Source organism: Pseudomaricurvus hydrocarbonicus (assembly GCF_011602365.1).
GTDB classification, from domain to species: Bacteria; Pseudomonadota; Gammaproteobacteria; order Pseudomonadales; family Cellvibrionaceae; genus Pseudomaricurvus; species Pseudomaricurvus hydrocarbonicus.
On the sequence record NZ_JAAONZ010000027.1, the window covers coordinates 1 to 57,671 of the forward strand.

The window sequence follows — 57,671 nt, forward strand, 5'->3', positions numbered from 1 at the left end:
GAAAACTGGAAAGACTGTGGTATCATTTTGTTCACGGCTGATTGCTTGCGGATATTGTCTAGACACCAATAACCATAAGGCTTTCAGCCGTTCTTGTTTAGTCCTTTGTGAAATATTCGGGCTAGGGCATGTGTTGAATTTCCAGGTTGTAAAAATTGACCTCGAATACACCACCACCGGATTTGTCCGCTTGAGCATAGTTCCCCGCTTTGAAGTAATAAACATGATCATTCCAGGAGGAGCTCATACTGTTCTGCCCAAAAACAACTGACTGGATATTGTCGTTTACTTGAATAGTTAACGTATTATTTTCCAGGGTGATCACGTAACTGAACTTCTCCAGGCCAACGGTATCGAATGTCAGGCTGAACGGGTCGCCGGAATCAGGGCTGCGATTAATGATAGCTCTCACAGGCTTGCCTGGGCCATCCCACTGTAATTTAAGCAAGGCTTTACTGGAATCTTTTGCGTGGATTTGCCCAACGACTGTCTGGGGATCCTCCGGCCAATACTCTGTCACTTGCAGGGTGCCGGACAGCTGATGAAATCCTTCGTTATTCCAATTTGCCGCTCCAGTACTTTCACCCGGGTTCCAGTTGTACAATTCTCGTAATTCGGTTCGTACATAGGAGGAGTTGGTCGTACTGGTACCACCGGACAGGGGAGCGCGGAAGGACATACTGCCATCTTCACTGTTGGTGAAAAAGAATTCAGTATCTTGATATCCCTCATTGAGTGGTGCGTAAAGTCCATTTTCTTCGAATGGTAGTATTTCAGCCGATGAACTTCCGCCGTCACCAAAATAAAAGTCTTTGGATACTGGCAGTGTGAGTTTCCACGTGTCAAGGTTGAAATTTTGTGAAGGTGACAAGTTGGAATCAGGAGTGGTTACTTCGGCGCCAGCGTCAGTTCCGGTATCAGGCGTAGTACCGGTATCGGTCAGATCCCCGTTTGTTGCGGCATCACTGCTCACCAGAACGGTCGTTTCAACGACACTGTTCCAGGCGGAATTAGAATTTCCGTAGCCGACAAACCGCAAATACGCGGCCTCAGTTTGTGGAAAGTTAAAATACTCAAAATCCAGCGATTGTCCCGAGCTTTGTTGGTTATACAACTGTTTCGTCCAGTTATTGCCATCAATGCTGGTTTCTACATCAAAGAGTGCGACACGTTCGTCGCCTTTATAGAAAGCCAGACCAATACCAGTGACGATTTGAGTCGAGCCTAACTCCATTTTTAGCCACTCGTCTGTACCTTCTGCAGACCATCTGGACTCGGGGTCGAAACTATTATCAATCACATTTTCTGGCCCGTGACCGTCATCCGAGCTGGCGGTTACAGACGCTGGTTTTAATGGAAGTGAGGTTTCAGTATTTGAACCCGGGTCGGTTACAATTGGCGATTCTTCGTTTGGACATACGCCGATTAACCCCGGTGCACTGGTGAACGCGTACGCTTCGGTTACGCTGTTCCAGTTTGATTTGGAATTGCCGTACCCAATAAACTTCAAGTAATAGGTATCGGATTTCTGGAACGTGAAATATTCCAGATCCAGGCTGAGGCCGGAGCTCTGTATTTGTTCTCGCTGCGTTGTCCAGTTAACACCATCTGGGCTTGTTGCCACATCGAACAACGCTTGGCGTTCGTCGCCACGGTAAAAGGCCAATGCGATGCCACAAATACTTTGTTTGGAATCTAACTCAAGTTGTAGCCATTGCCCTTTACCTTTAGCTGACCACCGGGATCCGGGGCTGAGGTCTTCGTCGATGGCGTTTTCCGCTTGGTTTCCATCACTGGAACTTGCCATGGCAGAGATGGGGTGTATGAGTTGAAAGTCATCGTTACCAGTCCCCGATATCGCAGGGATAGCGAAAGCTGATCCTGCGAGTGTAACGACTATTTGAGCAAGCCTTGAATACATTTAAAAATCTCTTATTACAAAATATGTCTGTTTATGCCTCGCTTATATTGGGACGGAATCTTTATTGTTCTGAAGTATTAGAGCGATACCTGAACCGTATTTAAGGCGTGATTTTTATCGCGATCGAATATATGAGTTTATGATTTTAAAGTACACGCTAACGGTCCTGGAGCGTGCAGTAACTCTCATTTTATTTTTTAATATATTCGCGAAGTAAAAATTGGCGAATTCATATTCCCAGAACGTTAGAGATCTCCTTAAATTTACCTTGTGTGTTTCAGCAAAAAAGCCTTAGGGCTTAGCCTTTGACGTCATGACGTGTTGGTGTCTTGAGGTGCTTAAGGCGAAGAGAGACAGCTTTGTCGCCAAAATCATTTAGTTTAAAATCTATGGCCTAAAAAATACTGAGTCATTAAAACGCATATTGTAAATCAATAATTTTTTTGCGCGTGGTTAAAAGGTGAAAATTCATAAGGTGATATGGTGCCACTTGTGACCGTAAAAGACTAAAAGTTATAAGGTTATGCACATTGTTTTGTGTGGCCTATTAGAAAAATGAATCATCGCCAGATCAGTAGCCAAAATACAAGGGAAAGACCTTGGGCGGGGGAAGCCCCGCTGTTGTTACGAATAAAAGCAACCCTGGTTTTCAAACACAGGAGGATTTCATCATTGTTGGATAGCTTGTTGCTGTCTTCGAGGGCTGGCACCGAGTGCCAAAGGGAGCCGCGCTGAGTTGAAAGCATTATCCTTGTCACGATAGGCTGTAAGCATTTACAGTTTGAATATAGACACTTACTGCCTGAGAGCGCGACGTAACACCCATCTTTCCGAATATTCTCTTAAGATGGTTTTTGACGGTGTTATGACTGATACCAAGAATCATTCCAATCTCATCGTTGGATTTGCCCTGGCTGACCCAATCCAGTATTTCACGTTCACGATCGCTGAGGAATCGCGGTTGGATGGGAGTGCTCCTTTCAATTATCTCCTTTTTGTCAAGTAACTTAATCGTGCGCAGCGCAGAGTCTATGTGCGGCATGATTAAATCAAGAATAACTGGGTTATAGTAAAATTTGTCGTTCATGGTAAAGAAGACATACAGACAGTCGTGGCCACTTCGTGCATCGCGCATGGCGTAGATCAGCATGGCTTTTGTATTTTCCATCATGACGCCATACACGGATGAGTCGAAGTTCAGTCCACTTTTTTCTGACAAAGATTTAAAATCCTTAATTAATATCCACTTTTTTTGGGATCTGGCTGCGGCCTTGAGCAATCTGACCATGATGGAATCGAAACCGGATACTTCATATAGCATGTGAGTTTTGATGCCACCGATAGATGAGGTAAGATCATAGTTGAGTGAGTTTGTTCGAAAATCACCCCAAACAGCGAGCATGGTTTGATGAGGAAGGAATGGAGAAATATCATTTCGAAGCCACTCATAAAAGGTACGGTGGTTTTCAATGGTTGAGGATTTACTCATTGCGCGTAATACCGTATCGACTCCGAGCATGAAATCGCTAAAATTTGTCGATAATTTTTTCGGATTTTCCATTAACATTCAGCATCTCCATACGCGGGCGACCCATCACAGCTGCTTACCCAACGCCACAGCGACTAGAGTTTTTTGAAAATAGGGAAGTGTAATTTTTTACAAAATCAAACGAACGTTAAAGAATAAAGTTTGCAATATTCGGTCCACTTCCGCCCTTAATGAATAGTTGTCGGACTGTTTGAAAAAGTCTCTGCTTATGGAGCGGAAAGTTATCTGAATTTACAAGGACTTAGCTTAATAAATCTTTAATGTATCTACCGCCGTTACTATTTTCCGAATACGCAGTGTCTTCCCGTTGAGTGAATGAGCGCCAATTGAGGCGCTTTTTTGGGGCGTAAAGCCAAGATGGCCCGTAGAGTGCTATGTCCGCCTGGGAGCTTTAATGGGGATAGGCGCAGTGGCATATTCAGTGATTTCAACGTGTCAGAGACGATCTTTATTCGTCCCATTGGCTCGTTGATGGGTTGAGGCGCAAGGAGTTTGCAGACTGAGGGTTCATAGCGGCGGGTTTAAATCATGCTCTAAGAATAAAGAAAACGGACTCACCTAAGGGTACCATTGTTGATGATCTCGAATGGCCTGATGATGGCGCTTTTTTTGATTAAAGTGGCCTTAGTGACCTGTGAATTACCGTGAAATGCTTTGAAATGCGGTAATTGAGTACGTGTTTGGTCAAAATGTTGAATGCTGGAAAGGCTGCCCCTGCCTGGCCGCTGGATCACTGTCAGTGGCTGGGCTGATCGTCAGTCTCGGTTTACCTTTGGTAGCCCTGGTAAGACAAGTTATCGTGGAGCCATACGGACAGCCGTGTCGATGGTAGCGGTGCGGCTAGCGTCCCGCTTAATTGGGAGTTTTACGTCTGCTCTATGGCACTCGATTTCGGATTTACAGCTCCCCTCGTAAGATTGACTACCGGCACAAAGCGCCTAAACACCCGCAGCCGAGGCAACTTTTGTGGGGGGCGCCGATAAGAGCCTGCTACTATCAATAGGGTGGGGAAGACCTGTTCTTGAGGAGGGCGCTTGTAGATCAATATTTAAACCCCAGGTCAAGTTGCAGGCGATCGTAATCGACGGGGCCGTCGATCAATTGCGTTTCACCAAATTCGTTGTCGATGAACCAGGTGAAGGCTGCGGTCCACTGTTTGTTGATGCCGTAAGCGCCGCTGAGGCGATGGCCCTTGGCGTCGGTACCGCCGCCGGCAAAGTCAGAGTCAGACAGCAGGCCAAGGACCGCGTCGGCTTCGAGGTCTTCGTAGCGCCAGCCGATCTGCCAGGTGCCGGTACCCGAGGCCTTGCCGAAGTTGACGCCGAATTCGTAGCCGGTATCAAGGTCGTCAGCGTCCTGGTTCTGGACGTAGTTGCCAAAAACCGACAGTGGCCGGTCGAACAGATTGAAGACAAATTCGGCCCCCAGCTCGATCATTTCATAGTTGTAGACGTATTCGTCGTTCACCGAGGTGTTGCCGAAAAAGCTGTCGTCGAAAATTGGTCCGAGGCCGTCAACGGGAACATCGTGATAAGCCAGCGCAGCGGTGAAACTGCTGCCGCCTAAAGGCAGCTTTACGCCGGCCTGCACGCTCCAGGCGTAAACATCATCACCGTTGCGGGTGTCACTCTCGATCCAGTTGCCCATGGCGGAAGCGAACAAGACATCGCCCCCCCACACCAGTCCGACGCCTTCCGGTGTCCAGTCACCGTCCCACAGCAGTTGACTTTTTTGTGGCCGGAAAAGCGGGTTGGAAAACTTGCCCGCCGTGACATAGAGGTTGTCGACGGGGGCCCATTTGAAATAGGCGAGGTTCAGCCGGACTCCCTTGGAGGAGCCGCCGTCGCCCAGGGTCTGATTGGTGGAAACCGGATCATCCCCGCCAGTGGCAATCCCGAACCCCACCTCGGTGTTGCTTGGCAGGTCGGCAACGAGGTTGACGCGACCTCGGACGCGGTTGCGCTCGCGGTCGTCCACATCCTCAATATCGATAGCTTCGTAGCGGTAGCGGAAATCGCCCTTGAGCCTGACACTTTCACTCCAGCTGGCCGCGCTGTTGTGTTGCTGAAGCTGGGCGACGTCTTGCTTCAGGGGGGTGAGGTCTTCCTGCGGCACTTTGCCTTGCGCGCGCAGTTGGGCATTCTCAGCTTCCAGCGCATTAATTCGGGTCTCCATCTGAGACATCCGGGTCATCATTTGTTGCCACTGCGCGTCGGAGACTTCAGCAGAAGCACTCATACTTATCAAGCTGACAACGCTGGCTACCAGAGTAATTTTCAACATGGGATTCTCCTACAGCGTGGCTGGACGGTGTGGGGCTACGCCAAAGCCTTAAAAGTATATAGACCTGGCGTTTTGGAGAGTCAAAGTGGAAAGGATGAACTTTTTGAGACCGTCGGACAGCGAGCGCGGGCGATCTCGGGTAAGCATCGCCAGGCGATCATTGAGAAATAGACCCGCGGCGCATAAATATTCAGCTCGGTCTTGGCGCTTGACAAAATAGCCTCTTTTTAGCAAACTGGCCTTACCACCTGTCCGGTGACTGCGGCGTGCCTGCAGCCGGTCTGAATACACGAATGATGTTGCACAACACAGCCCGCCACACAGGGCGAGGTAACTTTTAATGGCAAAGCAAGCGGGTATCGCTTTTTTGGGTGAGCCCTTACTGGAAATAGCGGCTACGGCCCCGGATCAGTATGCCCTGGGGGTCGCTGGTGACGTATTGAATACCGCCGTTGCTGTGGCGCAGCTGGGCGTACCGAGTTTTCTGGCCACTGCTGTGGGTGAGGCGGAGCAGGATCAACGGTTTTTTGATGGGGCCAGCCAGTTTGGTGTGTCTACGGAGCTGATTGAGCGCGACAGCAATCATCAGGCCGGCCTGTACTTGATCAACAATAGCCCCGCTGGTGAAAGGACGTTTTTCTATTGGCGCAATGACTCTGCGGCAAAGCATTTATTTGCTTCCCGTCACCGACTGCAGCTGCTCTTGGCGAAGGTACAAAATCTGCAAAGTCTCTATGTTTCAGGCATTACCCTGTCGCTGTTAAATGAGACCACCCGGGAGCTGTTCTTCGGCTGGGTCAGCCATTTCAGGCAGTCGGGTGGAACACTGTTCTATGATAACAATTACCGGGCGCGTCTGTGGTCATCTGCGCAAGAATACCAGTCAGTGAATCGTGAAATGCTCAAGCATACGGATATTTTTCTCCCCAGCCTGGAAGATGTGATCAGCAGTGGCGAAGCCGGTGACGAATGTGAAGCTCGGCAACTGATCCGGGATTCAGGCGTTGCTGAAATCATCATTAAAAATGGTACCCGTCCCATGACTGTCTGTGAGGGGGAGCGGGAATATGACATCCCGGTGGTGGCGAAGGCGAGCGTGGTTGACACTACCGGGGCTGGCGATGGTTTTAATGGCGGTTATCTGGCGGCGCGAGGCGCTGGGCTTGGGGTTTTGGAAGCGGCTAAGGTTGGCATGCGGGTATCTGCCGAAGTGGTTTGCCACAAAGGCGCCATCTTGCCGTTGCCGGTTTGGCAAAACCTGAAGCAGGAGTTGCTTTGAATGCCCGGCAATTTATGTGAATTTGTAATGGTTTGGGGAAATAGTGTGCAGACTATTTTCCCTTATAGTCGTGCGGTAAAAACCGAATAGTAATTACCGCGTGTTGGTCGTTTAGATGTGTTTAATTAACTTCCTTATAAGGTTGCGTACATGAAAAGTACATGGAGATGGTTCGGTCCAAGTGACCCGGTTACCCTGGAAAAAATCGTCCAGGCGGGCGTGTCTGGTATCGTGACATCACTGCACCAGATTCCAACGGGTGATGTTTGGCCGGTGGCAGACATTATTCAACGCAAGCAGGAAATTGAGCAGGCCGGTTTGGTCTGGAGTGTGATTGAGAGTATTCCCTTGCATAACGACCTCAAGAAAATGGTCGGCAATTGTGATGTCTATCTGGAAAATTACAAGCAGTCGATTCGCAATGTGGCTGCCGCGGGCGTCAAGGTCGTCTGTTATAACTTTATGCCGGTGGTTGACTGGACGCGTACTAACTTGATGTACAAGTTAAAAAACCAGTCGCACGCACTGCGTTTCGATCTGGCGGACTTTGCTGCATACGACGTTTATATCCTGAATCGTGATAACGCCAGCGAGAGCTACTCGGCAGAGGTTCTTCAGCGGGCAAAGGCTCGCCTGAGCACCATGTCTGAAGAAGAAAAGGCCCTGCTGGAAAAAAATATTATTGCCGGCTTGCCAGGAGGCGAGGGCAGTTACGATCGCAACAGCATCCGCTCGGAAATTGAGGCTTTTATTGCCCTGGGTGAAGACGGCTTTCGTGAAAATTTATTCCGCTTTCTACGCGAAGTGATTCCGGTGGCGGAAGAGGTGGGTGTGCTGATGTGTATTCATCCGGATGATCCACCCTTTTCACTGTTTGGCCTCCCCCGGGTGGTCTCGACGGCAGAGGACGCGCGTAAAATATTGGCGGAAGTGCCCAGTGTCAGCAACGGTCTGACGCTTTGCGCGGGTTCTTTTGGCGCCAGGGGGGATAACGATCTGGTCGCTATGGCTCGCGAGTTTGGTGCAAACATCCACTTTGTGCACCTGCGCAACGTGACCCGGGAAGCGGACGGCTCTTTTTATGAGGCAGAACATTTGGCGGGCGATAATGACATGGTCGGGCTGATCAGCGCTTTGCTCTCCGAAGAGAAATCAAGGGCCAATCGCGGTCGAGCGGATGTTGAGATTGCCATGCGCCCGGATCACGGTCACCTGATGGGAGATGAAGTGGGGCAGCAGGGTGTTAACCCGGGCTATTCGTACGTTGGCCGCCTCAAGGGCCTGGCTGAATTGCACGGGGTTATCCATGCTCTGGAAACGTTGCAGGGCAACGGCGTTCAGTGACGGATCTGCGGCGTGGAATGGGATTTACATTAATCATCCTCGCCATGCCTGTTCAGTGTGTTTTTACAGCGTGTGCGGCACGCTGAACACTGCTGTCTGTATTTGCTCGGCGATGTTGAAAACCAGGTTTTAGTGAGACTGTGGTCTCTGTCTTGCTTCCCTCAGAAGGTAGCTGGGTCTATGTTGGCGTTGCTCAAATTTCGCCGGCAAGTGACCCAGGGATCCTTTTGGGGTTTTTTTGTCGTTTCGATTATCCCGTTTACCTTAAGCGCCTAGACGCTCCTGCTTACTTAAAACACCTAAAAGTCGCGGTGGCCATCAATAAAATTGACAGTCAGTGGCTATCTTGTGACACTGTTGGCCTGACCATTAGATCTGTTAACCAGTTGATACCATGCAAATTCAAGCCATTAAAGTTCGCCGTCTTTACCTCGAAATCGCCAATCAAATCGAAAGCCTTATATCCAGTGGGCAACTGGTCAGTGGTGAGCGATTGCCCTCTGAGCGTGATTTGGCACAGCGCTTTGAGGTCAGCCGGCCGACGATTCGGGAGGCCATGATTGCCCTTGAGATCGCGGGTTTGGTGGAAATACGCACCGGTTCCGGGATCTATGTCAAAGATCAGGCTGTCGACAAGCCGGGCTTGCGTGATGACGGTCCGGGCCCCTTCGAAATCCTGGAGGCTCGTCGTTTGCTGGAGTCTGAAATAGTGACTCTGGCTGCGGCTCGTATTACCCCGGCGCAGATGGATGAACTGGAGCAGGCACTGGAAGTGATGGAGCAGGAAGATCAGAAAGGCACCATCAGCGAGGAGGCCGATCAGCGCTTTCACTGCATATTGGCGGAAGCCTCTCATAACAGCGCTCTGGCATCGATGGTCAGCTGGTTGTGGGAATTGCGTAACCGCTCGGAAATCAGCGCCTTATTCCACGAGAGGGTGCGGGAGGAAGGGGTGCACCCTTCTGCCAAAGAGCACCGTGCGATTTTCGAAGCTCTGAGAAACCGGGATCCCCTGGCCGCCCAGCAAGCCATGAGGTCTCACATCAGCCAGGCAATCACCGCCGACCGGGAATTGCTCGATAAAAAGTAAAGCGCATAAAGCTTTATGTCTATTTTCAATCTTCTGATTCGATGCTTTAAGCTGAGCCCTTTTGTCGTGGGGGCTCCGTAGAGTCATGTCCGCTTGCGGTGGTTTTTGGTGCCGCTAAACTGCCGCCACTCGCCCAAGGTGACTGTCGCTACTCGCCCAAGGTGAATTGCGCAGCCAGAGAGGTCAGCCCTGGGCTGACTCGCTCAAGGTGAATCAAGGCGCCCTGGGGTGGCCCGCTCGCCGTCAGGTATCAATTCAGCCCAAATTGACCGGGTAACCACTCGCTCAAAGCCGGAATGTAGGTGACCAGCGCCAGGGTGGCAATCATGGCCAGGTACATCGGCAGGAGCGGGCGGATGATGGCGGTCATCGACGTTTTGGCAATGCTGCAGCCAACAAACAGCACGCTGCCCACCGGGGGCGTGCACAAGCCAATACACAGGTTCAGAATCATCATCATGCCAAAGTGCAGGGGTGAAATGCCCAGCTCGGTGACGACGGGGAGAAAGATCGGGGTAAAGATCAATACCGCTGGCGTCATGTCCATAAACGCCCCGACAACCAGAAGGATCAGGTTGATGATCAACAGAATCAGAAGGGGATTTTCCGACAGGGTCAGGAGCGTCTGGCTGATGGTTTGGGGGATGTTCTCGAACGACAGCATCCAGGACATGGCGGTAGAAGTACCGATGAGCAGCAGTACGACGGCACTGGTTTCGGTCGCTTTCAGTAGGATTCCCGGTAATTCACCCAGTTTGACTTCCCTGTAAAACCCCACTGCCAGCAGCAGCGAGTAGAGTACCGCGATGGCGCTCGCTTCCGTGGCGGTAAATACCCCGCCAACAATACCGCCGATGACAATCACAATTAGCAGCAAGCTGGGGATGGCATCCAGCAGTTTGGGCAAGGCCTCTTTCAGCGGCAGTCGATCGGCGGTCGGGTACCCCTTGCGGTGCGCATATATAGCTCCTATCGCCATTAATGAGAGGGTGAGCAACAGGCCGGGCACGTAGCCCGCAATAAACAGAGCGGCGATGGACACGCTGCCACTGGCCAGGGAGTAGACGATCAAAATATTGCTGGGCGGGATCAGCAAACCGGTGGTGGACGCGGCTACGGTGATGGCACCGTTAAAATTTTTGTCGTAACCCTCTTTATTCATCATGGGCACCATAAAGCCGCCAATGGCAGACGTGGCGGCAACCGCAGAGCCAGAGATCGAGCCAAACAACGCGCATGAAATGACATTCACCAGTGCCAGTCCACCGGGCAAGCTGCCAATCAGGGCTTTCGCAAACTCAATCAGCCGGTGAGCGATGCCGCCGCGCCCCATGAGCAGTCCTGAGAGAATAAAGAATGGAATGGCCAGCAGGGCAAAACTGTTCATGCCGCCAGCCATGCGTTGAGTCATGGTTGTCGCGGCTGCCGTAAAGTCGATGGAGAACAGCATCGCCAGTAATGTGGCAAGACCGATGCAAATGGCCACAGGGATATTAAGGATCAGCAAGACAAAAAAGCTGACCAGTAGCACAGCGCCTGATAATTCCATGCGTTAACCTCAGTTTGTGTCGGCGTGACGGTGGATGTTGGGGCCAGTGAGAAGCTCATCAACGCCGAAGCAACAGAGCAGAGCCCCTGACAGGGGAATGACGCTGTAAATCACCGCCATCGAGATTTCCAAAGAGGCGGACGTTTGATGAAGCTCATTGGTCAGCAATACCAGCGTGCCGCCACCATAGATCAGAACGGCAACGGCAAAGATGATCACCGCACCACTGATGATCCACTGCAGGCGCCAGCGAGCAGCTCCCTGCAGGTGATGGGATAAAATGTCCAGCCCCAGGTGAGCGCCAACACGATAGGCGTGACACCCCCCCAGCATGCCAATCCATATCAGCAGAAACCTGGCGATTTCTTCCGTGTAGGAGCTGGGATCGCCGAGTAAGAAGCGGGTGGCCACCTGCCATAAGACATTGACCACCATGATGCCCATTAACAAGATCAGGAGGTATTGCAGGCCCCGGTCGATCATCGCCATGCTGCGATCAAATACGTTACGGAAGGGTTTTAATGGCATCCATCAGGTCTCCCATGGGTGTGTTGTTGTAAGCCTGGTGCATGGGTAATACCCGTTGACGAAATGGCTCTTTATCCGGCGTGATTACCTTAATACCGTTAGCTTGCAAAGCCTCTAGCGACTGCTGCGTTTTTTGCTCCCAAAGCTGCCGTTGGTAGGTGATGGAGTCGTCGGCTGCCTGCTGGAGCCAGGCTTGTTGCTGGGGTGTGAGGCTATTCCAGGTTGGCAGGCCAATCAGCAGTACATCGGGAACGTAAGTATGTTCATCCAGAGAGAGGTAGGGTGATACTTCGTAGTGCTTGGACAAATAAAAACTGGGGATATTATTTTCCGCGCCATCGACCACGCCCTGCTGCAGCGCGGTGTAGAGTTCTCCCCACGCAATTGGTGTGGCTGCGCCCCCCAGTCTTTTGACCATCTCAACCGAAGTCATGCTCTTTTGGACCCGAATCTTCATCCCTTCCAGGTCTTCGGGTGACCTGATGGGCTTGCTTGCGTAAAAGCTGCGACTGCCTGCGTCGTAAAACCCAAGCCCTCGCAGGCGAGCGGGTTCTGATGACAGCAGCAATTCACGGCCCAGAGGACTTTCCAGCATGCGCCAGAAATGTTGATGATCGCGGAACACATAGGGAATGCTGAAAATTTTATAGGCCGGTACGAAGCTTTCCAGAGGACTGGCCGATACTTTGGTCATGGCCAGGCTGCCAATCTGTAATAACTCGAGTAAATCCCGTTCCGAGCCCAGTTGGCCGTTGGGGTAGATCTCAATTTGCATCGTAGCGCCCGAGAGCTCTCGCAGGCGGTCACCCATAACTTCCATGGCCTTGTTGACCGGATGATCCGCAGGCATGCCGTGTGCCAGCCGCAGTACCGTGGCGGCTTCACCTTGGGGGCCGCAGCCACTCACTGCGAACAGGAGCAGCAGGAGTGGCACGGCCAGTCGCAGTTGCGAGAGAATAAGCCGGAAACGCTGCGCTACAAAGGGAGACATGAAGCTTCTCTTATCAGTCAGAATTATTCGTATTGTCGGTCATCTAGCTGCACGGCTTGACGGACCGGTTATTATTATGGGATTCTTTCCCAAATTGGTCTGACCATCTTACCATCCGTTTGGCGCCCGCTTCAATACAATAGCAGCTTCAAACCAAAAGAAGTTCAGCGGCGGGCTTGGGCAGACGCCCTTAATGCAGCTGCCCTGACTGGTTATGCTCTCGACACTAGCGACAAGTCTGGGTATGGGTATACGCTTTGGAAGTTGATGCTCGCGATGCAGTCAGTCAATGGGCAGGGGATGGGTTTGAGATCGTTAGGCTTGCGCTTGAGATCGCAAAGCCGCGAGAGGATGATGGATGGTTCGCCATACCCGTTGCACTCCTGCTACCTCTGCGTAATTCACCGAACTATCAAGAGGTTTTTCATGACGATGAGTCTGCATTCAGACCGCCTGTTTCCGGCAGATAACCACACCCGACAGATCGCTCGCCAGTTATATCAGAGCGTTAAATCCTTACCGATCATCAGTCCTCATGGGCACACGGATCCGGGTTGGTTTGCCGGCAATCAGCCTTTTGAAAACCCCGCAGCCCTGTTGGTACAGCCAGACCACTATGTGCTGCGTATGCTGTTCAGTCAGGGGGTGAGCCTGGAGAGCCTCGGTATTCGCCGCAAAGACGGAGCAGCGGTGGAGGTCGACCCTCGCAAGGTATGGCGACGTTTTGCCGAACATTTCCACCTGTTTCGTGGCACCCCCAGTCGTCTGTGGCTGGATCACGTATTCGGTGAAGTCTTCGGGCTTACCGGGCGGTTATCAGCAGCAACCGCCGATCAGTATTTTGATCATATCCAGAGCTGCTTGCAGCAGCCGGAGTTTCTGCCGCGGGCTCTGTTTGAGCGATTTAACATCGAAGTCATCGCCACCACCGAGTCGCCGCTGGATGATTTACGCCATCACCAGACCCTGCAGCAGAGTGGTTGGCGGGGGCGGGTGATTACAGCTTTCCGGCCGGATCCGGTCATCGACCCTGAATTCGAAGGCTTTATCGACAACCTCAAGCAGCTTGGTGAGATAACGGGTATTGATATCCAGGGCTTTGATGATTACTTGCAGGCACTGCGTCAGCGTCGCGAGTATTTTAAACGCTTTGGTGCTACCTCCACGGATCATGGTCACCCTACGGCAAATACTCAGGATCTATCGCTGCAAGACAAGCGGGAACTGTTTCTCACGGTGCTCAGTGGGGCCGCCACCGCGGATCAGGCTGAAACTTTTCGCGGCCAGATGTTGACGGAAATGGCCTTGATGAGCGTGGAAGATGGTTTGGTGATGCAGCTGCACCCAGGCTGCTACCGCAATCACAATCAAGCATTGTTTGAAAACTTCGGCCGTGACAAGGGGGCTGATATCCCGCTGCAAACCGAATATGTTCAAGCTCTGCGCCCGTTACTGAACAAGGTGGGCACTGACCCTGGTTTTAATATGATTGTGTTTACTCTGGATGAGACCAGTTACAGCCGCGAGCTGGCCCCCCTGGCGGGTCACTACCCGGCACTCAAGGTTGGTCCGGCCTGGTGGTTTCACGACAGTCCCGAGGGCATGCGCCGCTTCCGGGAACAGATTACCGAAACCGCGGGCTTTTATAATACCGTTGGTTTTAACGACGACACCCGGGCCTTTCTGTCCATTCCGGCCCGTCACGATGTCGCCCGTCGGATGGATTGCGCCTTTCTCGCCCAGTTGGTGGCTGAGCACCGCATTGATCAGGATGAAGCCATGGAGTTGGCCTATGACCTGAGTTACCGACTCGCCAAAGAAGCCTACAAGCTGTAACGTCAGAGATATGAGTACTATGCAACGTTTGAATAACGCCACCCTCCCGAAACTGTCGGTCTCTGCTCCCGGATACGATCGCGCTGCGCTGCAGGCCGGGATTGTGCATTTGGGCATCGGTGCTTTTCACCGTGGCCATCAGGCCGATTACACCGATAAGCTACTTAACCGACAGGGCGGCGACTGGGGTATTATCGGAGCCAGTTTACGCAGCGCGGGGGTCCGTGATCAGTTGCAACCGCAGGATGGGCTCTACTGTCTGGTTGAAAACGACGGCGAAACTTCCAACATTAAAGTGATCGGTGCCATTCAGTCTGTGCTGGTGGGTCCGGAACAGCCTTCACAATTGATTGACGTTTTGTCCGCTCCCGAGATTAAAGTGGTAACGCTGACCATTACCGAAAAGGGGTATTGTCACGATCCGGCCAGCGGTCAGATTAACTGGACGCACCCCGATATTCTCTGGGATTTGGAGCATTATCAAACAGCCCCCAAGTCAGCCATTGGGTATCTGGTCGCCGCACTTGAAAAACGTCAGGGCATCGACGCGGCGGTGACCTTATTGAGTTGTGACAACCTTTCCCATAACGGCAAGTTATTGCAAAACGTGGTCAGCGCCTTTGCGCAGCGAGTCCGGCCCTCTTTACTGAAATGGCTGCAGGCTCACGTCACGTTCCCCTGTTCCATGGTCGATCGCATTGTTCCGGCCGTGACAGATAAAGAGCGTCAGGCTCTGCAAGCCCGCCTGGGGTTGGTGGATGAGGGGGCGGTGGTGACGGAGCCCTTTTCACAATGGGTCATCGAAGATAGTTTCGCTGGCGATAAGCCGGATTGGGCGGCAGTCGGTGCCATGCTGGTGGATGATGTTGCCCCGTTTGAAGATATGAAGTTGCGATTGCTCAATGGCAGTCACTCCATGATTGCCTATTTGGGCTATTTGGCAGGCTATGACTTCGTGCATGAGGTCATGACCAATGAGCACATGACTGTACTGATCAAAGACTACATGAACCTGGCGACGGACACTTTAACGGTTCCCGATGGGTTTGATATAGACGGCTACAAGCAACAACTGTTACACCGCTTTTCCAATGCCTCCCTCAATCACCGGACCTCTCAAATTGCCCAGGACGGCTCTCAGAAAATCCCTCAGCGATGGCTGGCGAGTGTACGCACGCTGCTGTCACAGAAGCAGGATGCCGCCTTGCTGGCGTTTGCTTTGGCGGGGTGGATCCGCTATCTGCAGGGCACCCGTGACACCCTGGGAAAACCACCAGGGGAACATTTCGAAATCATTGACCCCTTGTCAGCAACCCTGACCAGCCTCGTGAAAACGGAACAACAGACCAGTCACTCTCCGGTCAAGGCGATTCTTGGGGTGCAATCGATTTTTGGCAATTTGTTACAAGAGCAGCCCGAATGGTGCGCTCAGGTGGACGATCTTCATCAGGCTATTACCGCTCATGGGGTGTTAAAAACGCTCCGGCAAATCCAGCCTCGATAAATGACTTTAAAGGTTTAGGAGGCTTTCAAGCAAAATTCGCTGAAGACTTGTCAGGCACGCGGGACGTTTTAAATAACGGGCCACAGCGGGCCATGAGTCGGTGACCCCAGCCCTGTTGTGAGCGTGTGCCAGTGGTCATCGCGGCCCCCGGAATGCGCTTTCTTGCCGCGCAGAGTTTAACGTATCATTAGATGCTCAACCCGGGATCGAGTGTCACTTGGATTTCATGACAGTGGTTTGCAGGTGATTGAGCGCTCACAGGGACCGTGTGCGTGTAGCAGCATTTCATTGCGGCGCAAGAGAAATCCCCACACTCGATGATCCCTGGAGCAGCGGCACGCTGATAGGGTGTATTACTCTTTCAGGAAACTGAATGTACGCCCTGCCTTGTAAACCGCTTGCCCGCCCCCATATAGTGAGTAGCAGATAATGTTGTCTGTTCCTCTCTGGGCAAATTAATGCCATCTCAAAATCTTAGATCTGTCTGTTTCACTGACAGGTGATGCCGTCTCATGGTGGTGCGGCAGTTTGGCCGGTATCACCACGAGGTACCGCCTGGACCACGCGTTGCGTTACTGTCGGGCATTTCAAGTTTCTAAATGGTATATAGACCAATGGGGGGAGTTCATCCCGTACGTGGAGTAATGTATGACCAAGGAACGTAAAAGTAATAAAGAAACCAAGAAGCAGCCTCTAATGACGCAGAAAGAAAAAAAAGCGGCTAAAAAAGCAAAGTCCACGGATAAGATCAAAACTCTGGGATCACTCTAAATTCAGTTTTTTTCAAACGTCAACCGCGGTAAGCGCTTTTAATATACGGTCAGTTAATTGATGCGCGGGTTAGTGTTAATCCTGACATACCGTCGACGAAATTTATCCTGCGCTATTGTCATTTTTCCGCAAAGAGCAGGTGGCATGGTGTGAGGATTTTACCGGTGTGTCATCGGGCCGTTATATCGCATGCAGGCGGCCAAGGGGATGGGCCTCATCCCGGGGGAGGGGCTTATGGAGCCCCTCTAAAAGCTACCCCCAACGCCAGATCCGTTTCCACCAGGGCGTGGCGTTGTGGCCTGATTGTGCCGCCTGCGGTTGGCCAATCTCCGCCAGCGGATCGCGGCTGGTGACGCAGGCCTGCAAAAACTCTTTAATCATGCCAGGGCTGAACTGGTAGGCGTTGAAGCGCGACATGTCATAGCGCTTCAGCAGGGCTTCAGAGGTTTTTTCGGCGGCACTGTATTTCATTGACCAGTTGCTGAACATGCGCTCAGTGACCGGTTCCATGCTCAGTATCTGCAAACCTTGATGCCGTGGATCGGCAGCGATGCGGTTGTAGGTGGCATTGACCTCGGCGCGCGGACCTTCCAGGCACTGAAAAAAATGTCCGTCGGCCACGTGCAATACCCCGCCGATGGCGTGCTTGGGATTGTTGCGGCGCGACTGCAATAAAATGCGTGCGACTTCCGACTCGATACCGCCTTGCTGTGCGGTTTTAAATGTGGCCTTGCTGGCATAGGTCAGCCGGATGATTGGCTCGCTCATGATCTCCTCACTCCTGTGGTTGGTTAACGGATTTAATACGCAAGCGTGGAACCTGTGGATCACTCACAGATGAATCCATGGCGATCACTGCTTCTCTAATTGCTCCCCCTCTAGACGGAGGAAGGTGGCAACTAGACGGAGGAAGGTGGCGACATCCACTGTTTCCGCTGATCGATTATTTGGTGCCGGGGATGCTTGGGTGGCAAGCGGATTCAGCCAATGAAATCTATCAAATCTTTAGCGACCTGATTGCGGTTGCAGGTTTGATGTAATCCGAATGCCCGCTTTGTGCGTAACCAAAGTCATGAACCCGCCCGTGTCGTCTTCTAACGCTCACTCGCAACTGCCTATCGGCGAGCGCATTCTCGGCTACCTGGGGCTGCTGCCTTTTGTGTATCTGGCGCTTAACCTGCCTGTGCCTGGCTGGCTGATACCCGTGCGGGGCTTTGTCGCCTACAGTGCGATTATTCTCGCTTTCATGGCAGGTAGCCTGTGGCGTCACTCGGTCGCCTCGAGTGTGTTTTCAAACCTTGTGGCCATCGCGGCGTTTGCCGCCTTGTTATTACCGCTGCAACCGGCCATCTTACTGATACCGCTGGCACTGCTGTACGGATTGCTGTGGTGGTGGGAAGGGCGCCACTGTCGTCGTGATACCCCCGACAGTTACTGGCAGTTACGTTGCCGACTTACCCTGATGGTGGTTGTGTGCCATCTAATGATGTTTGCGCGAGTAATTTTATGAAGACGTTAACCCTATTTTACGACAGTCGCTGTCCGCTCTGTGCCCTGGAGATGCAGGCGCTGGCAGCGCGGGATACGCAACAGAAGCTGCAGCTGGTGGATATCTGGCAGCCCGGGTTTGCCGATCGATACCCCGCCATTGATCCTGCCGCGGCCAATCGCCTGCTGCACGCGCTGGATGAGCGTGGCAATCTGTTGCTGGGGCTTGATGTAACCGCGCGGGCGTGGTCACTGGTGGGCATTACACGCTACAACTGGCTGCGCTGGCCCCTCATTAAGCCCGTTGCAGATGTCGGCTACCGCCTGTTTGCCCGTCATCGCTACAGTCTTTCCCGCTTGCTGACGGGGAAGGCTCGGCTCTGTGATTCGGATCAATGCAAACCCGGTGCAGGTCAATGACGCCGCCGGCGGCGCTGGTCATTGGCGCTAACGGCGGTATTGGCCGGGCGCTGGTTGGTGAGCTGTTGCCGCACTATCAGGTGGTGGCGATCAGTCGCACCGCCATTGATCTTGAACACCCGCGTTTACAGTGTCTGGAGGGGGGCAGCACCGAGGAGGACATCGAACAGCTGTTGCAACAGCTGGCGCACTTACAGGGCCGGATCACACGTGTGGTGATTTGCATCGGGGTCTTGCACCAATCGGAACCTCATCCGATGATGCCGGAAAAGCGTCTGGAAGACGTTAACATTCAGCAGTTGATGCACAGTGCCCATGTCAATACGATCTTGCCGGCGCTGTGGGTGGCCAAATTGTTGCCCTTGGCCAAAGGATCACAGCCCTGTGTGATGGCCGTGCTCAGTGCCCGCGTCGGCAGTATCGGTGACAACCGCCTGGGAGGCTGGTACAGCTACCGTTCCAGCAAGGCAGCTCTCAACATGTTTCTGAAAACCGCCGCCATCGAATATTCACGCCGTGCCAACAACGTCAAGCTGCTGGCCTTTCACCCTGGCACCACAGACACTGACCTATCCAAACCCTTCCAAGCCAATGTCCCCCGGGACAAATTGTTCACGCCAGCGTTTGTGGCCCGTCAGCTGATCGGCATTATGGATGGGCTGAGCGCGGACGGCGAGCTGAGTTATCTGGATTGGCAGGGACAGCCCATTGTCTGGTAGTCACGCCTGAGCATCATCGATACTTGCCAGATGGCCCGATGTTATTGTGCGCGGGAGGCTTGTTCCCGCCACCGGGCCGGCGCCAATCCGCAATAACTTTTGAACGCCCGGGAAAACGCACTCACATTTTGGTAGCCCAAAATGTCCGCCAGGTCCGTTAGAGCCATGGTGGAGCTGCGCAGATAGTATTCGGCGACTTCCTGCCTTGTATCCTGTAGCAATTGCCGAAAACTGAGATCGGATTGTTTCAGCGAACGCTGCAGGTTGCGCGGGTGTTGGCCGAGCAGTTGAGCAATGCTTTCCAGATTACAGATGGAAGTCCCCAGGGTTTTGCGAATGTGGTGGCTGACTTTGGTGGGGATATCATCGTCGATGTTTAGCTCATCGCGCACCGAATCCAGATACTTTTTCATCATGGCAAAGAGTTCCGCGTCGGCGGTTGCCAGTGGGTATTGCAAATAGCTTTCCGGAAACGCCAAGCCGTCAAAGTCCTGATTGAAATGCACAGGAGCGCCAAAATGTCGCTCCAGCACGGCACTGTCTTCCAGCGGCGAGTGGCGAAAAGAGATGTACGCGGCCGATAACTTGTGGCCGCAGAGGCTGACAAAGCCGTTGTACATCAGCGTCACCGCCAGGGTGTGCAATTGCACCAGCGAGCCATCATAGCGGATGCGGCTGAGACGCTTTAAAAACACATAGCCCTCGCTGCGTTCCAAATGCCAAAGTGATTCCTGACTGTTAAAGCGACTGTACATCAAGCCATTTTTGACCGCGGCTTCGAGCGTCGGGGACAGCTTGATCATTTGCGCGGTGGGCCCAAAGCGCAGCGGCGGTTGATGTTTTCCCACCATAAAGCCAAACAGCGGGCATTGTCCTTGCTGGGCAACCGACTCTAGAAACCCGGCTACCCGGTGGAAGGCGATCAGTCCTTTGGGCGCGTGCAACATCTCATCATCAATGCCGAACCTATCCTGTGCCCCGGAAAGGTCGAGCCTCAGCTCGGCCGCGGCCTCCAAAGAACCCAGTAAGATCTCACTGTTGAGCAACACGGGGTTATTGGGATCGTAAGGATGAATCATGATTTGTCTGCCAAGGCCTTGAGCGTGTCGTAAAGTGGTATGCCTATTGTCGTAAAATGATACGCGGCTGGCAAGTGCTGCTGCTAGGATGCTGGCCATAACAAATTGAAGGAGAGTCATACATGAATAACCGGAATTTGACATCAGTGATGGCCGCAGGTGTATTGTCGGCAGCAGTGAGTGGTGTGGCCCAGGCTCAACCGGCCACGGAAAGCGCCTATACCATTGAGGAACTCGTCGTCACCGCACAGAAGCGCGAGCAGAGCCTGCAGGAAGTGCCGATTGCCCTGTCAGCCTTTGGCAGTGATGCGGTCAAGCAACTGGGCGCGAGTGACTTTACGGGCCTGACCTCCGCCACACCGGGCTTCAGTGTTTCCGGTGGTTCCGGTGCCTTCCCTTCACCGTATATTCGTGGCATTGGCTCTAACGTCACCAGTGTCGGCTCGGATCCCAGTATTGGCGTGTACATCGACGGCGTTTACGCGGCCCGCAAAGGCGGTGCGCTGTCGGATCTGCTCGACATTGAGCGGGTAGAAGTGCTGAAAGGTCCTCAGGGTACTCTGTTTGGCCGCAATTCCATCGGCGGGGCGATCAGTATCATTACCGCCAAACCGCAAAATGAGTTGTCGGGTATGCTTGGCGCCGAAGTCGGAAATTACAACAATCGTGCCGTCAAGGGCATGGTCAATGTGCCGTTGATTGATGAGACACTGCTGTTGCGTGCGTCCGGCTCTGTGCGCAAGCGTGATGGTTGGCAGGAAAACACGATGGGTGGCCCCGACGGTGATGATCGTGATCGCGCCAGCGGTCGGGTGAAGCTGGCCTGGTTGCCCAGTGACACGGTGGAAGTGGAATTTTCCAGCTCCTGGAATCGTACCGATGAAGTGGCTACCTACGCTGAAAGCGTCTTGGCCTCGGCCCCGGTCAGCGATCTGACCCCCATCACCGACGATGAAAAAGCCGTAAACGGCAACTTGAATCCCTTTACAGGGATGCCGGACGCGGCCCCTAATGTGCCCATTTTTGAGCGGACCATGCGCTCGCATGCGCTGAACGTCAACTGGGACATGACCGATGATTTGACCTTCACCTCACTGACGGCTTTCCGTACCTATGAGACGTCGGCCGCGCGCGAGTACGATGGTAGCGAGTATTTTATCGCCAATAACGAAATCAGTACCGAGACCAACGACACCCTGAGTCAGGAATTCCGGCTCAACGGCATAAGTGACAAGGCGGACTGGTTTGTCGGTGTGAGCGCCAGCAAAGAAACCGCAGACATGCGCTGGATCATTGGCCTGATGGATTTCCTGGGCGCCAATGGTGGCAATCCGTTCTATGAAGACAGCTTTGTCACTGCCGAGACCGAGAGCTATGCCATTTACGGTGATTACACCTGGCACGCCACGGACAAACTGAACATTACTCTGGGTGCGCGTTACTCCTACGACGACAAATCCATTAACTACGACAACCCGCTGCAGGTCAATGGCGCAGCCGGCCTGGGTGGCTACGGCATCATCATGCCCATTCCAGGCCAGTTCCTGGATGCCGATGGCAACCCGAACAACACCCAGCTGAGTGACAATTGGTCCGATTTTTCCCCACGTGTGGTGGTCGACTACTTCGTCGGCGATGATGCGATGGTGTATGCCAGCCTGACCCGCGGTTACAAATCGGGTGGTTTCAATACCTATCCTTCTGTGGTGCAAGACTTCACCAGTGCCAATTTCCTGATGGTGCTGCCGGAAGCTCTGGAGTCCGTGGATCCCGAAACCACGGTCAACCTGGAACTGGGGGTCAAATCCAGCTGGATGGATGAGCGCCTGGTGGTCAATGCGTCTGTCTTCGCCATGGAATACGATGACCTGCAGGTGCAAGTGGTCAATGGTCAGACGGTGCAGCTGGCGAATGCGGGCAAGGCCATCTCTAAAGGGGTTGAGACCGATGTTCAGTTTCATGTGACGCCCAATTTGAAGCTGATGCTGAACGCCGCGTGGATGGATGCCGAGTATGATGAGTTTGAACGCGGCGGTATTGATTACGCCGGCACACCTCTGCGCTTTTCACCCAAGTGGACCGGCAGCTTGGGGGTGGATTACTCCCGGCCGATTGCGGATCTGGGTGAGTTGCGCATGTTTGCGAACTACTCATACAAAGACAGTCATCTGCTGAGTGAAACCTATGAGGAAGGCAGCTACAGCCTGCTCAATGCACGGGTTACCTTTTACAGTGAGGGTGGCGCGTGGGAGGCCAGCCTGTTTGGTAATAACCTGACCGATGAAAGCTATCTCTTCAACTATGTTGAGACTGTCGCCAGCTTTGGTTTTACCAGTGCCAATCGCAATGAGCCCAGAACCTACGGGGCTGAGTTCACCTACCATTTCTAAGCATTTCACCGCTTAGGTTTTCAACTTTCCCCGCCGCCACCTGGTGGCGGGGATGCTGGAGCCGACTCATGCGAACTTTCTTTTCTTGTGCTCGATTTCGATCGAGCTTTTTTATTCTATGCACTTTCGTCGCCACTCTCTCTTGCGCGGCAACCCCGCGTCCTGCTGACCCGCTTGCCCCTATTGCCCGACAGTTTGTCCTGCTGGGGTTGGCCGTGGCCAATAAAGCGCATGACCAGTATTTGTATTTCGGTCCGCAGGCCTGGCGCAGTGAAGCGCAGGCCGATACCCGCAGTGCCGTCGAATTACAAACGGCGCTAGAGCAATTGCAGCAGAATCTTAACGCAGTGCCGCCGGCGTCCACACCGCGTTTGGCTCAGCGCCGACAACTGCTGCTCGCGCGTATCGAGGCCTCGGTAACCCGGGCGAAAATGTTGCAAGGGCAGTTTCCGGCGAGTTTTGATGAAGAAACCCGTCTGTTGTTCGGGGCTGACGTGCCAGCGCGCAGCGAGGCTCATTTTCAGGCATTGATCGCAGAGCTGGAGCAGCTGATTCCCGGTGAGGGCGCATTGCCTGAGCGCATGGCGCATTTTCGCGATCAGTTTGTGATTCCGGTTGAACGGCTTGAGTCTGTGATGACGCGGGCGATGCAAGAGTGCAAGCAGCGGACTCAGCAATTTATGCCGCTGCCAGCGGGGGAGTCGGTCACACTCAATCTGACCGAGGATAAACCCTGGGTGGGGTTTACCGAATACCACGGCGATGGCACCAGTACCGTGCACATCAATCGCAGCGTGCCGGTTCACATTGAGCGTGCGCTGGAGCTGGGTTGTCATGAGGCTTATCCCGGTCACCACACCCACGCGGCGGTGATGACCGACGCGCTGGTTCGGCGTGAGCAGTGGCAAGAGTTCACCTTTATTCCGCTGTATGGTCCGCAGGCGATCATCGCCGAAGGCATTGCCAGTTATGCGCCTTTCCTGGTGTTTTCCGAGGCGCAACGGCAGGCGTTTGAAAAAGACACGCTGTTGCCTTTAGCGGGGCTGGATGCGTCACAGTTTGAACTTTACAGCCGCTATCTGGCCATCAAGCACGAGTTGATTTATTCCTGGAATGAAGCGGCAAGACGCCACCTGTACGGGGGCATGTCGAAGTCGGAGACCATCCAGTGGCTGGTTGACTTTGGGCTGGAAACTGAGGCGACGGCCACTCAGCGGGTGGCCTTTATCGGCGCACTGAGAAGTTACGTGATCAGTTACAACTACGGCATGGCTCTGGTGAAGCAGTATGTCGAACGCGAAGGTGGCGATGACATCCATCAACGCTGGGCGGCCTTCAATCACCTGATGACAACGCCGCTGGTGCCAGCGGAGCTTCAACAGCCTTAGCGGATTCAGACCATGGTTTGCAGAGCATCCACAGTTGCGGAGCGTTAACACTTGCTGAGCGTCAACAACTTCAACAACCGTTTATGCATTGACGCGCATGTGGATGAATCAGCGTGGGGTTCATGCCTGTATTTTTCCAACAACAAAATTTCGATGTGATATAGACCGAGGAGATCATGAATATAAAACAGATTGGGCGCGGATTGATCGCGACACTGGTGTTGCCCACGCTGGTATGGGCGGGCGAGTTTGAGCCCGGCGAGGAAATTATCACTCAGGTGGTGGCGATGGGTATCCAGCCACCCACAATCGCGCCGCCGCGGGGGGAAGAGAGCGCAGGTCCTTACCAGCGTCTGGTGATCCAGAACGCCAACATCATTGATGGTGCCGGCGCGCCGGCGCAGGGACCGGTCACCATCGTCATCGAGAACGACCGCATCGTCGATTTGCGCGGTGGTGGTACCGGTTCCATGCCCGTAAGTGACAAGCAGTATGGTGACAATACCCGAGTGATCGATGCGACGGGCAAATATGTGTTGCCGGGTTTTATTGATGCCCATGCGCACCTGGGGACACCCAGTCACGGTCTTACCGGGGCGCTGACCAGCCCTGAGTATGTCAACAAATTGTGGTTGGCCCATGGTGTCACCACCATTCGTGAGCCGGGAGCCTTTATGGGCCTGGAGTGGACTCTGAAGCACAAACAGCTCAGCGATGCGGGGAACATTTCCGCCCCGCGCATGAAGGTGCATGCCTTGCTGCCCGAGAATATGAGCTCCGCGGACGCGGCGCGCAAATGGGTGCGAGCGGTGCATAAAAAGGGCGCCGATGGCATCAAGTTTTTGGGTGCTGCTCCGGATGTCATTGCCGCGGCCCTTGATGAAGCGCACAAGCTGAACATGAAAACCATGTTTCATCATTCCCAGGTGACGGTGTCCCGGATGAACGCGCTGGACACTGCCCGACAGGGGCTTGACAGCATGGAGCACTGGTACGGGCTGCCCGAAGCCATGTTTCGTGATAAGCGCGTGCAGCAATACCCCAGCGATTACAACTACAACGATGAGCAGGATCGTTTCGCCGAGGCGGGGCGTTTGTGGACGCAAACCGCCAGTCCAGGCTCGGACGTCTGGCAGGCGACCATTGATGAAATGGTTAATTTGGATTTTACCCTGGATCCGACCATGACCATCTACGAAGCCAATCGTGACCTGATGCGGGCACGACAAGCGGAATGGATGGATGACTACGCCATGCCCTACATCAATCGCGCCTTTCAGCCCAACCCCCACATGCACGGCTCTTTTCATTTTGACTGGACCACCGAAGACGAAGTGGCCTGGAAAGAAAATTACCGCTTGTGGATGCAGTTCCTCAATGACTACAAAAATGCCGGTGGCCGCGTGACCACGGGTTCCGACTCCGGTTTTATTTATGGCCTCTATGGGTTTGGGTATATCCGTGAACTGGAACTGTTGCAGGAAGCGGGTTTCCACCCGCTGGAAGTGATTCAGGCGGCCACGTTAAACGGTGCTGAACTGTTGGGGATTGCCGAGGAAACCGGTTCTATCCAGATCGGCAAAAAAGCAGATTTGGTGATTGTGAATGAAAACCCGCTGACCAATTTCAAGGTGCTCTACGGCACGGGCCACCTGAAACTCAACCGCGATACCCATCAGCTGGAACGCACTCAGGGTATTGTGTACACGATCAAAGATGGCATGGTGTTTGATGCCAAACGGATGCTGCAACAGGTGCGCGACATGGTAGCAGAGCGCCAGGCGCTTGAAGCGGATATGGCAGTTCGCAAACCATGATGACTCGTTTGCAATCTTATCTGGTTCTGCAGGTTGTTTACCTACTGGCTGCGATTGGTTATAACTTGTGTGGTATCTGGTTGCAGTCGGCTACGGGGCGGGGGTTGTATGAAGGTTCCGCCTACGTCACCAACATCTTGTCTTTGCTGGTGTTGGTGCCCGTCTTACTGCTGGGTTATGCCCGGCAGTACCGCGGGTATGCCCTAGGCAATACGGCCTTGATGCTGTTGCTGGTCTATGGCGGTGTTCTTCCACACCTGATGCGGTACATGGAAGATAGCCTGCTGGGCTACCGGTCCTTCGGGACATGGTCAGCAGCCATTGCTATCAATGGGTTTGGTGTTGTGATTGGATTGTTGGGCAGTTATGCCGCTTGGCAGCAGGCGTCCAAAGCCAATACATCGTCAAACTAAAAGCGTCTTTAAAGTAAATACACTCGTAAATCAGGTCAGTCCCTATGCTCGTAAACAACAGTGCCACCGTGATCACCTTGGGCGGTTACCTTCTCTTGATGTTAAGTATCGGGGTTTACGCCTCTCGTCGCACCAACAATGCCGCCGATTATTTTCTCGGGGGTCGATCGCTGGGGCCCTGGCCATCGGCGTTGTCAGCCGGCGCTTCCGATATGAGTGGCTGGTTGCTGCTGGGGCTGCCCGGCTACGCCTATCTGGCCGGCATTGAAGCCTTCTGGTTAGCGGGCGGGTTGTTGCTGGGCACCTATTGCAACTGGTTGTTCCTGGCCAAACGTCTGCGGGTCTACAGCGTCTGTGCCAATGAATCGCTCACCTTGCCCGAATTTTTTGCCAACCGCTTTGACGGGGACAACAAACATCTGCGCCTGATCTCCTCGGTTTTTATTGTGTTGTTCTACCTGTTTTACACCAGCGCTGGTCTGGTGGCCGGGGGCAAGTTGTTTGAGACAGTGTTCGGTATGGATTATCAGTGGGCGGTGATTCTCGGTACGGCTTTTGTGGTCGGCTACACCTTTTTGGGGGGGTATCTAGCCGTCTCCTGGACCGACCTGGTGCAGGGCTTGCTGATGGCGGCGGCGTTGGTCTATGTGCCCGTGGTGGCCTTGCAGGCCGTGGGTGGCGCCGGCGAGGCGGTTCATCTGCTGGAAACACTCAATCCGCATTTCTTGACCCTGTGGCACGATGCCAAGGGGGCGCCCTTGTCGGCCATTGCGGTCATCTCACTGGTGGGCTGGGGGTTGGGCTATTTCGGTCAGCCTCACATTCTGGCGCGATTCAAAGGCATCCGTTCTGCCGAGGACATGCCCATGGCCCGTCGCATTGCGGTCGGTTGGACGCTGCTGTCCATGCTGGGGGCGTTGGGCGTGGGGTTGATTGGCCTCGTGTATGTGGAAACCCATATGCCGGCGGGTATCGACGATGCGGAGAAAATCTTTATGGTGATGGTTAATGCACTGTTTCATCCGCTCATCGCCGGGATTTTGTTGGCGGCTATTCTGGCGGCCATCATGAGTACGGCGGATTCCCAGTTGCTGGTGTCCTCGTCCTCGTTTGCCGAAGACATCTACCATGCGGTGTTGCGTCGCGATGCCGGAGAAAAAGAAGTGGTCATCACCGCCAGGCTGGCTGTGCTCGGGGTGTCGCTGGTTGCGCTGGCCCTGGCGATGAACCCGGACAGCAGCGTGCTGGGGCTGGTGGCTTATGCCTGGGCCGGCTTTGGCGCCGCTTTTGGGCCGGCGTTATTGTTGTCACTGTACTGGAAGCGCATGAATCGTTTTGGTGCCTTGGCCGGTATCATCGTCGGTGGTGCTACCGTGGTGATCTGGAAGCAGCTCGAAGGTGGCTGGTTCGATTTGTATGAGCTGGTGCCTGGTTTTTTCGCAGCTGCACTGGCGGTTATTGTGGTGTCATTACTGACACGCGCACCGTCAGCGGCGACTCAACAAACCTTTGACGAGGTAGAACAGCTGTTGCAGTAGGGGGCTGAACCCGCACCGCTGCTGGAAGTCCGCTAAAGCGGCAAACCACGGTCACTTTTCACCGGCTCGATCACCACGTAAGTGTGTGTCTGGGCCACGCCGGGCAGCCCCACCAGCTGCCCGAGCACATCCCGATACGATTCCATGCCGCTGATGCGCAGTTTCACCAGATAATCAAAGCCGCCGGCTACCATGTGACACTCAGCCACATGCGGGATATCCACCAGTTTTTCCTTGAACAAATCGAACACATCGCCAGTGGTGCGATCCAGCGTGACCTGAATAAACGCGGTCATGTTCTGCCCCAGTTTGGCGGCATTCAAGCGAGCGCAATAGCCCTCAATATAGCCTTCACTTTCTAATCGACGCACTCGTTCCAGGCAGGGGCTGGGTGACAGGTTGACGGCTTTGGCCAGGTCCACATTGGACATACGGCCATCGTTTTGAAGGGCTTTGAGGATGGCGATGTCAATCCGGTCCAGCGGTTTGTTTTTGTCGTTTTTCATCGGGTCTCTCCACTTTGCTTAGATCCTGAAAGTTTCATTTTTTGCAGAATAATATTCTGCATTATAGCGAATAACGCCAAAATATTTTGCAGTAATATCCCTATAATCCAGGACATATGACTTATTTTATTTGGGGTTCTCAGCATGCTTACCACTCAACCATTACCCACGGGCAATGCCCTGATCCAAACCATGCGTGACGACTATCGCCAGGACGAAAATCGGGTGGCGCAGCGCTTATTGCCTGTGGCGGATACCGGTTCGGTGGGCCGGGTTCGGGCCTGGCAAAAAGCCCGTCAACTGGTGGAAGGCATTCGCGCGGCCCAGGTGGGCAAAGGGGGCGTCGATGCGTTGCTGAACGAATTTTCCCTATCGACGGAAGAAGGGGTGGTGTTGATGTGTCTGGCCGAAGCGCTGCTGCGCGTGCCGGACAAATTCACCATCGATGAATTGATTCGCGATAAGTTATCGGCCGGCAACTGGTCCGCCCACCTCGGCAACAGCGCTTCCTTGTTTGTCAACGCATCTGCCTGGGGATTGTTGCTGACCGGCAAACTGGTGAATTACAGCGGTCAACGCAAAGATGAGGCCGAACGGCAAAAGTTGGGCACGCTCAAATCCATGTTGGGTCGCATGGGTGAGCCGGTGATTCGCTCGGCCATTCGCCAGGCCATGCAGATTATGGGGTCGCAGTTTGTGATGGGCGAGACCATTGGCCGGGCCATCCGTCGCGCCACGGTTCAAGAGCACAAGGGCTACCGATATTCTTACGACATGCTGGGCGAAGGTGCGCGCACCATGGCCGATGCCGAGCGTTACTTCAACAGTTATCGCCAGGCCATTGACGCCATCGGGCAGGCGGCGCAGGGGCGTGGCCCAATCGCCAGCCCGGGCATTTCGATTAAGTTATCGGCGCTGCATCCACGTTATGATTTTGCACATCGCCAGCGGGTGATGGAAGAACTCGTGCCGCGCGTGACAATGCTGGCACTGCAAGCGCAGCGTTATGACATTGGCTTTACCATTGATGCCGAAGAAGCCGACCGCCTGGAATTGTCACTGGAGGTGATTGCCGCTGTGTTTCGCGCTCCTGAGTTGGCCGGCTGGAAGGGTTTTGGCCTGGCGGTTCAGGCCTATCAGAAGCGGGCGCTGCTGGTGGTCGACTGGGTCGCGCAACTGGCCCGCGAACAAGGTCGGCCGATGATGGTGCGACTGGTCAAAGGCGCCTACTGGGATTCTGAAATCAAATGGAGTCAGGAGGGCGGTTTCGAAGACTATCCGGTGTTCACCCGCAAGCCCACCACCGACCTGAGTTATCAGGCCTGTGCCAAGCGCCTGCTGGCGTATCGCGACTGCCTTTACCCGCAGTTTGCCACCCACAACGCCTATACCGTGGCGACCATTCTGGAGCTGGATGATCAGTGTGAGCAAGCCTCCCGTCAGGGCTTTGAATTCCAGCGTCTGCACGGCATGGGCGACGCCCTCTACGATCAGGTTCTGGCGGAGGAAGGTGTCAGCTGTCGTATCTATGCGCCGGTGGGCGAGCACGCCGACCTGTTGGCCTACCTGGTGCGTCGGTTGTTGGAAAACGGCGCCAACAGTTCGTTTGTGAATAACATTGTCGATGCCTCGGTGTCGATTGACAGTCTGTTGCAGGACCCGGTCGAAACCGTCAGCGCCTGGTCGTGCGTCCGTCATCCAGGGATTCCATTGCCCCGTGACCTCTACAAGGGGGCTGCTAGTGAAGCCGGTCAGCGTGCCAATTCCGAAGGGTTGGATCTGACCCATGTGAGTACTCTGGAACCTTTGCAGCGCGATATGCTGGCGCACTGGCAGCAGCTTCAACAGGGTGTGAGCGAAAACAGGGAACTGGCTGCGGCGGTTGCCATTACCAATCCCGCTAACGTTGAGGAAGTGGTGGGGCAGCTGGTGTATGACACCCCTGAAGACATGTTGCACAAGCTCGAGCGTGCACAGCAGGCTCAACCCCTTTGGTCCCAAACCCCCGTGGCTGCGCGTGCAAAATTGTTGCGCGATCTGGCCGATCAGCTGCAACACAACGCTGCGCTGTTGATGACCTTGTGCTGTAAGGAAGCGGGTAAGACGCTGGCTGATGGGGTGGCCGAAGTGCGTGAAGCCATCGACTTTTGTCGTTACTACGCCGATCAGGCTGAGCGTTTGCATCAAGACCCTGCCCTGCAGGCGCGCGGTGTGATCTTGTGCATCAGCCCGTGGAATTTCCCGCTGGCGATTTTTCTGGGCCAGGTGACGGCGGCCATGGTGACCGGCAATACCGTGTTGGCCAAGCCGGCGGAACAAACCAGTCTGGTGGCGATGGCTGCCTTGCGATTGATGCACGCCGCCGGGATGCCGCAGGGGGTGGTGGAACTGATCGTGTCACCGGGTAAACCGGTGGGAGAGCTGTTGCTGCCGGATGCGCGTATCCGGGGCGTGATGTTCACCGGCTCCACCGCAACCGGTGCCTGGTTGAACCAGGCACTGGCCCAGCGCGATGAGGTGGATCTGCCGCTGATCGCCGAAACCGGCGGACAAAATGCCATGATCGTTGACTCAACCGCATTGCCCGAGCAGGTGGTGGATGATGTGGTCATGTCCGGCTTCCAAAGTGCCGGCCAGCGCTGTTCTGCCTTGCGGGTACTGTTTGTGCAGGAAGACGTCGCGCCGAAAATTATTCACATGGTCCAGGGCGCGATGCAGGAATTGAGCATTGGTGACCCCGCTTTACTGAGTACCGATGTGGGGCCGGTGATTGATGCCCGTGCACTGGCGCGTCTGCAGGCCCATCGGGACTATCTGAGCGGTTGTGGCGAACGAGCCAAGCTGTTGTACGCGTGCGAGCTGCCGGAAGCGTGTTCGGGGGGACTGTTTTTTGCCCCCCACTTTTATGAAATCAGTGATCTGTCGGTGTTGAAGCAGGAAGTCTTCGGTCCTGTGGTGCATCTGATCACGTTTAAGGCCAGTGAACTGGATCAGGTTATTGAGCAGATTAATGCCACTGGCTTCGGTCTGACCCTGGGGGTTCACAGCCGCATTCAAACGGTGTGTGAACGTGTGGCGAAGCGTGCGAAAGTGGGCAACGTCTACATCAATCGCAACATGATTGGGGCCATTGTCGGTGTGCAACCGTTCGGTGGCCATGGCTTGTCAGGCACTGGCCCGAAAGCCGGTGGTCCTCTGTATTTACGACGGCTGGTGACTGCTGTTGAGGATCAGACTTCACAGCCGGTGCTGGTAAGGAATACAGTGGAGCTGGCCGAGGCCGCAGCGGACGCAACTTCCTGGCCAGAGCTGGCAAGCTGGTCAGCGTCCAGTGCGGAGCAGCGCTGTGCGGTGGTGAAAACCTTTTTGAGTGAGTTGGTGTGTCAATCTTCCCTGGTGCTGCCGCTGGATACGTTGCTGACTGCGACGCAGCAGTTGTTGCGGCAGGCACGCTCGCAATTGTTTGAGGCGGTAACCTTGCCAGGCCCCACCGGTGAACGCAATCAATGGTTGCTGGAAGCTCGCGGTCTGTTGGCGCTCTTCTGTGATGACGCTGAAAGTGTTGATCAGCAGCTGCTGAAGTTGCTGGCGACGGTGTTGTCGGGCAACCGCCTGGTGGTGGTCGCCGACGCGGGTCAGCTTGAGCCGATGCAAGAGATTGTTCGCTTGCTGGAGCATTCCGGTCTGCCGGAATCGGTCATCCGTGTGCGTAGCCTGGCCCATGCACAGGCGGTGTTGATGGACAGTCGTTTGCAGGGGGTACTGGCTGCAGTCGGTTCACCGCTAACACCTGGCCTGCGTCAAACGCTGGCCAAACACGAGGGTGCCATACTGCCGTTGTTGCTGGAAGCACCGGCCGCGGGACTGCTGTTGCGTTTGGTGGTGGAGAAGTCCATCAGTACCGACACCACCGCGGCGGGCGGCAACACCTCACTGATCACCATGGATGATCGTCAGCAGAGGCAGGGGGAACTGCGGGTTTCCTGAGACTGAATCGGCAAAGGGGGCTGTCTTCTGCTTGTCTGTCAATATGACCAGGCAATCCGGGCAGTCATGACGCCAGCACCTAAAGACAGGCCTTTTACCCCAGCGGGCGTTTTTGAATGGATCTTCAGGGGGAGGATTTCTGTGCTGTGGTCTCATCCGCCACTTGGCGGATCGTTGCCGCAGTGAGCTCACTGAGCTGGTAAAACAGTTCACTGTAAGCACTTGCAATGGTTTCCGCCTGGGTATTGTCCAGTGCTGTGCTGAATTGCGAAATACGACGACGCACGCTGGTCTCGTCGGTAGCGCGCAGGAGTACCCATTCGACCACCAGGTTTGCGTGGGTTGCGGTGGCTTCCAGCTCCAGCACTTGCACTTTTAATGCATAATCCGGTGGCAATCTAGGGTTCCAGGGGTAGCTGCGAACGTCCTGGGTTTGCAGCAGACCAGCCAGATTAAGAGAGAGCACTCGATTAATTCCGGCTTCCAACGGCTCAGCCCAGCGATTTTCCTTGACGAAGTCCAGTCGATTGCCGCCTTGCGACGTCGCCAGAACATTCGTTTGCAGATACTCAGGCACTCGGATTGGACCAATACCGATCGACATGGAGCTACTGCTTGAAGGCGGCAGTGCGTGGGCGCGGAGGATGTAGTAATTGCTGGGTGGGGTGGTGCCACAGCTTGCGAGTAGCGAAACCAGAAGAACAGCTGTCAGGCTTATGCGCAGGGTGGAGTGCATTTTTATTCCTCGCCTTTTCTGCCACGCAGCAGTGATTCGGGGTTTTCTTCCAGGGTGCGTACCAGATCTTTGAAGGCTCGGCCAGCTTCACCCAGTTCCTTCAGTGTTCGGTTAAGTTCATAGACTGTGGTGGAATCGTAATCCACCAAGCCATTGAAATTCTTAAGGCCGGTCTCGAAGCTACTGATCGCTTGCTCCAGCTGCTTGAGGTTTTGTCGAATGAGTTGTGCCACCTGTAGCAGTTCGGTATTGGCCAGCTCGACAGTGTTATTAGTATCTTCCAGTAATTTGTCCAATCGAGAGCCGGTGCTGTCAACTTGCGTTTGCAGTTTGTCACTGAGTTGCTGCACCGAGTTGATGGACGCCGTTAATTGTGCTGGCAGCTTCTGGAAATCTTCGTTGCCCACAAAAGACGCAACGCTTGAGGCGATGCTCTCCATATCCGTGGCCAGCTTCACCAGGTCAAACGATTCCAGTTCCTGGGTCAGGCGCTCCAGGTCAGTGGGGATGGTGGGTATCTGTTGATAGGGCGAATGGATGTTGACCAGGTTGAGGGCCTTTTCCGGGTGAAAATCCAACTGCACGTACAAGAGGCCGGTGAGAAGGCTCTGGGTGTTGAGTTGCGCACGCAGACCGCGCGCAATCATTTCATCCAGCAGGTCCTCGCGGACGTCTCCGGTCCGGCGAATATTTTCCCCGCTGACTTCAGCCACGACCAGCATAATCAGTTTGGCGGTTTCGGATTCCAGTTGCAGTTCGATGTCGGTGACCTGGCCAATCTGAACACCGCGCAATGTCACTGGTGCGCCGAGGTTCAGGCCTTTGACCGAACCCTCGAAGATCATTATGACTTTCTCGCGGTCTTCACCAAAGCCTGTGCCGACCGCAAATTTTATGATGGTGATGGCGATCAGCAGGGCACCCACGATAAACATACCCATGGTGAAGTGACTGTTTTTTTCACTCATGTGTGCTCCTTGGCCGGATGGCTGGCTGTCCGGGTCAAAAATTGCCGGACTATGGCTTGGTCGCTGTGGTCGCGCAGGTGTTTGGGGTCGCCGTAGGCGATCATGGTTTTTGAGTCAGCGTCAAGATACACCGAGTTGGTGGCGATGCTGAAAATGCTGGGTAATTCATGAGTCACCATCACCACGGTGGCCCCGATTGAGGCTTGTAATTGCTGAATCAATTCATCCAACAGGCTTGAACTGATGGGATCCAGTCCCGCGGAGGGCTCGTCAAAAAACAGGATGTCAGGTTCCAGTGCAATAGCGCGGGCCAGGGCGGCGCGTTTACGCATCCCGCCACTGATTTCAGAGGGGTAGAAATGCTGGTAACCGTCCAGGCCTACCAGGGCGAGTTTGTAGGCGATGATGTCGGCCCGGTCAGAGGCCGAGTAGTCGGTGTACAGTTGCAGCGGCAATTCGATATTTTCGGCCAGACTCATGGCGCTAAAGAGTCCACCGCTTTGGTAGGTAATGCCCCAGCCCCGGCGCATGCTATCGCGCCGTTCAGGAGTGGCGTGCACAAAACTTTCTCCGGCGTACAGAATATCGCCCTGGCTGGGTTCAATCAGGCCGAGCAAATGTTTGAGAAGGGTGCTTTTGCCGCAGCCGCTACCACCCATAATGACAAAAATATCACCATGATTGATGTCAAACGTCAGATCCCGCTGGATGACTCTGGAGCCATAAGCCATGGTCAGGTCGCGTACGGAAATGTGTGCGTCGGTCATCAGATCCCCGCTTGCTGGAACAGGATGTTGATCGCGGCGTCAGCGATGATCAAGTAGACAATGCCGGTGACCACGGCTTCGGTGGTGGCTTTGCCCACGGCGGCAGAGCTGCGTCCGCAGTTAATGCCAGCCCGGCAGCCGGCCACCGCAATGAGCAAGCCGAACACCACACTTTTTAACAGGCCGACATTCAGATGCGCCAGTGTCATTGCGTCCTTACCCTCATTGAAAAACAACAGTGGGGCAATTCCCATGCCTCCCGCCACAATACCCCCGCCGATGATGCAGAGCAGATTGGCATACAAGGTGAGCAGGGGCATCATCACCACCAGTGCCAGAATGCGCGGTATTACCAGAAACTCCACCGGGGAAATGCCCATGGTGACAATTGCGTCTATCTCCTCATTGGTTTGCATGGTGCCCAGTTGAGCGGCGAATGAGGCGCCAGTACGCCCAGCCATGACCACCGCCGTCATCAGCACACCCATTTCACGCAGGGTGCCAATGACGACGAGGTCGGCGACATAAATCTCGGCACCGAACTGGCTCAATTGCTCCGCCCCCAGGTAGGCCAGAATCATGCCCACCAGTACGCTGGTGAGGCTGATGATGGCGAAGGCATCGGGCCCGGCCTGATGGCAGAAGCCGAGAAAATCGCTGAAGCGCGTATGCGCCCTAAACGTGACAACCTGCCAGAGGGCGATTGTCAGTTCACCCGTAAATTCCAGCGATTCCCTGACGGTTTTATGCAGGTGGCGCAGGGGTCGGTGGAAGTTGAACGTGGCATACCAGGGCTGGGGGACTGAGCTCAAAGGTGCCTGGGCGGGAACCGCAGTAGCGATTTGAAGCAGGCTTTTGGCCGTGGCAGGCAGGGCGCGGCTGTGGAAGCTGATGTGTTGATCACGACACAAGTTAAAACACTGCAGCAGGAAGGCCACGAGTATGGAATCCCAGGCACCCAGCGCAGCGCCGTCCACGACCATTGCCTTAGGCCCCAGTTTTTTTAAGTCGTGCTGCAACTTATCAAAACCCGGGTGGGCCTGCCCCTGAACCCAGTCGCCGGAAAGCACCAGAACAGCGCCGTCTTGTTGGTCTGTCAGTAACTCAAATAGAGGGGACGTTGACGTCATGGGCATTGACGGCTTCATGCAGTAGCGGTGTCCTTGCAGGATATGAAGGGCTTCAGGGTAAGGAGAACCCCCAGGCTTTCGATAGTGACGATATGGGCAAAGCGTTCGTGAGTTAATAGACGCACTCACCAAAGCATAGCAGTCGCCTGAAGTTTCATCCACGCGGCTGGAACTCATCACATTGGCCAGAAAGACAAGAGTTTAGAGTCACAATTTAAGGGGAGATTAAGAGCTTTGAGAGGCAATACTGGCTGCCATCGTAAGATTAAATTAATGATCAACGGTCAGCGCAATGTCAGCCTGATCTTTTTTGTGATTGGCTTGGTCGGACTGTCGAGTTAGCTGCTAGGCTTCAGGGGTGGAATTTTTATGAATAAAGGAACTCATGGAACAGGCAAGCAGGAGTGTCAAAAAGAGCAAAGTCGAATCTACGGTTTCAAGAGCCGCTTATCCGTAAAGGGATCTGCTTTGTTCATCAACACCTGACTCCAATAGTTGAGGAAAAGTGATGAAAAGAAGAACCGTAATAACAGTTGGACCTTTACTGGCACTCTTTGGCATGAGCGCTGTTTCCCACAAACTACTGGCCACCGACGCTCCCTTAAAGCCACTGGACAGCTCGCAACCCACCGCCAAAGCCCTCAGTTATGTCGACGATATTGCCGATGCGGATCCGGCCGTCTACGACCAGAGTTCTGGCGCACGGTGTGATAATTGCCTGCATTATCGGGACACAGGGCAAAGTCGCGGGGGGTGCGCCATCTTCCCCGGCTTCAGCGTTGCACCGCAAGGCTGGTGCAAAGGCTGGGTGAAAAAAAGCTGAGTCCGGATTGGAGACCTTGACTTGCTTAACTGGGTTGAGACGACCTGATGAAGCCGGTATTCATCAGGTTTTCCCAGGGTTCTGGCCGACGTGCGGATGCGCAAACCCATAACAAGGCGTCAATTAAATAGTTCGTGGCTTACTCACTCCATCGCCACTCTATCCTTGCACCCCCTTAATCCATCACATAGATTCCGTTGATGACTTTTTGGGTGTTCTTGTCTTCCTTGGCGAGATCCCCGGCACGCATTTTTTGCTCTTGGGTGGCAACAAAGCCGGTCAGTAAGGTCACGCCGTTGTAGGTGTCAATGTTGATTTTGAGACCGTCACCGAGGTCTGCTTTGGATATAGCGGCCTTGATGCGGGTGGTGGCAAGAGTATCGTCCATAGACTGGCCTGCGCTGCGATCAGGATCCCTTTGGTGCAGTTGGTTATCGACTTTCTGCACACCTTCCACAGATTTGGCCAGTTCCGCCAGCTGTGCCGCTTTGGCTGGGTCTTCGACAAAACCGCCCAGCTGCACAACGCCTTTGTGGGTTTCGATATTGACGCCCATGCCGGCCAGGAAATCTTTGCCTACCAACTTGGCCTTAACCTCCGCTTGTATGACGCTGTCATCAACCATGTCTCCGGCGGTTTTGTCGGCCCAGGAAAAGGTTGAAGCGAGCAGGACGGTCAGGAATGCAATCAACTTAAGAGTTGGCATGTGAATCTCCTTATAGGAAAACATGAGGATGGAAGTAGTCGTTAGCTGCACAAAGTTAGAACTGTTTCAAAGTCTAGACGAAATCGGGCTATCCACCAGCTCGGAAACAACGTGTTGGATGTTGCTCGCGCCAACTTCTTGACGGAGCGACGGCTCTGACAGGACTGGATAATGTTACCGCTATCAAGGTTATTACCTGATGGAGATCGAGCGCTGTTAAATCGACCGTCAATTTCGCGCCAGCGTCTATAATTTCTTGCATGGCCGAAAACTAAAGGCCGCATTATCGCTTGGGAAGACTTTGCGCCACTGGCATTTATAACCGCAGGGAATCTCTCTCAATACTGGAACAGTCCCCGGCTCACCATATGTGGTGTAAACGGCCGGTAATATCAGCTAACGGAGCGGCGTCGTCAGTGCATTCAGGGAACTTGGCCTTTATACGGATTGCCTGCCTTATTGCAATATATTGCCTGGCGCCCCAGATGGCGGAGGCCAGAACTTCGGCTGAGGGGTTTTCAGAGTGTCGTGATGGCGAGGCGCTGTTACAGTCGCTGGAGCGAGAGCTGGCCGCGGCCAATGCTCGTCGGGCTCTATTCGGGTCGGTTTACTCCGATCAATTTTCATCAAACCTGACTCTTGTTGAGGTGATTCCTCCGGCTATGGTCGCCGGTGATCCACGGCAGTGGCCCGCCGATATCGATTGTCCTTCCCTGCAGGAAAAATATCAGTCCACGCGGGATGAGTTAACCCGGGTGCGGGAAAAATTACGTCGCCAGCGGGCGGGCTGGTTGGGGCAACCCAAGGCCTTGCTATCAGCGTTGGAAAGCGTTTGGCGCTCCCGTCAGCGCCTGATGACACAGGGTGAAGTGCTGCATACGCTCATTAATACCGACCAGACATCCGAGCTGGGTGACGATACAGCGGAGGCCTTGGAGGCTGTCCGCTCTGCCAGCGATGCGGTGTCGGTTCAGCTTAGCAACCTGCGACGTGGCTTCTTCGGTTTGTTGACCGCGGTTAACCTGGAGGTCACTCCGCGACGGATTGCTGAGCTGCTGACGCTCTGGCGTGGCTCCTATGAGAAAGGCCCCATCGACAGTGAGCCGGCGGACGACATATACAAGGCGTTGCCCGAGACCGTCCGGGACGCGAGTCGGGAATACTTCCGATTGGCCGAGTTGGACATTCTGGTCCAGCGCAATGCCCTCAATGATGTTCGTGCCTGGTTGTGGCAATTTCATGAGAGCGAATTTAACCTGGTGGGAGAGAAAATCGGGCAAGGACTGCTTATCGATGAGGGCAGGGCGTTTCACAATCGACTGCAGTGGCTGGTCAGTGACAGTCACATCAATCGTCATCATCGAGTCAGTGGAGACGGTTCGCGTTTTCGGAGTTGGATTAAGGTTGTCGAATACCTGTTGGGAATACTGGCCTTAGTTCTGTTGGCGGTCTTTGCTCAAAAATTGGCTGCACCGGCAGCCCGACTACAAAGCCGATTTGCACAATCGAGCCGCAAGCGGCGTCTGGCTGCTCAGATCAGTCGAATTACCGCCAGCCTGCCCTTGCTGCTGCCATGGTTCACCGCATTGCTGGGGTTGTGGTTGTTGCAAAAGATCTATGCCCACTACCATCTGCCGCTGCTGATCTCAGTCATTCCTGTGGCGCGGTTGTACATTCTGTACGGGCTACTGTGTCTGGCCGGTGAGTGGTTGTTGCAACGCATTGCCTTGCAGGCGGGAACCTATATCAATGAAGAACAACTGACGCAGGTTCAGCGTTATGCCCGTGGCGCTGCGGCACTGGCAGTGTTGCCGCTGTTGATCAAGGACTTTATTTATCTGGCTGTTGGCCCCTCGAAATTGCTGGACCTTTGGCAGTGGGTGAGCCTGGTGGCTTTTTTGCTGGCAATTGGTTTGTTGTTGCGCAGCCGTCGTCAGGATTTTATTGATGCACTGAAATCGGTATTGCCCTCTCAGTTCGACCGGGGTATTGAAAAATTGCTGGGAGCTCGGCTGTTTCTGCTGGTGGCCCCCATCGCAGCGCCGCCTTTGCTGTTAGCGCTGTTGGGTGGCTTTCTGCATAAAGCTCTGTTTGATTATGATTGGTATCGCAAAGTCTTTGCCCGAAGTTTCAAATTACGGGCCGCCACTGCCGAGGCTGCAGAACCCGAGGTCGCGTCCGACAGTGCCGCTATGGCTGAGTACGAGCGCTGGTTTCGGGCTGACCATAATGACGAGCTTCCGTTCATTGATTCTGGCCTGTGCACCAAGGTACGCAAGAGCCTGGATTTGTGGCTGGAGGACAAGGCCTCTGAAAATTCACAATTGTTGAGCGGTGCTCGCGGCGCCGGAAAAACCTGTGTTCTGCATCGCCTGCAGGAAGAAATGGAGCAAGAACATCCGGAACTCGTGGTGCGCTTTGTTGAGGTGCCGGCAAAAACAATTACGGCCGCAGGCACACTGAGTCTTTTGGGGGAGGCGTTAAACGCTAATCTCGAAGAGGGCCCGTCGGCGCTGGTTCGCAGTGATGCCGAGCGGCAGCCGACGCTGATGATTCTGGATAATGCGCAGAACTTGTTTCTGCGTCGAGTGGGGGGGCTTAGCGCTTGGGAAACGCTATTGGGGATGACCAACGCCCGGGTTGAAAATGTCTTTTGGCTGATTGTTATCAACAATCAGAGCTGGGCCTATTTGAGTAATGTTTACGGCAAGGACTATCAGTTTCGCCATATCACCGTTGCCCGTCCCTGGTCGCAGAACGAAGTGCGATCACTGATATTGTCACGCAACCACCTTAGCGGCTTCAAAATCCGTTATGACGATATTCTGCTCGCGACTCGAGGGCCGGAAGCGGGCAGTATCCGCAACGCCGAACAGTTATATTTCAGCCTGCTTTGGGATGCCTGCCTGGGTAATCCGATGCTGGCCCTGAAGTTGTGGATGACGTCGATACATCTGACCGGTAATACCGCGGTGGTGGGGTTGCCAGAGGAGGAGTCGGGGGCATGGCTGGAGCAATTGAGTAACGATCTTCACTTTGTCTACGCGGCCATCATCATCCACGAGAATATGACCAGCGACGAATTGGTGGAGTCCACGGCGTTGCCGGAGCGGGTGGTGCGTACTGCGTTGAAAACTGCTTTTGATGCCGGTTTCATTCAGCGTTCCGAGAAGCGTCGCTATCGCATCGTTCCCCTCTGGTATCCCACGATCATGAAGCTTTTGTCGAGGAAAAATCTGTTGCATGAATGAAGACAATTTTGCCGATGAGCTGACAGCCTTTGTCGAGATGTTTAATACCGGAACGCTGATCCTGTTGGTTGCCAGTATTCTTGTTTTGTGGCTGATTAACTGGTGTATCCGCTACTTCATGGAACGTATTATGATGCGTTTCCCAACGCGTCGCTTTTTCATTATGCAGCTTTCCACGCTGATGAGTTTTACCCTGTATATCGTCGGTGGGGTGGTGTTGGTAGTGGGAGTGTTGCGCCCCCCCCAGGAGTTTATGATCGCCGTTGGTGGCTCCGCTGCGGTGGCCTTTGGCTTCGCCCTGAAAGATGTGGCAGCTTCGCTGGTCTCGGGGCTGATCCTGTTGTTTGATCGTCCTTTTCAGGTGGGAGATCGGGTTTCGTTTGAAAATGTGTACGGGGAAATCATGGCCATTACGCTGCGAACCGTGCGCTTAAGAACCCTGGACGACAACATCGTGACGATTCCCAACTCACGTTTCATTACCGATGTGGTGGCTTCCGGCAATCTGGGGGCCATGGACATGATGGTGGTGACGGAGTTTCACCTCGCCCTTGATGCGGATATCCAGGAGGCCGAGGATATTGTCCGGCAGGTCATTGTCACCAGCCGTTATGCCTACTTGAAGAAGCCGGTGACGTTCTCAATTGAAGAGGTGCAGGTGGCCGAACGCTTGTCGATTCGTCTGCGCGCCAAAGCTTACGTGCTGGACGTTAATTACGAAAAAGCGTTCCAGAGCGATATTACCCGCCGGGCCTCGAGCCTGTTTCGGGAACGGGGCATATTACGGCCACTGCGGTGACTGGCCCCCTGCAGAGAGGTGCTGATGAACTGGCCGATGGATTGCGCCGGACTCTTGAATAACCCTCCTCGATATTGTCCTTGGCTTCTTCCCCCCTCAAATTGTTAACCGACATACATTTAGACGGAGCAGGGTGGCGAAAAATGCCCGGCGGCGGTAAGCTGGCCCTGCACGATCTGGGGTGTTCGAACAATAGGTATGAAACCGGGTCCAGGCGGCGTCAGTCCGCCAGGCCATTAATACTATCTAGCCGCTGATTAGTTACAGCGAAATGACGAGGTTTGTGAAAAGTTTGTATGTCTGACTTGATCTATTGCCGGGATGAAAACCCGGAGTCTGCGGGGACTCCTTTAATACTGGTACACGGCTTGTTTGGTGCCTCCGAAAATCTGATGGGCATTGCGAGAGCGTTCGACAACCGTCCGGTCAGTTTGGTGGATTTGCGCAATCACGGTCGCTCCTTCCACGCCGATACCATGTCGCAAACCGAGATGGCGCAGGATCTGATCCGGCTATTGGACGCCAAAGGCTGGCACAAAGTCGACCTGCTTGGACACTCTCTGGGTGGCAAGGTCGGGCTGCAGTTATCGCAACTGGCTCCGGAGCGCCTTAACCGACTGGTGGTGGCCGATATTGCCCCGGTGGATTACCAACCCCACCATCAGCTGATCCTGGAGGGGCTGGATGCCGTCGATACGGCAACCGTGAAAAGCCGTGCGGAAGCCGACCAGGTGATGAGTGAATACATCGAAGAACCCGGTGTACGCAGCTTTCTGTTGATGAATCTGGTGCGCTCCCCTCAAGGAGGCTATCAATGGCGCTGTAACCTGGACGCCCTGAAAAAAAATTATGCCGATATTCGCTGTGCACCGGTGTTTGTGCAGGCGTTTGAAGGACCTTGTTTGTACATACGTGGCGGTAATTCCGAGTATGTCCAGGACACTTACCAGGCGGCCATTGATCGCTTCACTCCGGGGGCAGAAATACAGACCCTGACCGGTTGCGGCCACTGGCTGCACGCGGAAAAGCCGGCTGATTTTAATCGCACAGCCAAGGCATTTCTGAGTTAGCAAGGCATCGCTCGTCGTGATCTGCGGTTGGCGTATCTAGAAAAAGCCGGAACAGGGCCAAAAAACGGGAGCAGGGCCGGCTCCCGTTGTGTGTTAAACAATTGTCGGGCTGTTGAGTTATTCCTGGCCGTAGTGGGTCTGAAACTCGACTTGCTTGCCTGACAGTTTTTGTTTCAACTCCCAGGCAATCAGGTAATTGATCGGCACCATCAACAGCGTGACGAAGGTTGCGAAAAGAATCCCAAAAGCCAGTGACACGGCCATGGGAATCAGGAACTGCGCTTGGGTACTCTGTTCAAACAGCAGCGGCATCAATCCCATAAAGGTGGTCATGGAGGTAAGCATAACGGGTCGAAAGCGAGCCGCGCCAGCGGTTTGAATAGCCTGCAGAGGCTGAATGCCTTTATGCCGTTGCTGATTGATGTAATCCACCAGCACCAGGCTGTCGTTTACCAGTACCCCCACCAGAGCCAGAATTCCGAGAATACTGAAAATGGTCAGGTCAATGCCCATCAGCCAGTGACCGGCAAACGCCCCGATGGTGCCAAACGGGATCACCGACATGACAATCAACGGCTGCCAATAAGATTTGAAGGGAATGGCCAGCAGACTGTAGATGGCGAATAGCACAAACAACAGGCCATAGGTCAGGCTGCGGAAAGAATCCGCCTGCTCCCGTGCCTCACCTTCCAGCGAGTAAGAGACGCCTGGGTACTGGTGCAGAACGTCGTCTAGATACAGGCGTAAATCGGCGTTGATCACCGTCATGTTCGCAACGCCCTTGTCGATATCGGCCACCACGCTCAAGGTGCGCTTCAGGTCGTTGCGATAGATGGTAGTCGGGCTGGTCCCAGGTACCAGCTCGACAATTTGGGCAACTGGAATGCTGCGGCCATCGCTGGTGACAATACGGAAGTCCTGCAGGTTGGCAATGGCTTCGCGTTCGGCCAGAGGGAAGCGAACCATCACCCGGACATCGTCCCGGCCGCGCTGGATTCGCTGGGCCTCGTAGCCATAAAATGCCTCACGCACCTGACGGATGACATCGGACTCGGTGAGGCCCAGTGCGTAGGCATGGGGTTTTAATTGAATCTGCAACTCCTGTTTGCCGGCGGCCAAACTGTCAGTGATGTCAAAGACACCTTCGTGTTTGGTTAATCGCTGTTTTACCAGTTCAGAAACCTGCTGCAAATCCTCGCCGTTGTTGCCGCTCAGCTGAACTTCGACCGGATTGCCTATGTGCATCAACTCCGAGCGGAAGGTGATTTCCTCGGCTCCCGGAATTTCTCCAATCAGAGTGCGCCAGGCACCGACAATTTCCCGATTTGAGGTTTGCAGATGTCGTTCTTCCGGCGGAACGATTTCCAGTCGTACACGGCCGGTGCCGGTGCCGCGTTGACCTCTTCCGGCGTTACCGGTGGACGACAAAATGTTCATGACAATCGAGTCACCACTGTCGGGGTCACGGTACTGGTTTTGAATGGCCATGGCGGCCTCGGTGATGCGTTCAATGTGCTGGTCCGTGACATCAAACGGGGTGCCAGTGGGCATGACCAGTGACACAGTGATGGTCTCGGATTCCACCCGCGGGAAAAACACAAAGCGAGACCAGCCGCTGGCGATCAGGGACACAATGACCAGCAGAATACCGATAAACACCGACAGGGTGGCGTAGCGGTTTTTCAGGCAGTGGGTGAGCAGTGGCCGATAGTAGCGCAGGATCATCGCTTCGAAGCCGTTGGCAAAGTTTTGCTGCCAGCGACTGAGGCGACCGCTTGAGCGTTTTTTTCCGACTGACAAAAATTTCAGGTGTGCCGGCAGCACAAATTTGGATTCAATCAGGGAAAACAGCAAAATTGGGATAATGACCACAGCGATATTTTGAAACAACACTCCCCTGGGGCCTTCAATCATGGCCATGGGGATAAACGCCGCGACGGTGGTCAGTACCCCGAAGGTGACCGGTGCGGCCACTTCCTGGGTGCCCACAATCGCGGCGTATTCCCCGTCTTCGGCATTTTGCAGATGCCGGTAGACGTTTTCTCCGGTGACAATGGCGTCATCCACCACAATGCCCAGCACCAGGATAAAGCCGAACAGGCTCATTTGATTGAGGGTAATGCCAAAGAAGGGCATGACGATAAAAGCCCCCATGAAACTGACCGGGATCCCGATAAAGACCCACAGCGCTACGGAGGGTCGCAGGAACAGGGTCAGTAACGCCAACACCAGAATACCGCCCTGAAGTGCGCTGGTGCCGAGGGTTTCCAGGCGGCTTTTGACAATCTTGGATTTATCTCGCCAGGTAGAGACTTCCAGCCCGTTTGGCAGTTGGTCCTGCTGATCGGCAACGTACTGCTTGACCTTGGTGGCGACATCGATGGCGCTTTGGCTGCCGACGCGAAACACTTCGATCATGGCCGCTGGACGACCATTGAAACGGCTGCGCATGGGGTCTTCGGTAAAGGCGTCTTTTACTGTGGCAATGTCACCGACACGCACAATGCTGCCATCGGGGTTGGTGGCCACCACGATATTTTCAAACTGGGGGCGATTGTAAGCCTGTCCTTTAAGGCGGATAAGGACTTCACCGCCGGAGGTTTTGACATTGCCGGCAGACAGATCGAGCGAGCTGTTGTTGACGGCATTGGCCACGTCGGACAGTTGCAAGCTGTATTGGCGCAAGCGATCCTGAGGCACTTCAATGGCAATTTCATAATCGCGTACATCGTCAAGCTCCACCTGGGTAATCCCCGGGATCTGCAACAAATCATCGCGTACCCGTTCGGCCTGCAGGCGGATTTCCTTTTCGGTGAGATTGCCGGCAACCGCCACACTGATCACATCACGGGTCCAGATATCCAGGCTGATGACCGGTTTTTCGGCTTCAGAGGGGAACGTGTTAATGGCATCCACGCGGGTTTTGACATCGTTCAGCAGTTCGCGAGGGTCGTAGCCACTGTCGACTTCAATATCGACAGAGGCCCCGCCTTCGCTGGAGCGGCTGCTGATTTTTTTGATGCCTTCCAGATCCTGGACGGCTTCTTCCACCCGAATGGCGACTGACTGTTCGGCTTCTTCCGGGGTCGAGCCTCGCAGAGAGACATCCACGGCAATTCGGTCGCTGCCCATCGTGGGAAAGATTTCCAGCGGAATCCGGGTTTGCAATGAAAACAGACCCATAAACAGCAGCAGCACCATCAACAGGTTGGCCGCCACATGGTTGCGGGTAAACCAGGCAATCATGGCTGCTCTCCTGCGGCATTATGTTGCGAGTTGCCATTCGCTGCCTGCAGGGTGGGGGAGACGTCACTGGTGTCGGACTCTGGCTTCTGCTGCATTACCGAGACCAGGGTTCCACTGGTGACTTGACCCAGCGGCGAAACGATGACTTCACTGCCGGGAGTTAACCCCTGGCTGATGACGGCTTGTTCGGACGTTTGGAAGCTCAAAGCAACGTTGCGACGTTGCAAGGCGCCATTTTCAATGACGTATAAATAACTGCCTTGATAGACGCTGCTGGCGGGAACCACCAGGGCATTTTTTACGGTTTTTCCATCAATACGGGCGGTGACGTATTGACCGATTTTGAGCGGGGTCTTGTCGCTCTGTGCCACCGCAAACGGATCTTGAATCTGGGCCACTACATACAATTGATGGCTGTTTTCATCGATGGCGGCTTCAGTGCGAACAATTTTCCCCTGCCATTGCTGATGTTCTCCCAAATCACTTTCAATCATGACATCGGGATACTCTTCGGGGGATACCGCGAGACCGCGATAGTTTTCCGGTAAATTGATCATGGCCAACTCGCTGTTTTTCAGCGGTAGGCGAATTTCAACGACGTCAGTGGCAAAAATTTCAGCCAGCTGAGAATTGCTGTTCACAAATTGCCCCAGATCGACCATCGCCGATTTTACCCGGCCGTTGTAGGGGGCGCGAATACGAGTTCGTTCGAGGTCAAGCTGGGCCTTTTCAAAATTGGCCTGAGCGGAAAAAAGCTGGGCTTGTGCCGCGGCCAGCTGGGGCTTACGCAGGACAAGATCGGAAGCGGGCTCGCCGTCGCCCAGACGTTGCCAGTCTTTTTGTGCCTGATGGGAGCGGGCCTTTTCTTCTTCCAGGCTTAACTGCGCCTGCAGCAGTTCAGATTTGGCCACTTTGGCGGCAGCCTGATAGTCGCGATCATCTATCTGAACCAGGACATCCCCTTTGTTGAAAAAGCCACCGTCGCGAAATATCGGGTTGACTTCAATAATGACGCCATTGACCTGAGAGACTAATAAGCTCTGTGTTCTGGGTTGGACGCTACCAAAACTGGACAGTTTGAATTGAAATTCAGTCGGTTGAACGACCTGGCTGTTCACTTTGATCAACGGCTTGGCGGGGGCTGTGTGTCGCTTGGGGCTGGGACCGTTGTTGGCAATAACGATAGCGAGTAATAGAAAGCCCCCAAGTACGGCGGCAGCGGTTAACAGTTGTTTGCGTTTGACTTCCATTGACTCAGGTCTCATCGATAATCGCCGCCAAGGGCTAAAAACAGGCTGATGCGGTTTTGCAGCAGTTGATTGCGTATGCTGACGTAAGTGTTCTGCGCGTTGAAGGCCCGGCGCTGGGCTTCCAGCACCGAAGTGTAGTCCTGTAAGCCTTGTCGATACTCTTCAAACGCTAATTCTTCGGCGGCCTCAGCCAGTTCCTTGGCGCTGCGCACTTGCTGCAGCTGAGCTTTGAGAGAGGACTCATTGGTAATGGCCTGTTCTACTTCACTGAAAGCCGTGTGCAGTGTTTTTAGATATTGTTGTTCCTTTTGTTGGACGATGGCGAGCTGCTGTTGTTCCTGAGCTTTTAAACGACCGCCGGCAAACAGTGGCTGGCTCAAATTGCCTAACAGATTCCAGGCGAGGGAAGCCGGATCAAACAGCTGGTCGAACTCATCGCTGGAATCCCCCACGCTGCCAGTCAGTCGAAAGGAGGGGAAGCGCGCCTTGTGTGCAGCGGCGAGGTCTTTATCACTGGCTAGCAGTTCCAGAAAACTGGCTTGCAGGTCATAGCGGTGACGTACGGTTTGGGCGTTAAGCGCCTCGGTATCCAGCGCGGTCAAGGGGGGCAGTTGCCATGAGTAATTGGCAAGGTCAGGCAGTGCTCCCGAGGGGTACTGCCCGGACAACAACTGCAATTGACGGATGGCGTCGATTTCAATGGCTTGTTGCAGCAGCAGGTTGCTGCGCTCGCCGGCCAGGTCCGTGCGTGCCAAATACACATCAAGAGCGGCGTTAATCCCCTGTCGGTAGCCACTCTGGATAACGTCGAGGTTGGTGCTCAGATTGTCGACCCGCTCCTGAAACAACTTGGTGAGCAGGTGTTGTGTGGTGACGTTGTACCAGGCTCTGGCCACTTGTGCCGCGATGGACAGGCGTGAGCTGTCGAACAGGGCCTGTTCGGCTTGCCAGCGATAATCGGCGGCGTCCAGGCTATCGCCCAATTTCCCCCAAAGGTCGACTTCCCAGGCGATGTCCACGCCGGCCTGAAAGTTGTTGCGGTATTGGGAGGCGTTGGAGGAAGTATTGGCATCGGTCGTACCTGCCGTGCGATTGTTTTTCTGGCGCTGACCGTTCAGTCCCAGATCCATCGATGGCCACAACGGGGCTCCGGCAATGCGGCGCTGTTGCTGGGCGGCTTCCACTCTGGCTTTGGCTTCCAGCAAGTCAAAGTTGTTGCCGATGGCGTTGTCGACCCAGCGAGTCAGCAAGGGGTCCTGAAAGCTCTCAACCCACCGGGTTGGGGGGGCTAACTCGTCGGCTGAGAGCTTATTGACCAGCGCAGCATCTGCAGTGGACTCTTGCTTGACGGAATTGAGTGGCTCGGTGGCGTCGGGCTGTTCAGCTGGAGGCAGAAATTCAAAAGGCGCTTGCTGTTGCGTCTCTGTGGTGATCGCGACGGTTGAACAGCCTGACAACAGCAGAAAGCTGATGATTGACGCTCTCTTAATCAACTCCCTCTGGAGCGCAAATGGGAACAGCGAAGGTACAGTATTCACAAATCAATGGTCGTCACAGTTAATGAATGAGATCAAGACTTCTGGCTCAGGTAAAAATAACCTGGTCAGACCGAACAATATTAATGACGAAAGAGGTTACTGTTTTTTGATCGAGAAGTCTTGCGTGGCCACGGGCATTTACAATGGTTAACGTTTGTAACGAATTTGTCGCAAAAGGTGTCAGTTTTAGGATGAATCGGTTACGTCTATCCCGTTGATTCAGGAATTGGCATACGATTTTACTGTTACCTTGAGCCGTTTTTTGGGAAAATAGCCGACCATTTTAGTCAGGTTTGCGCTGGCTTAAATAACGTCTCTACAAAAGACGGTCAAATCATTATTAAGGTTGTATCGCTATGTCCCGCCCCCTTGCCAAACCTATAGAGGCTTCCCCTCTGTTCGGATACCCCAAATACTGGGCCGAATGCTATGGCACGGCGCCATATTTACCCATGAGTCGACAAGAAATGGACGACCTTGGCTGGGACAGCTGCGATATTATCATCGTTTGCGGTGACGCCTATGTAGACCACCCCAGTTTTGGGATGGCGGTGATGGGACGTTTCCTGGAGGCACAGGGCTTTCGGGTGGGGATCATTGCCCAGCCGGATTGGCGCAGTGCGGAGGCCTTTAAAGCCCTCGGTAAGCCAAACCTCTTTTTTGGCGTGTCCGCGGGTAACATGGATTCCATGATTAACCGCTATACCGCTGATTTGAAGGTGCGCAACGACGACGCCTATACCCCGGACGGAGCGCCGGGCAAACGGCCGGACAGGGCGGTGACGGTTTACAGCCAGCGCTGTAAAGAAGCTTATAAAGATGTACCTATTGTCTTAGGCGGTATTGAAGCCAGTTTGCGCCGAATTGCCCAGTACGATTACTGGAGCGATGAAGTGCGCCGCTCGGTGCTGATCGACGCCACGGGGGATATCCTGCTTTACGGCAATGCCGAGCGCGCCATTGCCGAAGTGGCTCATGAATTGGCACTGGGCAAATCGATCAACGACCTTAAGGATATCCGCGGTACTGCGGTCATGCGCAGCACGGTGCCGTCCGGTTGGACCGAAATCGATTCTACCCGTATTGATTGGCCGCAACATGTGGATGAGATTTCCAACCCTTACGAATTTGATTCGAAAGAGGACGGCTCCTGTGCGAAGAAGGATGAGCTGGACGAGGCGGAAGAGCAGCCGGTGCGCATTATTCCCATGCCACTGCAGGGAAAAAGCGTTTGGGATATGGAAAATACCTATATCCGCTTGCCGTCGTTTGAAAAGGTGAGTAAAGACGCGATCCTGTATTCCCACGCCTCCCGAGTGTTGCATCAGGAGTCTAACCCCCACAACGCCCGGGTGCTGGTGCAAAAGCACGGCAATCGTGAGCTGTGGGTGAACCCGCCACCGATCCCTCTGGAAACGGAAGAAATGGATGGCGTGTTTGCGCTGCCGTATCAGCGTCGTCCGCACCCGAGCTATGGCGAAGCGAAAATTCCCGCCTACGACATGATCAAAACCTCCGTCAATATTATGCGCGGTTGTTTTGGCGGGTGTACATTTTGTTCGATCACCGAGCACGAGGGGCGGGTGATTCAGAGCCGTTCGCAAGAGTCGGTTCTCAAGGAAATTGAAGCCATTACGGAAACGGTTCCGGGCTTTACCGGCACCATTTCGGATTTGGGCGGGCCCACCGCCAATATGTATCACCTCAACTGTAAGGATCCGGTCATTCATGCCAACTGCCGGAGACTGTCCTGTGTGTTTCCCACCATTTGTAAAAATTTGGTGACGGACCACAGCCAGACCACGCAGCTGTATCGAAAAGCCCGCCAAATCAAGGGCGTTAAGCGGGTGGCGATCGCGTCCGGCCTGCGTTACGACCTGGCGGTCCGGGATCCGGAATACGTCAAGGAGTTGGTGACTCACCACGTCGGCGGCTACCTGAAAATTGCCCCGGAACACAGTGAGATGGGCACCTTGAACAAGATGATGAAGCCGGGTATGGACACCTATTATGACTTCAAGCGCATGTTCGACAAATACTCAAAAGAAGCCGGAAAAGAGCAATATTTGATCCCGTATTTCATTGCCGCACACCCGGGCTGTGAAGATGAGGACATGCTGAACTTGTCCTTGTGGTTGAAGAAAAACAAATTCCGCGTGGATCAGGTACAGACGTTCTATCCCTCGCCAATGTCTCTGGCAACGGCCATGTACCATTCTGAGCGGGACCCCTTGCACAAGCTCAGCTACAAGAGCAAGAAGATCTATATTCCACGCAAGCTGGAGCAGCGTCGCACGCAAAAGGCCTTTTTGCGCTATCACGACCCCAAGAACTGGGCGTTTCTGCGCAAAGCGCTGCTGGACATGAACCGCAAAGACCTGATTGGGGATGGCGCCAACCACCTGGTGCCTTGGGAAGACCGGGTGCCGGGGCGTAAAGGCAATAATTATAAGGGATATAACAAAGCCATTGGCTCTCAGGGGCGCAGTGCCTCGGACGGGCAGGAGCGTCAGGCTGGCGGCGGTAAAACCCTTCGCTCCACGGACAGTCGCCGTCCCAAGACGGATGGCGTGTCGGCCAAGACTCATCAAACGACAACGCTTCGCAAGCCAAAAGGTCAGGGGGGCCGCGGAGCCAAGGGCCGCCGTCGCTAGCGCACCAGCGTTTTGAATCAGAGATAAAGAATCTGAGCCTTTCATGGTTAAGGGCCCAGATTCTTTAAGATTACAGGCTCGTGTACGGGTCCTTTTCCGATCCATTCTTAACTATCAGCAGATCATTCATGTCAGATTCTTCCCTACCTCGTTCCTATTCTCTCGACTGGGCTTATGCCTACGGTGAACCACCGGTGTCCGGGCTTTTTCGCCGCACCCCGGAAGATTTTCAGGTGGTGGAAAACCTGGGCTTTGAGCTCACCGGACAGGGAGAGCATGTCTACCTGCACATTGAGAAGCGGGGCGAGAACACCGATTGGCTGGCCCGCCAGATCGCCCGTCTGGCGGGTGTGCAAAATCACGATGTGGGTTATGCCGGTTTGAAGGATCGCCATGCGGTAACGCGTCAGTGGTTCAGTGTCTACTTTCCCAAAGGCACAGAGCCCGACTGGTCGGAGCTGGAGGCAGACACTATCCGTATTCTGGCGGTAACCCGCCACAGCCAAAAGCTGCGCCGGGGCGCTCATCAAAGCAATCATTTCTGTATCCGCTTGCATGAGTTGAGTGGCGATTTGGCGGCGCTCTCTGAGCGTTTACAGCAAGTGACTGCCGGGGTGCCGAATTACTTTGGTTTGCAGCGTTTCGGTCATGACGGTAACAATCTTGCGGAAGCTAACCGTATTTTGGTGGACGGGGGGCGCATTGCAAATCGCCAGAAGCGCGGCATGATGTTGTCGGCCGCTCGCTCTTATCTGTTTAATCAAGTGCTGAGTGAACGCATTAAAGCGGCCTCCTGGACCGGTGCGCTGGAAGGCGATGTGACCACTGCAGAGGGGGAGGGCACCGGCCCGCTATGGGGGCGAGGGCGTGCGCTGGTCTCCGGGGCTTGCCTGGCGCTTGAAAACCGTGTTTTAGGTGATCTGGCGGCGTGGTGTGATGGGCTGGAGCATGTGGGCTTGTCGCAGGAGCGACGCCCGTTGTTGTTGGTGCCGCAACAATTCGGCAGTACACTCGAGGGAAGTTCTCTGGAAGTTACTTTTTCACTGCCGCCGGGTACCTATGCCACGGCGGTACTGCGTGAGATTTCTCAGTTGGTCGAGGTGAAATCTCCAAGTTGAAAGAGATGTCAGGACTAGAGGATATGGTATAGTTCTTGGCTTGGGTGGATGTTGGGGTTGTATTTGTCTGCCGATTTACGGTTTATAAAGCGATCAGCGCTTTTTCATGCTGTCATTACTGGGGGAAAAGGGTGAGCAGCCTGCAACTACAAGGTATAGGAATGACCTCGCAACGGACGAGGCAACGACTGGTTGACCGGTTAATCGAGCAGGGGGTCACCAATCCACAGGTATTGGATGTGATGGGGGATACACCCCGCCATATCTTTCTTGATGAAGCACTTTCTCATAGAGCTTATGAGGATACTTCTCTTCCCATTGGCTACGGTCAGACGCTCTCTCAGCCTTATATCGTGGCCCGCATGACCGAAATCCTGCTGGGTGCAGGCGGTAAACTGGAACGGGTACTGGAAGTCGGTACTGGTTCAGGTTATCAGACCAGTGTGTTAGCTCAATTAGTCTCTCACGTATACAGTGTTGAGCGGATTAAACCGCTGCAGGATAAAGCTCGCGACCGCTTGCGCAAGATAGGCCTGCGCAACGTGGAGCTTAGGCACGCCGATGGCGGTTATGGCTGGCCGGAGCGGGGGCCTTTTGATGGGATTCTCAGTACCGCTGCGCCGCGTGAGGTACCGTCAGAACTGTTGGCGCAGTTGGCGCCCAATGGGGTGCTAGTGATTCCGGTGGGTGCCGCTACACAAGAACTGCGGATGATCATTCGCGACGGTGAGAGTGATAAGTTTATTACTCAGGTGCTGGAGCCCGTGAAATTTGTGCCCCTGTTGTCCGGTGTGACTCGTTAATGCCAGGCGCAGTTCGTCATTTAACAAAGCAGTACGTCATTTAACAATACAGGTCTCGTCAATCATTCACTCCGTTCAGCATCCGCAATGGCGTGATTGACGCAGCATGTTTTATTCATTCTTGCGATCAGCGAAGGGAATTACCTTGAAGGAACCAGAGGGCAAAAACGGAAAGTATTATCTGTCTGTTTTTATACGTGGCATGGCTATGGGCGCAGCGGATGTTATCCCGGGTGTTTCTGGCGGCACCATCGCGTTCATTACCGGTATCTATACCGATCTTATTGATTCACTGCGCAGTTGCGACCACAAGGCCGTCAAATGTTTGCTTCAAGAAGGGATTCCTTCTGCCTGGCGCCATATCAATGGCACTTTTCTGCTGGCCGTATTTGGTGGCATTTTAGTCAGTATTTTCTCCCTGGCCAAGCTCATGACCTACTGTCTTGAGACGCAACCCATTTTGGTCTGGGCCTTGTTTTTTGGCCTGATTCTCTCTTCCTCTCTGCTGCTGCTGCAGCAAGTACCTGGTTGGAACGTTAGACGAGTCTTGTTGTTTGTGGGCGGTGCGGCTTTTGTGATCGGCGTGTCACTTATCAAACCCACCCAGTTACCGGATGAGTGGTGGGTCGTATTTTCTGCAGGCATGATCGCGATTTGCGCCATGATCTTACCGGGTATATCTGGGGGCTTTCTGTTGCTGATGATGGGGCTTTACTCGACCATCATTGGAGCGGTTTCAAGCTTCAATTTTGCCATCTTAATCCCGCTGGGGATTGGCTGTTTGATCGGGCTGTTGCTCTTTTCGCATGTGTTGAGCTGGCTTCTGCATCATTTCGAAGCCGCAACCATGGCTTTTCTGACCGGGGTGTTAATCGGCTCCCTGAAAATTATCTGGCCCTGGAAGCAAACTCTGGAAACGGTCATTGATCGACACGGTGACACGGTGCCTCTGGTGCAGGCCAATATACTGCCAAATCATTACACGGTGATGACGGGAGAGCCATCACAGCTGGTGTCTGCTATTTTGATGTGCCTGATCGGGATTTGCCTTGTCGGTGGAATGGCATTTTTGGCCAGTCGTCGACAGAAGCTGAATTGATGAGTTATAAAAGCTTATGGATTTCGGTGGGGCTGGAATGACCAGCCACGACTTATTCCTTGCGGTAAGTCTATTGTAAAGTCGGAAAAACCCTATTGTTGGTATGAAATAAGCCAAATTTTTACGAAACTTCTATACGGTTTTATAATAAAGCATTAACTTAGCAAGCACTAATAGACATAAATGGTTGTTTTTTAATCAGCTTGAGAATCGATACGAATGTCGTTAGCGGCTCCACAAACGGTAAGACTTCTCGTTAATGCGTTCAAAATATTGAGCGTGTTACTTCTTCTGTCGGCCTGCTCATCGAATAAAGCACCGGTGCAAGATCGAATGTCACCGGGCAGCAACAAGCTTCAGCATCACATTGTATCCCGCGGCGAAACCCTCTACTCGATTGCCTGGCGTTATGGAATCGATTATAAGGAGCTTGCTCGCCGAAACAGCATCAATCGCAGCTATACAATCTACCCTGGCCAAAAAATTCTTCTCTCCGGTAAAGTGGTTTCCAGACAGGCTTCAGCGCGTAAAGCCAAGCCCGCAGTGAAGACGGTTTCAAGTACGCGTTCAAAAACCACGACAACAACGAAAAAACCAGTGAAAACCCCTTCTGTGAAAGACGGTCGTCCAACATGGATCTGGCCAGCGCAGGGAAGGGTGTTGGCGGGGTTTTCATCTTCAAAAAGCTTAAACAAGGGAGTTGATATTGAGGGACGTTTGGGGGAATCTGTAGTTGCCGCAGCTTCCGGAATGGTTGTTTACGCTGGTAGCGGAATACGCGGTTATGGCAATTTAGTGATCGTTAAACACAATGAAGCTTACCTAAGTGCTTACGCACACAACAGCAAGCTTCTGGTAAAAGAGCAGGGTTTTGTCAAAGCAGGTCAAAAAATTGCCGAGATAGGGAATAGTGGTACCGACCGCAGCAAGCTGCACTTTGAGATCAGGCATCAGGGTAAACCGGTAGATCCATTGCGTTATTTGCCCAGCCGCTGAATGTCACCGTTGCAGATGAACAATATTTCAAATTATAAAGTTGCTGTGTGTAACCTATACATTGGGTGGCAGTACGAGTGGTCCACTGAGGGGTGAGATGAACTAGACCGTTCCAAGGCATGGAATGTCTGTATTTAGTATGAGAACCGAAACTCACGGGGCTAGCGACATGGCTGTACAGGAAGCAATACAAGCAAATCTGGATAAAGACGATGTAATTTCAGTTACTGAAAACACTCTGTTTGATGAGTCACTGGTTGAAACGAAGAAGACCAAGACCAAGCCACAGGCGAAGCGATCAGTCGGTATTGCCGCTGATCCGGACAAATTTCAAAAAACTCTCGACGCTACTCAACTCTACCTGAATGAAATCGGGTTTTCCCCATTATTAACTGCTGAAGAAGAGGTGTACTTTTCACGCAAATCCCTGCGTGGATGTGAGGCTTCACGCAAGCGTATGATTGAAAGTAATTTGCGCTTGGTGGTCAAAATTGCACGCCGCTACGTCAATCGTGGACTGGCATTGCTGGACTTGATTGAAGAGGGCAATCTGGGCCTTATTCGGGCCGTCGAAAAATTTGATCCAGAACGGGGTTTTCGCTTTTCAACGTACGCCACCTGGTGGATTCGTCAGACCATTGAACGCGCCATCATGAATCAAACCCGAACCATTCGGTTACCCATTCATGTGGTTAAAGAATTAAACGTCTACCTGAGGGCGGCGCGCGAATTAGCTCAAAAGCTGGATCATGAGCCGACACCGGAAGACATTGCAATGCTGCTGGATAAGCCGGTTGAGGACGTTCAGCGAATGCTGGGGCTGAATGAGCGGGTCACTTCCATGGATGTACCCATTGGTCAGTCTTCTGACAAGTCTTTAGTTGATACCATCCCTGATCAACAGGTGTCTGATCCGGCTTCACTTTTACAGGACAGCGATCTCAGTGAAAGTATTGATGGCTGGTTGACAGAGCTGACTGAAAAGCAGCGCGAAGTGGTAGCTCGACGCTTTGGTTTGCGCGGCTATGAGATGAGCACTCTGGAAGAGGTTGGCCGTGAAATTGGCCTGACGCGAGAGCGTGTTCGTCAGATTCAGGTAGAAGCATTAAAACGGCTGCGTGACATTCTTGAGAAACAGGGTCTGAACAGCGAAGCACTTTTCGGCAGCATGTAAGCGTGTTAGCTGTTTGAGTCTTGCTGATGCCTGCTGCAGCAGGCGAAAAAAAACCGCAGTAGTTGCGGTTTTTTTATGGGCAATTGCCAGTAAAGTTTCTCTTTTCAGAGGGCTTTGCCTGGCAAATGCTCCGTCTTACCGGTGAAGGTTATTTCATAACAGAGATTGACTGCATCAACTGTTATGGCCCTTCTGGCCGCTATTATCGTTCCAGGTACTGCAATTTATTCTCTACGCCATCCCATTCTTCATTATCAGCGGGAGCGTCTTTCTTCTCAGTGATGTTGGGCCAAACTTCAGCCAGTTCGGCATTCAGCTCCAAAAACACTTCTTGCCCTGCGGGTAACTCGTCTTCGGAGAAGATGGCGTCCACAGGACATTCTGGCTCACAAAGAGCGCAGTCAATACATTCATCAGGGTGGATAACCAAGAAGTTGGGACCTTCGTAAAAGCAATCCACTGGACACACTTCGACACAGTCGGTGTGCTTACATTTAATACAGTTATCCCCAACCACAAAAGTCATGGCGAAAACTCCACTTTCTAATTTACATTTTAATGCACACGGTGTGTGCTCAGGCTAATCCGGGATTGTACCAGCTTGGTTATCCGGGCGGGAGAGTTTATCAGATTAGATAAATTGGTTTTACTGTTTAATTTATTTTTGATTTTGAGTAAATGTACCTCATTCTCATCTGCTGAAGGGCTGGGTGTTTTGCCATGAGTCGATCCGGTGATTGCGTGGCCGTTTGCTGTTCGCTACCACCGGGACTCGAATCACGGCTTACTTGATCAGCTTCTTCAGTGCGTAAAGCTGTTCCAGGGCTTGTCTTGGGCTCAGGTCATCGGGATCGATTTCATCAAGGGCCTCGATAGCCGGATGTGGAGCGCTGGCTCCAAACATGTCGCCCTGAAAGGGGTCGCTCACTGGATCCGGGTGCCTGAGCGGCGCATTGTCTGGTGCTGAGACCTTGTCTGTGGATGAGGTGACATCGGCTGTGGGTGAAGTGGCATGGTCTGCGGTCGCGGCTGGGACCTGCTCCAGGAGTGCCCGCTTTTCACCTTCGAGTATGTCCAGCTGCTGTTGGGCCAGCGCCACCACTTCAGCCGAAATGCCCGCCAATTTGGCAACCTGTAAGCCGAAACTTTTGCT

44 protein-coding genes (1 of these 44 running past the window's edge) are annotated in these 57,671 nt (G+C 53.7%); 25 read left to right on the forward strand and 19 right to left on the reverse strand.

The annotated features are described in order from the left end of the window. Positions 1–121 precede the first annotated feature (121 nt). The 3 genes from G8770_RS22155 to G8770_RS22165 form a co-directional block, all read right to left on the reverse strand. On the reverse strand, positions 122–1,921 hold the full coding sequence (locus G8770_RS22155) for a polysaccharide lyase family 7 protein (protein WP_167192098.1): 1,800 nt from the start codon (positions 1,919–1,921) through the stop codon (positions 122–124). 754 nt (positions 1,922–2,675) lie between these two features. After that, positions 2,676–3,488 (reverse strand): response regulator transcription factor, encoded by an 813-nt coding sequence (locus G8770_RS24475; RefSeq protein WP_167192100.1) that lies wholly within the window; start codon positions 3,486–3,488, stop codon positions 2,676–2,678. 1,023 nt (positions 3,489–4,511) lie between these two features. Beyond that, positions 4,512–5,753 carry a putative porin gene (locus G8770_RS22165; protein WP_167192102.1) on the reverse strand — a complete coding sequence of 414 codons (1,242 nt, stop codon included), beginning with the start codon at positions 5,751–5,753 and terminating at the stop codon, positions 4,512–4,514. Between the two features lie 340 nt (positions 5,754–6,093). On the opposite strand from G8770_RS22165, the gene G8770_RS22170 reads away from it, so the two are divergent. The 3 genes from G8770_RS22170 (at position 6,094) to G8770_RS22180 (ending at position 9,466) form a co-directional block, all read left to right on the forward strand. Continuing rightward, positions 6,094–7,032 carry a sugar kinase gene (locus tag G8770_RS22170; protein WP_167192104.1) on the forward strand — a complete coding sequence of 313 codons (939 nt, stop codon included), beginning with the start codon at positions 6,094–6,096 and terminating at the stop codon, positions 7,030–7,032. Between the two features lie 150 nt (positions 7,033–7,182). Next, positions 7,183–8,376: a mannonate dehydratase gene (uxuA, locus tag G8770_RS22175; RefSeq protein ID WP_167192106.1), complete on the forward strand. Its 1,194-nt coding sequence runs from the start codon at positions 7,183–7,185 to the stop codon at positions 8,374–8,376. A gap of 394 nt (positions 8,377–8,770) precedes the next feature. Continuing rightward, positions 8,771–9,466, forward strand: a complete 696-nt coding sequence (locus tag G8770_RS22180; protein WP_167192108.1) for a FadR/GntR family transcriptional regulator — start codon at positions 8,771–8,773, stop codon at positions 9,464–9,466. Between the two features lie 250 nt (positions 9,467–9,716). On the opposite strand, the gene G8770_RS22185 is transcribed toward G8770_RS22180, so the two are convergent. From G8770_RS22185 to G8770_RS22195, 3 genes are read right to left on the reverse strand one after another with little or no spacing between them, the layout of a single operon-like run. After that, the gene (locus G8770_RS22185; protein ID WP_167192110.1) at positions 9,717–11,015 is read right to left on the reverse strand and encodes a TRAP transporter large permease; all 1,299 of its coding nucleotides are present in this window, start codon (positions 11,013–11,015) and stop codon (positions 9,717–9,719) included. Positions 11,016–11,024: 9 nt separating this feature from the next. Further along, positions 11,025–11,543, reverse strand: coding sequence for a TRAP transporter small permease (locus G8770_RS22190; protein WP_243760634.1), 519 nt, complete (start codon positions 11,541–11,543; stop codon positions 11,025–11,027). After that, positions 11,521–12,534: a TRAP transporter substrate-binding protein gene (locus tag G8770_RS22195; protein ID WP_167192112.1), complete on the reverse strand. Its 1,014-nt coding sequence runs from the start codon at positions 12,532–12,534 to the stop codon at positions 11,521–11,523. The genes G8770_RS22190 and G8770_RS22195 overlap by 23 nt, the downstream gene beginning before the upstream one ends. Positions 12,535–12,966: 432 nt before the next feature. Here G8770_RS22195 and uxaC point away from each other — a divergent pair, with 432 nt between their 5' ends. The 3 genes from uxaC to G8770_RS24480 all read left to right on the forward strand — a co-directional run bounded on the left by uxaC (position 12,967) and on the right by G8770_RS24480 (position 16,645). Further along, on the forward strand, positions 12,967–14,370 hold the full coding sequence (gene uxaC, locus G8770_RS22200; protein ID WP_425050997.1) for a glucuronate isomerase: 1,404 nt from the start codon (positions 12,967–12,969) through the stop codon (positions 14,368–14,370). A gap of 19 nt (positions 14,371–14,389) precedes the next feature. After that, complete coding sequence (locus G8770_RS22205) at positions 14,390–15,874, forward strand: mannitol dehydrogenase family protein (RefSeq protein WP_167192116.1); 1,485 nt, start codon at positions 14,390–14,392, stop codon at positions 15,872–15,874. Positions 15,875–16,522: 648 nt separating this feature from the next. Beyond that, complete coding sequence (locus tag G8770_RS24480) at positions 16,523–16,645, forward strand: hypothetical protein (RefSeq protein ID WP_279537224.1); 123 nt, start codon at positions 16,523–16,525, stop codon at positions 16,643–16,645. A 252-nt stretch (positions 16,646–16,897) separates the two neighbouring features. Here G8770_RS24480 and G8770_RS22210 read toward each other — a convergent pair whose 3' ends face one another. Then, a complete protein-coding gene (locus tag G8770_RS22210; protein WP_167192118.1) occupies positions 16,898–17,413 on the reverse strand; it encodes a BLUF domain-containing protein in 516 nt (171 codons plus the stop codon). 316 nt (positions 17,414–17,729) lie between these two features. On the opposite strand from G8770_RS22210, the gene G8770_RS22215 reads away from it, so the two are divergent. From G8770_RS22215 to G8770_RS22225, 3 genes are read left to right on the forward strand one after another with little or no spacing between them, the layout of a single operon-like run. Then, positions 17,730–18,155 (forward strand): DUF3429 family protein, encoded by a 426-nt coding sequence (locus G8770_RS22215; RefSeq protein WP_167192119.1) that lies wholly within the window; start codon positions 17,730–17,732, stop codon positions 18,153–18,155. Continuing rightward, on the forward strand, positions 18,152–18,553 hold the full coding sequence (locus G8770_RS22220) for a thiol-disulfide oxidoreductase DCC family protein (protein WP_167192121.1): 402 nt from the start codon (positions 18,152–18,154) through the stop codon (positions 18,551–18,553). The genes G8770_RS22215 and G8770_RS22220 overlap by 4 nt, the downstream gene beginning before the upstream one ends. Next, positions 18,550–19,272, forward strand: a complete 723-nt coding sequence (locus tag G8770_RS22225; RefSeq protein ID WP_167192123.1) for an SDR family NAD(P)-dependent oxidoreductase — start codon at positions 18,550–18,552, stop codon at positions 19,270–19,272. The genes G8770_RS22220 and G8770_RS22225 overlap by 4 nt, the downstream gene beginning before the upstream one ends. Before the next feature lie 41 nt (positions 19,273–19,313). Here G8770_RS22225 and G8770_RS22230 read toward each other — a convergent pair whose 3' ends face one another. Next, positions 19,314–20,351, reverse strand: a complete 1,038-nt coding sequence (locus G8770_RS22230) for an AraC family transcriptional regulator (RefSeq protein ID WP_167192125.1) — start codon at positions 20,349–20,351, stop codon at positions 19,314–19,316. A gap of 122 nt (positions 20,352–20,473) precedes the next feature. Between G8770_RS22230 and G8770_RS22235 the strand changes: the two genes are divergently transcribed. The 5 genes from G8770_RS22235 to putP all read left to right on the forward strand — a co-directional run bounded on the left by G8770_RS22235 (position 20,474) and on the right by putP (position 27,897). Next, positions 20,474–22,741, forward strand: a complete 2,268-nt coding sequence (locus tag G8770_RS22235; protein ID WP_167192127.1) for a TonB-dependent receptor — start codon at positions 20,474–20,476, stop codon at positions 22,739–22,741. A 68-nt stretch (positions 22,742–22,809) separates the two neighbouring features. Continuing rightward, positions 22,810–24,129, forward strand: coding sequence for a hypothetical protein (locus G8770_RS22240; protein WP_167192129.1), 1,320 nt, complete (start codon positions 22,810–22,812; stop codon positions 24,127–24,129). A 176-nt stretch (positions 24,130–24,305) separates the two neighbouring features. Continuing rightward, positions 24,306–25,946, forward strand: coding sequence for an amidohydrolase family protein (locus G8770_RS22245; RefSeq protein ID WP_167192131.1), 1,641 nt, complete (start codon positions 24,306–24,308; stop codon positions 25,944–25,946). Then, a complete protein-coding gene (locus tag G8770_RS22250; RefSeq protein ID WP_167192133.1) occupies positions 25,943–26,359 on the forward strand; it encodes a hypothetical protein in 417 nt (138 codons plus the stop codon). The genes G8770_RS22245 and G8770_RS22250 overlap by 4 nt, the downstream gene beginning before the upstream one ends. A 44-nt stretch (positions 26,360–26,403) precedes the next feature. Further along, positions 26,404–27,897: a sodium/proline symporter PutP gene (gene putP / locus G8770_RS22255; protein WP_167192135.1), complete on the forward strand. Its 1,494-nt coding sequence runs from the start codon at positions 26,404–26,406 to the stop codon at positions 27,895–27,897. A 32-nt stretch (positions 27,898–27,929) separates the two neighbouring features. On the opposite strand, the gene G8770_RS22260 is transcribed toward putP, so the two are convergent. Beyond that, a complete protein-coding gene (locus G8770_RS22260) occupies positions 27,930–28,403 on the reverse strand; it encodes a winged helix-turn-helix transcriptional regulator (protein WP_167192137.1) in 474 nt (157 codons plus the stop codon). Positions 28,404–28,547: 144 nt separating this feature from the next. Here G8770_RS22260 and putA point away from each other — a divergent pair, with 144 nt between their 5' ends. Continuing rightward, on the forward strand, positions 28,548–32,390 hold the full coding sequence (putA, locus tag G8770_RS22265; protein WP_167192139.1) for a bifunctional proline dehydrogenase/L-glutamate gamma-semialdehyde dehydrogenase PutA: 3,843 nt from the start codon (positions 28,548–28,550) through the stop codon (positions 32,388–32,390). 124 nt (positions 32,391–32,514) lie between these two features. Here the strand turns inward: putA and G8770_RS22270 are convergent, their stop codons facing one another. The 4 genes from G8770_RS22270 to G8770_RS22285 are packed head-to-tail and all read right to left on the reverse strand — an operon-like array spanning position 32,515 to position 36,009. Then, a complete protein-coding gene (locus G8770_RS22270) occupies positions 32,515–33,126 on the reverse strand; it encodes a PqiC family protein (protein ID WP_167192141.1) in 612 nt (203 codons plus the stop codon). Between the two features lie 2 nt (positions 33,127–33,128). Then, the gene (locus tag G8770_RS22275; protein ID WP_167192143.1) at positions 33,129–34,094 is read right to left on the reverse strand and encodes an MlaD family protein; all 966 of its coding nucleotides are present in this window, start codon (positions 34,092–34,094) and stop codon (positions 33,129–33,131) included. Then, entirely contained in the window at positions 34,091–34,861 is a 771-nt protein-coding gene (locus G8770_RS22280) for an ABC transporter ATP-binding protein (protein ID WP_167192145.1), read from the reverse strand. Before G8770_RS22280 ends, G8770_RS22275 begins: the two co-directional genes overlap by 4 nt. Then, entirely contained in the window at positions 34,861–36,009 is a 1,149-nt protein-coding gene (locus G8770_RS22285) for an ABC transporter permease (RefSeq protein ID WP_208022460.1), read from the reverse strand. The genes G8770_RS22280 and G8770_RS22285 overlap by 1 nt, the downstream gene beginning before the upstream one ends. A 490-nt stretch (positions 36,010–36,499) precedes the next feature. On the opposite strand from G8770_RS22285, the gene G8770_RS22290 reads away from it, so the two are divergent. Continuing rightward, on the forward strand, positions 36,500–36,814 hold the full coding sequence (locus G8770_RS22290) for a high-potential iron-sulfur protein (protein ID WP_167192147.1): 315 nt from the start codon (positions 36,500–36,502) through the stop codon (positions 36,812–36,814). Positions 36,815–36,989: 175 nt separating this feature from the next. Here G8770_RS22290 and G8770_RS22295 read toward each other — a convergent pair whose 3' ends face one another. Further along, positions 36,990–37,520, reverse strand: coding sequence for a BON domain-containing protein (locus tag G8770_RS22295; RefSeq protein ID WP_167192149.1), 531 nt, complete (start codon positions 37,518–37,520; stop codon positions 36,990–36,992). A gap of 485 nt (positions 37,521–38,005) precedes the next feature. Between G8770_RS22295 and G8770_RS22300 the strand changes: the two genes are divergently transcribed. The 3 genes from G8770_RS22300 to G8770_RS22310 all read left to right on the forward strand — a co-directional run bounded on the left by G8770_RS22300 (position 38,006) and on the right by G8770_RS22310 (position 42,640). After that, positions 38,006–40,771, forward strand: coding sequence for an ATP-binding protein (locus G8770_RS22300; protein WP_167192151.1), 2,766 nt, complete (start codon positions 38,006–38,008; stop codon positions 40,769–40,771). Then, positions 40,764–41,570 (forward strand): mechanosensitive ion channel family protein, encoded by an 807-nt coding sequence (locus tag G8770_RS22305; protein WP_167192153.1) that lies wholly within the window; start codon positions 40,764–40,766, stop codon positions 41,568–41,570. The genes G8770_RS22300 and G8770_RS22305 overlap by 8 nt, the downstream gene beginning before the upstream one ends. Positions 41,571–41,866: 296 nt before the next feature. Next, a complete protein-coding gene (locus tag G8770_RS22310; RefSeq protein WP_167192155.1) occupies positions 41,867–42,640 on the forward strand; it encodes an alpha/beta fold hydrolase in 774 nt (257 codons plus the stop codon). Positions 42,641–42,757: 117 nt separating this feature from the next. Here G8770_RS22310 and G8770_RS22315 read toward each other — a convergent pair whose 3' ends face one another. From G8770_RS22315 to G8770_RS22325, 3 genes are read right to left on the reverse strand one after another with little or no spacing between them, the layout of a single operon-like run. Then, positions 42,758–45,886 (reverse strand): efflux RND transporter permease subunit, encoded by a 3,129-nt coding sequence (locus tag G8770_RS22315; protein WP_167192157.1) that lies wholly within the window; start codon positions 45,884–45,886, stop codon positions 42,758–42,760. Beyond that, positions 45,883–47,151: an efflux RND transporter periplasmic adaptor subunit gene (locus G8770_RS22320; RefSeq protein WP_243760635.1), complete on the reverse strand. Its 1,269-nt coding sequence runs from the start codon at positions 47,149–47,151 to the stop codon at positions 45,883–45,885. Before G8770_RS22320 ends, G8770_RS22315 begins: the two co-directional genes overlap by 4 nt. Then, the gene (locus tag G8770_RS22325; RefSeq protein ID WP_167192159.1) at positions 47,148–48,674 is read right to left on the reverse strand and encodes an efflux transporter outer membrane subunit; all 1,527 of its coding nucleotides are present in this window, start codon (positions 48,672–48,674) and stop codon (positions 47,148–47,150) included. The genes G8770_RS22320 and G8770_RS22325 overlap by 4 nt, the downstream gene beginning before the upstream one ends. 356 nt (positions 48,675–49,030) lie before the next feature. Between G8770_RS22325 and G8770_RS22330 the strand changes: the two genes are divergently transcribed. From G8770_RS22330 to rpoS, 6 genes are all read left to right on the forward strand, one after another. Beyond that, positions 49,031–51,328 (forward strand): YgiQ family radical SAM protein, encoded by a 2,298-nt coding sequence (locus tag G8770_RS22330; protein ID WP_167192161.1) that lies wholly within the window; start codon positions 49,031–49,033, stop codon positions 51,326–51,328. Between the two features lie 128 nt (positions 51,329–51,456). After that, positions 51,457–52,446 (forward strand): tRNA pseudouridine(13) synthase TruD, encoded by a 990-nt coding sequence (gene truD / locus G8770_RS22335; RefSeq protein WP_167192163.1) that lies wholly within the window; start codon positions 51,457–51,459, stop codon positions 52,444–52,446. A gap of 161 nt (positions 52,447–52,607) precedes the next feature. Beyond that, a complete protein-coding gene (locus G8770_RS22340) occupies positions 52,608–53,249 on the forward strand; it encodes a protein-L-isoaspartate(D-aspartate) O-methyltransferase (RefSeq protein ID WP_167192165.1) in 642 nt (213 codons plus the stop codon). 145 nt (positions 53,250–53,394) lie between these two features. Further along, positions 53,395–54,348 (forward strand): DUF368 domain-containing protein, encoded by a 954-nt coding sequence (locus G8770_RS22345; protein ID WP_208022461.1) that lies wholly within the window; start codon positions 53,395–53,397, stop codon positions 54,346–54,348. Positions 54,349–54,567: 219 nt separating this feature from the next. Continuing rightward, complete coding sequence (locus tag G8770_RS22350; RefSeq protein ID WP_167192167.1) at positions 54,568–55,344, forward strand: peptidoglycan DD-metalloendopeptidase family protein; 777 nt, start codon at positions 54,568–54,570, stop codon at positions 55,342–55,344. A 169-nt stretch (positions 55,345–55,513) separates the two neighbouring features. Continuing rightward, positions 55,514–56,518: an RNA polymerase sigma factor RpoS gene (gene rpoS / locus G8770_RS22355; protein WP_167192169.1), complete on the forward strand. Its 1,005-nt coding sequence runs from the start codon at positions 55,514–55,516 to the stop codon at positions 56,516–56,518. 202 nt (positions 56,519–56,720) lie between these two features. Here rpoS and fdxA read toward each other — a convergent pair whose 3' ends face one another. Then, positions 56,721–57,044: a ferredoxin FdxA gene (fdxA, locus tag G8770_RS22360; protein WP_167192171.1), complete on the reverse strand. Its 324-nt coding sequence runs from the start codon at positions 57,042–57,044 to the stop codon at positions 56,721–56,723. A 258-nt stretch (positions 57,045–57,302) separates the two neighbouring features. Continuing rightward, a protein-coding gene (gene mutS / locus G8770_RS22365; protein WP_243760636.1) for a DNA mismatch repair protein MutS crosses the window boundary here: on the reverse strand, positions 57,303–57,671 show its 3' portion. The gene runs 2,307 nt beyond the window's last position; the window shows 369 of its 2,676 coding nt (coding positions 2,308–2,676); its start codon lies off the right edge, out of view; it ends in the stop codon at positions 57,303–57,305.

Bases quoted from the DNA above. Each gene is read 5' to 3' on its own strand.
- G8770_RS22155 (WP_167192098.1), bottom strand. From the start codon at position 1,921: ATGTATTCAAGGCTTGCTCAAATAGTCGTTACACTCGCAGGATCAGCT.
- G8770_RS24475 (WP_167192100.1), bottom strand. From the start codon at position 3,488: ATGTTAATGGAAAATCCGAAAAAATTATCGACAAATTTTAGCGATTTC.
- G8770_RS22165 (WP_167192102.1), bottom strand. From the start codon at position 5,753: ATGTTGAAAATTACTCTGGTAGCCAGCGTTGTCAGCTTGATAAGTATG.
- G8770_RS22170 (WP_167192104.1), top strand. From the start codon at position 6,094: ATGGCAAAGCAAGCGGGTATCGCTTTTTTGGGTGAGCCCTTACTGGAA.
- uxuA (WP_167192106.1), top strand. From the start codon at position 7,183: ATGAAAAGTACATGGAGATGGTTCGGTCCAAGTGACCCGGTTACCCTG.
- G8770_RS22180 (WP_167192108.1), top strand. From the start codon at position 8,771: ATGCAAATTCAAGCCATTAAAGTTCGCCGTCTTTACCTCGAAATCGCC.
- G8770_RS22185 (WP_167192110.1), bottom strand. From the start codon at position 11,015: ATGGAATTATCAGGCGCTGTGCTACTGGTCAGCTTTTTTGTCTTGCTG.
- G8770_RS22190 (WP_243760634.1), bottom strand. From the start codon at position 11,543: ATGCCATTAAAACCCTTCCGTAACGTATTTGATCGCAGCATGGCGATG.
- G8770_RS22195 (WP_167192112.1), bottom strand. From the start codon at position 12,534: ATGTCTCCCTTTGTAGCGCAGCGTTTCCGGCTTATTCTCTCGCAACTG.
- uxaC (WP_425050997.1), top strand. From the start codon at position 12,967: ATGAGTCTGCATTCAGACCGCCTGTTTCCGGCAGATAACCACACCCGA.
- G8770_RS22205 (WP_167192116.1), top strand. From the start codon at position 14,390: ATGCAACGTTTGAATAACGCCACCCTCCCGAAACTGTCGGTCTCTGCT.
- G8770_RS24480 (WP_279537224.1), top strand. From the start codon at position 16,523: ATGACCAAGGAACGTAAAAGTAATAAAGAAACCAAGAAGCAGCCTCTA.
- G8770_RS22210 (WP_167192118.1), bottom strand. From the start codon at position 17,413: ATGAGCGAGCCAATCATCCGGCTGACCTATGCCAGCAAGGCCACATTT.
- G8770_RS22220 (WP_167192121.1), top strand. From the start codon at position 18,152: ATGAAGACGTTAACCCTATTTTACGACAGTCGCTGTCCGCTCTGTGCC.
- G8770_RS22225 (WP_167192123.1), top strand. From the start codon at position 18,550: ATGACGCCGCCGGCGGCGCTGGTCATTGGCGCTAACGGCGGTATTGGC.
- G8770_RS22230 (WP_167192125.1), bottom strand. From the start codon at position 20,351: ATGATTCATCCTTACGATCCCAATAACCCCGTGTTGCTCAACAGTGAG.
- G8770_RS22235 (WP_167192127.1), top strand. From the start codon at position 20,474: ATGAATAACCGGAATTTGACATCAGTGATGGCCGCAGGTGTATTGTCG.
- G8770_RS22240 (WP_167192129.1), top strand. From the start codon at position 22,810: ATGCGAACTTTCTTTTCTTGTGCTCGATTTCGATCGAGCTTTTTTATT.
- G8770_RS22245 (WP_167192131.1), top strand. From the start codon at position 24,306: ATGAATATAAAACAGATTGGGCGCGGATTGATCGCGACACTGGTGTTG.
- G8770_RS22250 (WP_167192133.1), top strand. From the start codon at position 25,943: ATGATGACTCGTTTGCAATCTTATCTGGTTCTGCAGGTTGTTTACCTA.
- putP (WP_167192135.1), top strand. From the start codon at position 26,404: ATGCTCGTAAACAACAGTGCCACCGTGATCACCTTGGGCGGTTACCTT.
- G8770_RS22260 (WP_167192137.1), bottom strand. From the start codon at position 28,403: ATGAAAAACGACAAAAACAAACCGCTGGACCGGATTGACATCGCCATC.
- putA (WP_167192139.1), top strand. From the start codon at position 28,548: ATGCTTACCACTCAACCATTACCCACGGGCAATGCCCTGATCCAAACC.
- G8770_RS22270 (WP_167192141.1), bottom strand. From the start codon at position 33,126: ATGCACTCCACCCTGCGCATAAGCCTGACAGCTGTTCTTCTGGTTTCG.
- G8770_RS22275 (WP_167192143.1), bottom strand. From the start codon at position 34,094: ATGAGTGAAAAAAACAGTCACTTCACCATGGGTATGTTTATCGTGGGT.
- G8770_RS22280 (WP_167192145.1), bottom strand. From the start codon at position 34,861: ATGACCGACGCACACATTTCCGTACGCGACCTGACCATGGCTTATGGC.
- G8770_RS22285 (WP_208022460.1), bottom strand. From the start codon at position 36,009: ATGAAGCCGTCAATGCCCATGACGTCAACGTCCCCTCTATTTGAGTTA.
- G8770_RS22290 (WP_167192147.1), top strand. From the start codon at position 36,500: ATGAAAAGAAGAACCGTAATAACAGTTGGACCTTTACTGGCACTCTTT.
- G8770_RS22295 (WP_167192149.1), bottom strand. From the start codon at position 37,520: ATGCCAACTCTTAAGTTGATTGCATTCCTGACCGTCCTGCTCGCTTCA.
- G8770_RS22300 (WP_167192151.1), top strand. From the start codon at position 38,006: ATGGCGGAGGCCAGAACTTCGGCTGAGGGGTTTTCAGAGTGTCGTGAT.
- G8770_RS22305 (WP_167192153.1), top strand. From the start codon at position 40,764: ATGAATGAAGACAATTTTGCCGATGAGCTGACAGCCTTTGTCGAGATG.
- G8770_RS22310 (WP_167192155.1), top strand. From the start codon at position 41,867: ATGTCTGACTTGATCTATTGCCGGGATGAAAACCCGGAGTCTGCGGGG.
- G8770_RS22315 (WP_167192157.1), bottom strand. From the start codon at position 45,886: ATGATTGCCTGGTTTACCCGCAACCATGTGGCGGCCAACCTGTTGATG.
- G8770_RS22320 (WP_243760635.1), bottom strand. From the start codon at position 47,151: ATGAGACCTGAGTCAATGGAAGTCAAACGCAAACAACTGTTAACCGCT.
- G8770_RS22330 (WP_167192161.1), top strand. From the start codon at position 49,031: ATGTCCCGCCCCCTTGCCAAACCTATAGAGGCTTCCCCTCTGTTCGGA.
- truD (WP_167192163.1), top strand. From the start codon at position 51,457: ATGTCAGATTCTTCCCTACCTCGTTCCTATTCTCTCGACTGGGCTTAT.
- G8770_RS22340 (WP_167192165.1), top strand. From the start codon at position 52,608: ATGACCTCGCAACGGACGAGGCAACGACTGGTTGACCGGTTAATCGAG.
- G8770_RS22350 (WP_167192167.1), top strand. From the start codon at position 54,568: ATGTCGTTAGCGGCTCCACAAACGGTAAGACTTCTCGTTAATGCGTTC.
- rpoS (WP_167192169.1), top strand. From the start codon at position 55,514: ATGGCTGTACAGGAAGCAATACAAGCAAATCTGGATAAAGACGATGTA.
- fdxA (WP_167192171.1), bottom strand. From the start codon at position 57,044: ATGACTTTTGTGGTTGGGGATAACTGTATTAAATGTAAGCACACCGAC.